This is a genomic window from Yersinia rochesterensis (assembly GCF_003600645.1).
Classification (GTDB): Bacteria; Pseudomonadota; Gammaproteobacteria; order Enterobacterales; family Enterobacteriaceae; genus Yersinia; species Yersinia rochesterensis.
On record NZ_CP032482.1, the window covers coordinates 4,085,857 to 4,143,527 of the forward strand.

Here is a 57,671-nt window from a genome sequence, read left to right on the forward strand (position 1 = left end):
CACTATTAGTCGCTCGCGTAATTGCAATTCGATTGACATAAATAGCAAAAAGCCAGCCGCAAGGCTGGCTTTTGACTGACCATATCAAATGTTAGTGACAGGTCAGATGTTAGTGACAGCCGCAGCCGCCGCCTTTACCACAACCGCCTTTACCATGTTCGTGACCTTGGTCACTTTCATCATGGCCGTGGCCACCGCAGCAACCGTCACCGTGTTCATGGTGATGATCATGCTCACCATGGACGTGACCATGCTGCAGTTCTTCTTCTGTTGCTTCACGGATAGCAACCACTTCAACGTGGAAGTTCAAATCCTGACCCGCCAGCATATGGTTACCATCAACCACAACGTGCTCGTCTTCAACAGCCGTGATTTCGACTGGCACTGGGCCTTGGTCGGTATCAGCCAGGAAACGCATGCCAACTTCCAACTCGTCAACGCCCATAAAGACGTCTTTCGGTACGCGCTGCACCAGATTCTCATCATAGCTGCCGTAACCTTCGTCGGCGTTTACACGCACGTCAAAGCTGTCGCCCGCTTCGTGGCCTTCGAGCGCTTTTTCCAAACCTGCGATCAGGGAACCGTGGCCGTGCAGGTAGTCCAACGGCGCGCTCACCGGAGACTCATCAACTAACACACCGTCTTCTGTACGCACCTGGTAAGCCAGGCTGACCACCAAGTCTTTTGCTACTTTCATGATATCTCCTACCCTTGGAACAAAAATTGGCACAGATTGTAGCGGAAATCTGCACCGCTGTACTCTTCAGCATAAAAAAACACGAAGAATAACGCTACTCTGGATCGAAAATTCCGATCACTTGTTCATTCTCACGGACATGCTGATTGACCTGTTCATCCGTCTGACGCTGATGGTGACCGCACTTAACACACTCCACCACTTCTACTTGATCTTCACGCCATAAAGCCAGCGTATCCAGTGCCTTACATTGAGGACAAACAGCCCCGGCGATGAATCTTTTACGTGTTGCTGTCTTGTTATTTGGCGGAATTGTTTTGTTATTTAGCGTAATAGACATCATTTTCTCCGGCATTATTCGTATTCATCCCACCCATCTAACTGCCGACTTTCATGCAGCATTTCTCGTTGGAAAATATCTTCCAGCTCACGGCGGGCTTCTTTAATTCTGGAAATTTGCGCGACATCCCCATGATGCTGCGGTACCAGCTCACGCAACATTCGCATGTCGAGACGGCGGAAATGTTGCTGTGCTCGGTAGGCCTGATGCGGATGCATCCCTAATTCCAGCAGTGTTTTTCGCCCCAACTCCAACGCACTGGAGAAAGTCTCGCGCGTAAAATCTTTAACCCCATTTTGCAGCAATTCATGCGCTTCAACACGCCCTCTGGCACGGGCCAGGATGTGCAAGTTGGGGAAATGTTGCTGGCATAAATGCACCAGCGTCATGGTGTCTTCCGGCTCGTTACAGGTGATCACGATAGCTTTGGCTTTTTCCGCTCCGGCAGCCCGCAACAGTTCTAGCTCGGTAGCATCGCCATAGTAAACTTTATAGCCGTATTTGCGCATCACACTGACGGCACTGACATCGCGCTCCAACACGGTAATGCGCATTTTGTTCGCCATCAGTAAGCGCCCAATCACCTGACCAAAGCGCCCGAAGCCGACAATAATGACCTGCGGGTCATTATCTTCAACAAACGGCTTCTCGTCGCTCTCTTCCTGCGCGTTGTAACGGCGGATCAAAATGCGGTCAATCCCCTGCATCAAAAGCGGCGTGGTCATCATCGACAGAGTGACCACCACCAGCAGCAATGCCAGTTGTTCAGCATCCAACACGTGCTGAGAGAATGCTGCGGAGAATAACACGAAAGCAAATTCGCCCCCTTGACTTAGCACTCCAGCAAATTGCAGCCGCACCGAACGGCGCAAGCCAAATGTCCGCGCCAAACCATATAGCACTGCGCCTTTGATGAAGACCAAGGCCAGCACGCCGAGCAGCACATCCAACAAGTGAGTAAACAAGACGCCGAGGTTCAAAGCCATCCCGACAGAGATGAAAAATAGCCCGAGCAGCAGCCCTTTAAAGGGTTCGATGGCAATTTCCAACTCATGCTGGAATTCACTTTCAGCCAGTAATATCCCAGCGATAAAAGTCCCTAGCGCCATTGATAGGCCCAGAGCATCCATAAACAGCGCCGACCCCAATACCACCAGCAAAGCCGCAGCAGTGAAAACTTCCCGCACACCAGAGGCCACAATGTAGCGGAATAATGGGCGCAGCAAATAGCGGCCGCCAATCAGCATGCCAGCAAAAGCCGCGATTTTGATGCCAATCTTGACCCAATCATTCGCCGCCCCGCCGCCACCGGCCAAAATAGGAATCAGCGCCAAGGCGGGGATCACCGCCATATCCTGAAACAGCAAAACCGAGAAACCGAGCTGGCCGCCTTCATTGCGGTTCATGCCCTTTTCCCGCATCAGCTGCAATGCCATCGCGGTTGAAGACATCGCCAAACCGACACCGCCAATCACCGCCGCCTGCCAGGCAAAATGGCTAAAGTAGAGCAATGCCCCCAGCACCGCTGCGGTTATCACCACCTGACCCGCACCAACGCCAAAAATAGAGCGCCGCAACTGCCAAAGCTTGGCCGGATTCAATTCCAAGCCAATGATAAACATCAGGAAAACAACACCCAACTCGGAGAAATGGAGTATTTCATCGACATCACGAATAAAGCCCAATCCCCAAGGGCCAATGGCGATACCCGCAATCAAATAGCCCAAAACCGCCCCAATACCGAGGCGCTGGGCAATGGGAACCGCCACCACAGCGGCAAATAAGAATAATAAAATCGCGGTCAGTAGCGCCGAGCTTTCCATATTCAAAGCCCTCCGGTCGGTAGCGGTGACTGCAACCACTGCCCATAAGCTTGCGCATGACTGGCCAGGACTTCCGGCTTCTGCCGCCGTGCCCAGTAAATAATCATCGGATTCATCCAATGCATATGGCACATAGCTGCCGTCAATTCGAAAGGCCGCAAAATATCTTCCATCGGGTAACGGTTATAACCGCCAACGCGATAGGCTCCTTCTGGCTCGCCGGTAGTTATCACCGAACGCCAGTATTTACCGGTCAAAGCATGCCCCCCGACCCCATTAGCAAAGCCACGCGCCAGCACCCGATCCAGCCACTCTTTCAGTAACGCCGGGCAACTGTAAGTATAAAGAGGATGTTGAAAGACAATAATTTGATGCTCACGTAGCAATTGCTGCTCATGGTGAATATCAATAAAGAAATCCGGATAATGTGCATATAAATCGTGCACAGTGACATGCTCTAGCTGCTGCACCGGTTGCAGTAAAACCCGGTTAGCCACCGAGTCCTGTGATTCCGGATGGGCATACAGCAGCAAAACCTTGGGTGGCTGCGACATCATTCCCCTCCAAAGCGTCGTCAGGGTCCGGTTTTTCCGTTACCATGCTTCGCAAAGACCAAAAAATAGGGCGCTAAACACCCTGTTCACCCTCACATAATGACAATTTAACATACGGCACTCTATGATTGTTTTTTCCTCACTACAAATTCGACGTGGTACTCGTGTCTTGCTGGACAACGCGACAGCAACGATTAACCCTGGGCAAAAGGTCGGGCTGGTCGGCAAAAACGGCTGTGGTAAATCCACTCTGCTGGCGTTGCTCAAAGGCGAACTCAGCGCCGATGGGGGCAATGCCACTTTTCCCAGTAACTGGGCGCTGGCTTGGGTCAATCAAGAGACCCCCGCTCTGGATGTGCCGGCGATAGAGTATGTTATCGACGGCGATCGCGAATATCGTCAGTTAGAGGCCGAACTTCAGGCCGCCAATGAAAAAAATGACGGCCATGCCATTGCTACCGTGCATGGCAAACTCGATGCCATTGACGCCTGGACCATTCAGTCGCGTGCAGCCAGTTTGCTCCACGGGCTGGGCTTTTCTCAAGAGCAATTACAGCAGCCGGTGCGTTCATTTTCCGGCGGCTGGCGGATGCGCCTTAACTTGGCGCAAGCACTGGTTTGCCGCTCTGATTTGCTGTTGCTGGATGAACCGACCAACCATTTAGATTTGGATGCAGTGATCTGGCTGGAAAAATGGCTGAAAAGCTACCCCGGCACACTGGTGCTGATTTCCCATGACCGTGATTTCCTTGATCCTATTATTGATAAAATTCTGCATATTGAACAGCAGACTCTGAATGAATATACCGGTAACTATTCATCTTTCGAACGCCAGCGCGCCACCAAGCTGTCGCAGCAACAATCGATGTATCAGAATCAGCAAGAAAAAGTCGCGCATCTGAAAAGTTATATTGACCGTTTTCGTGCCCAAGCGACCAAAGCCAAACAAGCCCAAAGCCGTATTAAAATGCTTGAGCGGATGGAGCTGATTGCACCGGCCCATGTGGATAATCCATTCCACTTCAGTTTCCGCACACCGGAAAGCTTGCCAGACCCCCTGTTACGGATGGACAAAGTCAGCGCCGGTTATGGCGACCGCACTATTTTAGAATCCATCAAGCTCAATCTGGTGCCGGGCTCGCGCATCGGCCTGCTAGGCCGCAATGGCGCGGGTAAATCTACTTTAATCAAACTGTTAGCAGGGACACTGGAACCAAAAAGTGGTGAAATCGGTCTGTCCAAAGGGATTAAACTGGGTTACTTCGCCCAGCATCAGCTTGAATTCTTACGAGCAGATGAATCTCCGCTGCAACATATGAGCCGCCTGGCCCCCAAGGAGCCGGAGCAGCAGTTGCGCGATTATCTCGGTGGCTACGGTTTTCAGGGGGATCAGGTTACCGACCCTACCGCTCGCTTCTCCGGTGGTGAAAAAGCGCGGCTGGTATTGGCGCTGATTATCTGGCAGCGCCCTAACCTGTTGCTGCTGGATGAACCGACTAACCATCTGGATCTTGATATGCGCCAGGCATTGACCGAAGCCTTAATTGATTTCGAAGGCGCATTGGTGGTGGTGTCCCATGATCGTCACTTATTACGGTCTACTACTGATGACCTTTACCTGGTACATGACGGTAAAGTGGAGCAGTTCGACGGCGATCTGGAGGATTATCAACAGTTTCTGGTGGATGTACAGCGCCAGCAAAACCAGCAAGATAACCCCGGCAAAGAGTTATCCGGCAACAGCGCACAACAACGCAAAGACCAAAAACGCCGCGATGCTGAGTTCCGCAGCCAAACCCAGCCTTTGCGTAAGCAAATTATGACGCTGGAAAAACAGATGGATAAACTCAGTACCGAATTAGCAGCAGTTGAGGAGCAACTCGCTGATTCCGCGCTGTACGACATAGCTCGCAAGAGCGATCTCACCCAATGCTTACAACAGCAGACGCAGGTGAAATCCAAGCTGGAAGAAACTGAGATGCATTGGTTGGATGCACAAGAGCAGTTGGAGAATATCACCAAGCAATTTGAAGCGGGGTAACCCGCTTTTCAAAAAAGACCTATATTAAGGATAATAAGGTTATGAATAAAAAGGATATTACCGTCATAGTGCCGGTATTTAATTGTCAATCAACAGAATAAGGGGCTATCTGCGGCGCGTAATGCTGGAATAGCCCGGGCGACCGGAACCTGGATTGCATTTGCCGATGGAGATGACTGGCTGGCTCCCGAGACTTTATCAACCTGGCTACAGCAAGCTAATCAACAACAACTCGATTTATTGATTGGCAATGGCTATTCCTTCGTCACCGCCCCCCAACACTCCACCAGCCCCCAACTGTTGCATAAATAGTCTTGGGGTCAGGTACTGAGTGGTAAACAATGGATTATTGGGAGTGTTGAGCGCAATGAGTGGCCACATTATGTCTGGCTGCAACTGATTCGCCGTGATCTTATTCAAACCCATCAGCTCGCATTCATCCCAGAAATGTTACACGAAGATATTCTGTGGACAGTCCAACTGGCATTAGTAGCACAACGTGTGGGTTACTGTGCCGCACCATTTTATGGCTACCGCACCAATCCCAGTTCAATCACTCACTCCCATTCAACTCAAGATCTCTTGCTTCGAGCGAACAGCTATATCAATATTATCAAAGGATTAGTTGATATCGCTGACGCGGCAGAGCCAAACTTACGCCGTGCTTTGCTCCGCCATGCTAACCAAGAGAGCGGCCATTTTTTAGGGCTGATGCGCAAAAGATTGCCCACCTCATCGGAACGCAGCGTACTCGCCACCAAGTTCTGTCAATTGAAGTTACACTCAGCCCTGTTCCGCGGCATTGGTAACAAACATGAGTTCTGGCGGGCACTACGTTGCACACTGACTATCACGCGTTATGCATGGCAAAAACATTCATTACATAAATAGATATTAAATTGATGTTTATTTTTGTTATTGCTCAGAGGATTTTAATGTCTAATAAGGCATAAAACTATTTCTGGGGAAAGTATCAATGCAGCGCATTTTGGTCATCCGAATTGATTTCCTTGGCGATATGATCTGCACCACTGCTTTTTTACATGCACTAAAACAGCGGTGGCCTGCAGCTGAGATTCATGTCTTAGCGAACAAATACAACCGGGCAGCACTGGCACGCAACCCTGATGTCAGTGCAGTACATACTTACGTTTACAGCAAACAATGTGAACGAAATCAGCAGCCTGGCAGACTTAAAAGCCTTCTTGATCGCTTGGCCTTGATTTGGCAATTACGGCGTTTGCGTTTTGATTTGCTGGTAATTCCTAATGGCGGCATGAATAAAAATAGTATTCAGTTCGCCAAGCAACTTAATGTGGCCGATAGCCGCTGGCATACTCCTGTCAGTGAGTTTGATGACCGCAATCCTGACCATGTTGTTAACCGGCCAATACGCCACGAAGCACTCTCCGGTTTCGCACTGGTGCCAGAATTAGAGCAAATTGATACTGAAGCAGTGAAACTGCATATCTATCCTGATCCTGAATTGCAGGCGAAATGGCAGACAGAACTCGGTAAAAAAAAGCGGCCACGGGTCGGTTTTTTTGTTTCTAACAAAGCCCCGCAACGGCGTTGGAGTTGGGAGAAGTGGCAACAGTTGGCGCTGAAACTCAGTGATCAGGCTGATATCATCATTCTTTATGACCCTCAAGAGCCACCGAGTGAGCAACAGTTGGCAAGTATCGCAGCGCGCCCTTTGTTAACCCCCTCGGTTGATGAGTTTGTGGCCGCAGCCAGCCAGTTGGATGTGGTGATTTCCGCCGACAGTGCGCCGGTACATATCAGTTCAGCACTGCAAATCCCGGTGGTGGCTTTGTTTGAATCCCGACCAGAGAAATATCTGCGTTGGTATCCGCTAACTCGCCACATATTGCTGCACGCCGGCCCGCAGGTCGAAGACATCACCGTCGATGCCGTCGAAACTGCCGCCCGCACCCTGTTGGTTGACGCGCCGTCACTGTTGGAACCTACTGAGGCCGGAACACCGGCTTATCCCCGAGAATCGTCGCTCGGTGCATAATCCGCCGCTGTGGTAAATAATCCGCATTGGCATAGTGTTGGGTGACGCGGTTATCCCAGATAGCCACGTCATCCTGCTGCCAGCGCCAGCGCACCTGGAACTCGGGTTTTGTGGTGTGGGCAAACAGAAAACGCAGTAGCGCATCACTCTCTTTATCACTCAAATCAATAATTCGAGTAGTGAATCCTTCATTGACGAATAATGCCTGACGCCCACTCACCGGGTGGGTGCGCACCACCGGATGGAGCAACGGCGGATTTTTCTCTTTTGCCAACAACCAGCGCTGATGATCTTCCGGCGTAGCGCGGTGTTTGCGCTCCAGAAAAGAATGAGTGAAATCATGCTCCGCCTGTAACCCCGCCAATAGCTGCTTAAACGGCGCGGAAAGGGCTTCATAAGCCGCAATCCCACTGCTCCATAACGTATCGCCGCCGGTTGTCGGCAACTGCTTGGCCGCCAGAATCGCGCCCAATGGCGGATTTTCGATAAACGTCACGTCAGTGTGCCAGTTGTCATTATCCGGTGGGTTATCATCGTGCGTGTCCAACACAATGATTTCTTCACACTCTTTAGCATGAGGGTAAACCGGGTGAATATGTAAATCGCCAAAGCGCCCGGCTAACTCGCGTTGCTGTAGAGGGGTAATCGGCTGATTGCGGAAAAACAGCACTTGATGCTTGAGCAAAGCATGATAAAGCTGCTCAAACTGGCTGCCTCCCAATGGGCGGGCGATATTAATATTCTCAACCAACGCCCCAATATATGGCCCCAACGGGGTCACGACCAAACGTTCATTCATTGCTGTGCTCCATACCAAGGCGTTAACCGGCGCTGAATCGCCCGCAAACTTAATTCCATCCCAAAGGCGATAATAGCAATCACACTGATGCCGGCAATCACCACGTCAGTCGCAAGAAACTCACCGGCGGATTGCACCATAAAGCCCAAACCCCGGGTGGCGGCGATTAACTCGGCGGCCACTAATGTTGACCAACCGACCCCCAAACCAATGCGGATACCGGTTAGGATTTCCGGTAATGCGCTGGGCAAGATAACAAACCATAAAACCTGCCAGCGGCTGGCTCCTAGTGCGCGGGCGGCTCTTACTCGCACCTGCGCTACACTGCGCACCCCGGCCACGGCGGCCAAGGTGATCGGCGCGAAGATAGCCAGATAAATCAGCAGGATTTTTGAAGTCTCGCCAATACCAAACCAAATCACCATCAGCGGCAAATAGGCTAACGGCGGCACTGGGCGATAAATCTCAATCAGCGGGTCCAGCACCGCGCGCACCCGAGTGCTGAGGCCCATGGCGATCCCCGTCGGCACCCCCAGCGCCACGGCGGCGAACAGGGCAATTAAAATGCGCCCCAAACTGGCCGCCAAATGCTGCCATAGCGTGGCATCCATAAACCCCTGCGGGCTGGCAATCACTAATAATTGATGCAAAACCTGCTGCGGCGCGGGCAAAAACAGTGGGCTGATAAGCCCAAGCGCGGTGACTGCCCACCACAGCGCCACCACACTCGCCAACGTCGCGATACTGAGCCACACCCCTTTATTACCCGGTAAAAAACTACCCGGTAAAAAACTGCCAGGGAAACGGCGGGTGGGTTTTTGAGTGGGCAAAGATACTGGGCGCAAATTGGCTTCGCGCAATGTACTGTCGCGTATGGTGCTGTCGCGTATGGTATTGTGCAGACTCATATCAGGGCCTCCCGCTGTTGGAAGACTTTACCTAGCACGTATTCACGGCGGGCGATAAATTCAGGATCAGATTTAATGCTGCGGCAAGCTTCACCGTCGGCATAGCGCTGACCAAAGTTCAGTGATAACCGCTCGACCACCTGCCCCGGCCCTGGCGACAGTAGCAATAACTCACTGGCCAAAAATACCGCCTCTTCAATATCGTGCGTAATCAATAGAATTTGCTTGCCAGTATCACGCCAAATCGTCAGCAACAACTCTTGCATCTGTTCGCGAGTGAAAGCATCCAGTGCGCCAAACGGCTCATCGAGCAGCAATAAACGCGGGTCAACCGCCAATGCACGGGCAATCCCGACTCGCTGGCGCATGCCACCGGAAAGCTGCCAAATAAAGTGATGTTCAAAACCGGCTAACCCGACCCGATGAAGCATTTTCAGCGCGGTTGCCCGCCGCTGGGATTGACTTAGCCCCGCCAGTTGCAAGCCAAACTCGACATTACTGACCACATCGCGCCACGGCAGTAAACCCTCATGCTGGAACACCACTCCCCGCTCGGCACTGGGGCCGTGAACCGGAATATCATCCAGAGTGATGCTGCCAGCTGAAGGCTCCATAAACCCGGCAATCAAATTCAACAAGGTGGTTTTGCCGCAGCCCGATGGCCCCAATACCACGACTAACTGTCCGGATGCGATTTGTAATGACACATCCTGTAAAGCCGGTTTGCCCTGATATTCAGCCCACAGGCCGCTGACGTTTAGCATAATAACTCCTAGGACTGCGGTGCCGCCTGAACCGCTTTCACAAAGCGGTCAGTGACGAAATCATGATAATCACTGGCCACTTGCGGGATCTTACCTTGCTCTTTGAGGAACGCGGCAGTATCGCGGATAGCTTGATCCACTGGCTGGCCCAGCTGTGTTATCTGTTCAGCCACCGGCAGATAGGTATTGCCCTTCACCAACTCCGGCACTTGCTCGGCGGGTACGCCACTTAAGCGCGCAAGCTGTTTCAAATTTTCTGAGTTTTTAAGCCATTGATTCGGTTGGGCCAAATAAGCTCCTTGGGCAGCTAATGCACTGCGAGCAAAGGCGGTCACCACTTCGGGATGTGCTTGGGCGAAATCTTTGCGCACCACCCAAACATCCAGAGTTGGCGCGCCCCATTGACCCACTTGCGCGGAATCCGTCAGCACCGTGCCAGTTTTGGCTAATTCGTTTACGGCGGGCGCCCAAACATACGCGCCATCAATATCACCGCGTTGCCACGCTGCGGCGATAGCCGGTGGCTGTAAGTTCAGAATCGTGACTTGATCCGGCTTGATGCCCCAATGCTTCAGAGCCGCCAGTAGACTGTAATGAGTGGTGGAGATAAAGGGCACGGCGATACGCTTACCGATTAAATCTTGCGGGGTTTTGATCTCTTTTTTGACGACTAATGCTTCCGAGCTACCCAACTGTGAGGCGAGCAAGAAAACCTCAATCGGGACATTCTGACTGGCCGCAACCGCCAATGGGCTGGAACCGATATTCCCGATCTGCACATCACCCGAGGCCAGCGCCCTGACCACACTGGAGCCGCTATCAAATTTGCGCCAATCGACCTTAGCACCGGAAAGCTTGGCAAAACTGTTATCCGCCTGAGCGACCTTGGCCGGTTCGGCAGAAGTTTGGTAGGCCACCGTCACATCGACAGCATGCGCACTGACCGCCACCAATGACAGAGCCAACAGCGCGCTACCGGGCCGTAAGAAGCCGCGAATGGCGGCGGCAATGTTTGCAGAAGATAAACGTGCAGAAGATAAGCTTGTAGAAGATAGGATTACCGCCATGGTTCACTCCGCTCGGTTAACAATGTCATTCGCTATTATTGCGACCTTTAGCGCACAGGGGCGCTGAGATGACAGTGATACCTGAAGGCGGAATGGAGACAAAGGAATAAAAAATTATTCTTTATTCCTTTATGTGATAACAAATTAACTCACGAGCGGATCATTATCTACAACAAATAGTTAACTAAAGGGATAATTCGCCTTTGAGGAAAATGCGAGATTCACCGGAGATAACCGTACGATCTCCGGCTAACGTGCAGAATAACTCGCCACCTCGCGCCGATATCTGGCGAGCATGGAGGGACGACCTGCCCAACCGAGCCGCCCAATAGGGCATTAATGTGCAATGGGCCGATCCAGTCACCGGGTCTTCATTGCTGCTCAGGGTAAAGTAGCGCGAAACAAAATCGACCTCATCACCCGGTGCCGTCACAATGACACCACGGCCAGCGAAAGCAATGAGCGCAGCAATATCCGGCTGTAATTGCTGAACCTGTTGCTCATTCTCCAGCACTACCAGCAGAGATTTTGCTTGCCATACTTGTTGAATATCAACAGCTAGCAAGGTTTTCAACTGCACCGAAATCGCGATTTTCTCTGGCGGCAATGTGGGGAAGTTCAGCGACAACCGACTGAAGTTATCGGCATCGCGTTTGACATGTAAATCACCGCTGGCGCTACGAAAACAGATATCGTGCAAACCGGGATTAATCACATTGAACATCACATGCGCCGCCGCCAAGGTGCCGTGACCGCATAAATCCACTTCACGTTCGGGCGTAAACCACCGAATTGCCGATTTATCCCCTTCATCCCAGACAAAACTGGTTTCCGGTAAATTGATTTCAGCGGCGATACGCTGCATTTTTTCTGCCAACAGTGGCTTTTTCAGCAAATACACCCCGGCCGGGTTACCGGATAACCCGCTGCCGATAAACGCATCAACATGGAAATAGTTGTAAGCCATCAATAGCTCCCATGATCGTACTCTAAATAATTCGAGTTGCAGGCCGGCGGCAATTGAGTAAATCCCCCGGAGTCTACTGACTTTAAGGTCAACAACCAGTAAGTGACTGGGGTGACAAATCGGCCGCGAACCGAGTCATAAAAACAGCCAACGCGCATGCAGCTTGCAGTATGACGAGTATTGTTAGTGCCAAATAAGTCAGTGCCAAATAAGTAGTACACAGGCCGCTGTCAGCAACCCCATCGAGATATTAAAAGTAAACCAGGCCCGGCGGCTGCGCAGCAAACGGCCAATCAAAGTACCAAAACCCAGCCAAATAATACCGGCCACCAGATTCACCATAAACATGCCAAGGCTTATCATTAAGATGGAATGATTATAAGCCGCACCCGCCATACTGAAACTGGCGACTGACCCTAATCCCATCAGCCAGGCTTTTGGGTTAAGGAACTGCAATAGCCAACCCTGATACAATCGCAGCGGTTTTGGCGGGACGACATTGGTTTCTAATTTTTCATAGGCCGAAGTGGCAATTTTCCATGCCAACCACAGCAGATAAAGACTGCCGAGAATTTTCAGGATTAAATGCAGGGAAGGATAAACTAATATCAGGCCGCCGACACCAAATGCCACCAGCAACAGCATACTCTGCATGCCCAACATAATGCCTAACATCAACCAGATAGAGCGCATAAAACCGAAGTTGGCCCCGGCTGAGGTTAATAACATATTGTTTGGGCCAGGGGTAATTGCAGCAACCCAGAGAAAACCTACCATTGAAAGAAATAAACTCAGTTCCATGAGACGGGTGCCTCTCACCCAAAATGATGCGCGATATACCCATGAAGCTAACAGTGTGCTATTGATCACACAAGAGCAATGACATGATTTCCATTCACCATATGCATGAAATATTTCGTCCGCTGGCCGGTGCCAGTAACCCACATCTACAAACGCTGCTGCCCCGTTTGGTCAGGCGGCGCGTACAACTGCAACCTTTTTGGCAACGGCTGGAACTGCCCGATGGGGATTTTGTCGATCTGGCCTGGAGTGAAAACCCTGAGCTGGCGCGCGATAAGCCCAGAGTGGTGCTATTCCATGGGTTGGAAGGAAATTTTTATAGCCCTTATGCCCATGGGTTACTGCGCGCCTGGCAAGACCGAGGGTGGCTGGGTGTGGTGATGCATTTTCGTGGATGCAGTGGTGAGCCAAATCGCAAGTCACGCATTTATCACTCCGGTGAAACAGAGGATGCCCGCTTCTTTCTGCGCTGGTTGCGGGAAAGTTATGGTCAGGTACCCACCGCCGCGGTTGGCATCTCTTTAGGGGGCAATATGTTGGCCCTCTATTTAGCTGAACAAGGGCAATTAGCTCAACAAGAGCAAGAGAGTTTATTAGAGGCAGCCGTGGTGGTTTCTGCACCGCTGATGCTAGAACCTTGTGCTGACCGCATGGAGCAAGGTTTCTCTCGGGTTTATCAGCGCTATTTGTTGAACCAACTCAAATTAAATGCCACCCGTAAGCTACTGCATTACCCCGGCAGTCTGCCGTTGGATCTGACTCAATTGAAAGGACTGCGGCGAATCAGAGAGTTTGATGATGTCATAACGGCTAGAATACATGGCTTCAATGATGCGTTGGATTATTATCGGCGTTGTAGCGCTTTACCTAAGCTGTCACAAATTAAGACGCCGCTGCTTATCATTCATGCCAAAGATGATCCATTCATGACCGCCGAGGTTATCCCGAATCTCAACGAGTTACCGGACAATATTGCTTATCAGCTCACAGAGCACGGCGGCCATGTCGGTTTTGTCGGCGGCTCCTTAAAACACCCACAAATGTGGCTGGAACAACGTATTCCAGCCTGGCTTTCCCCCTATTTGGAGCAATCATCATGATGATCCCTTGGCAACAAGTCGACAGTGAAACACTGGATAATCTGCTGGAAGCCTTTGTGCTACGTGAAGGCACAGATTACGGCGAGCATGAGCGCTCATTGACCCAAAAAGTCGAAGACGTCCGCCGTCAGTTGGTCAGTGGTGAGGCTGTTTTGGTCTGGTCCGAGTTACACGAGACCATCAATATTATGCCGCGCGGTGCATTTCGAGCCGGTGCCGAAGAGTTGCCATAATCCTCGCCGGATCACGACACTCGCCGAGTAAAATCAGAGTGACAAGCCGGACAATTTGCCCTAAAAATAGCCCTTAGCCCTAAAAAAATCAGCCATTAGCGCTAAAAAACAGCCAATTTCAGCCTGTCCACTGAGGATCTAACCCCATGGAGTTACAGCTAATATGTCAACTAAACATCCGGTTATAGCCGTCACCGGCTCAAGTGGCGCAGGGACGACGACAACCAGCCTGGCGTTTCGCAAAATTTTTCAGCAATTGAATATTCGCGCGGCGCAAATTGAGGGCGATAGCTTCCACCGCTATACCCGCCCAGAAATGGATACCGTCATCCGTAAGGCACGGGATCAAGGGCGTCATATCAGCTATTTTGGCCCAGAAGCCAATGACTTTGGTCAGTTAGAAGACAGTGTGGAAGAGTACGGCAAAAATGGCTCGGGGCGTTCACGTAAGTATTTGCACACTTATGATGAAGCTGTACCTTATAACCAAATTCCGGGCACTTTCACCCCTTGGGAGGCGCTGCCAGAACCCACCGATGTATTATTTTATGAAGGGCTGCACGGCGGAGTCGTGACCGAGCATCATGATGTGGCAAAACATGTAGATTTACTGGTCGGCGTGGTGCCCATAGTCAACCTGGAGTGGATTCAAAAATTAGTCCGGGATACCGGTGAGCGCGGCCATTCCCGTGAGGCGGTGATGGATTCCGTGGTGCGCTCCATGGACGATTACATTAGCTACATTACGCCGCAGTTCTCGCGCACCCACATTAACTTTCAGCGCGTGCCGACCGTCGATACCTCAAACCCATTTGCTGCTAAAGCCATTCCCTCACTGGATGAAAGTTTTGTTGTCATTCATTTCCGAGGTTTGGACCAAATCGATTTCCCCTACTTATTGGCAATGCTGCAAGGGTCTTTTATCTCCAATATCAACACGTTGGTTGTCCCCGGCGGGAAGATGGGGCTGGCAATGGAGCTGATTATGGCCCCGCTGGTGCAGCAATTGCTGGAAGGCAAGAAGATCGGATAATTCTTCTGTCTTGGAGCTGCAGGTAGGCGGTTAGCAACTCTGCAGCTGCAAGGGCGAAGGATTTATTTAGGCGATTTCGCGGATCTCAAAACTGTGGGTAATAGTCGCCGCTTTCCCCAACATCAAAGAAACCGAGCAATATTTCTCTGCTGAAAGCTCAACTGCACGCTCAACGATTTTATCAGTCAACCCTTTGCCGCTGACAATAAAATGCAGGTTAATTTGGGTAAACAGGCGCGGTGCTTCTTCCCGGCGCTGCGAGGTTAATGTCACTTCGCAATCGCGCACATCGTTGCGCCCCTTTTGCAAAATGGAAACGACATCAATTGCGCTACAGCCCCCCGCCGACATTAACAACATTTCCATCGGGCTAGGGGCTTTATCTCCTGCATTTCCATCCATTAAAACTTGATGACCAGATGCGGATTCACCTAAAAATGTCAGCCCCTCAACCCACTTTACACGTGCTTGCATAACTCATGCTCCCGGTTAAATTTTCTCATTCAGACTACCCTTTCATTTACAAACTGGCAATGTAACCCGATGTTCATCATGCTGAAGCGATACAACACAAGACACCGACCTCATCCTGTGCTACAAACAGAACCGAAAGTGTTGTATTTAGAATTAAATAGGGTAGCTTCTCAATACTCAGTGAAGGGTTTCTACTCGGTACGCATCTTGGCTATACCTTTCGGCAGTTGAGCAAATTAATATGCTAAATGAAAGTGTATTTTATAAGCACGCCGTACAGGGAACTCTGAGCCCTGTTAAGTTAGGCTGCGATAACAACAGAGGATAACAGCGAATGGTTCTCGGCAAGCCACAAACAGACCCGACTCTCGAATGGTTCCTGTCTCATTGCCATATCCACAAATATCCATCGAAAAGTACGCTAATTCACCAAGGTGAAAAAGCCGAAACGCTTTACTACATCGTGAAAGGCTCCGTTGCGGTGCTTATCAAAGATGAAGAAGGTAAAGAGATGATTCTCTCCTATTTAAACCAGGGAGATTTCATCGGCGAGCTTGGATTATTTGAAGAAGGCCAAGAACGTAGTGCTTGGGTTAGGGCAAAAACCGCCTGTGAAGTGGCTGAAATTTCTTACAAAAAATTCCGTCAGCTGATTCAGGTTAATCCAGATATCTTGATGCGCCTGTCGTCACAAATGGCGAATCGCTTACAGATAACATCTGAGAAAGTGGGTAACCTCGCCTTCCTGGATGTCACTGGGCGCATTGCACAAACGCTGCTTAATCTGGCAAAACAACCGGATGCCATGACCCACCCAGATGGGATGCAGATAAAGATTACCCGCCAGGAAATTGGTCAAATAGTTGGCTGTTCCCGCGAAACTGTGGGGCGGATACTAAAAATGCTAGAAGATCAAAATCTGATCTCCGCGCATGGTAAAACGATTGTCGTTTACGGCACTCGTTAATTCCCTATAAACTGGTGCCGATACCCTCGGCACCAGTTTTCTTCTATACCCGTTATACTTCAAGCTGCATGTGTGTTGGCTGCTTTCACTACTCGGCCCGTCCATGGGCCTCGCCTCTGCGAGGCCGCTGCAAGCAGCGTTCAAATCTGCTCCCGGCAGATTTGTCACCCCAGTCACTTACTGGTCGTTGACCTTAAAGTAAATAGGCTCTTGGGGACTCGCTCAATTGCCGCCTTCTGGGTATATGTTATGTAATTAATAAATCTCTGGGGCCTATATGAATTGGCAACGGCTTATTTATCATCCTGAAGTCAATTATGCACTCCGCCAGACACTTGTTCTCTGCTTGCCGGCGGCATTGGGGTTCGCGATAGGCGAATTGCGGTTGGGGTTGATGTTCTCCCTGATACCCGCCTGCTGTAATATTGCAGCGCTAGATACCCCCCATCAACATTTCTTCCAGCGACTGATTGTCGGCGGGGCTATCTTTACTTTCAGTAGTTTTCTGACTCAACAACTACTGCTGTGGGATATTCCATTACCTGCGGTGATGCTTGGCTTGGCATTAATATTGGGTGTCAGTGGCGCTATCAGCCAGCTCAATGGCCGCCTGCTCCCCGCCGCACTTATCGCCGCTATTTTTAGCCTCAGCATGGTAGGCCGTACGCCTATCTGGCAAGCGCCATTGATGTGTGCCGTGGGGACTCTCTGGTATGGCCTATTTACCTGGCTATGGTTCCGGTTATGTAAAGACCAGCCGATCCGTGAGCCATTGAGTCAGCTTTATCATTTGTTGGCCGATTATTGTGATGCTAAATACAGTTTGTTGGGTCAACATGTGGCGCTAGAAAAGGCAATACCGCCGTTGCTTGACCGGCAACAAGGTATAATGGACAAGATTAATCAGATTTATCAGCAATTTAACTTGATAGACAATGCCACTAAAAAAGAGCGGAAACGGCTATTGAACTTGTTTCAGATGGCGCTCGATTTACAGGAACACATCACCGCGGCAGTGAGTCAGTCAGAAAAAACGCAAGAGTTAATTGACCAAAGCCCGATAGAGAAAGTCCTTAAGCGCAATATGCAGGTTATCTCGACGCAAATGCGCACCATCGCCGATGATATTCTCTATCACCACCGAGCGAAAAATCATTTCAGTGCAGATGATGCGCTGGTCGAACTGGAAGAGATTGCCCAGCAGCATCCGGATAACCCAGCGGCACAATTCTTCTATTACCATATCAGCCATGTTACCCAAATCCTGAGCGACCAACGCCCGCAGTATGAACGCACTTTGATGTCCAGCCAGCTATCTCAGCCGTTCTGGCCAGCACTCACCAGCTATTTATCTTTTAAATCCAGTGCCTTGCGGAATGCCGCTCGCCTTGGCGTCACTTTGGCAGCCGGCAGTTACATCGGTACCTTGATTCATCTGCCTAAACCTTATTGGATTTTGCTCACCGTGATGCTGGTCACACAAAACGGCTATAACGCCACTAAAATTCGAATTCATCACCGCGCCCTTGGCACCCTGATTGGGCTGTTACTCGCGGCAGCTTTGCTGCATTTTCAAATGCCGGAAGGCACCACGCTAAACATTATGTTGCTTATCACCCTGGGGGCCTATCTGGTTCAACGCAAAAACTATGGCTGGTCGGTCATTCTCAGAACCATCACTACGGTCTATATCTTGCAGTTATTGACCGGCGAAGGTGCGGACTTTTTAATCCCGCGATTGTTAGATACGTTAATCGGCTGTGCATTGGCCTTTGCCAGTACATTGTGGCTATGGCCGCAGTGGCAAAGCGGTTTACTGCGTAAAAATGCGCATCAAACGCTGGAAAGTTATCAGAGAATCCTGCGCATCCTATTGAAACCTAATCCGAATATTGAGCAACTGTCGTTTGAGCGCATCCACGTGAACAAAGCCAGCAACGCCGTCCTCAGTTCACTGAAAGAAGCTATGCAGGAGCCGGGGTTCAACTCAGAATATCTGGCGGACATGCGTCTGTGGGCCACCCATAGCGAACTTATTGTCGGGAATATCAATGAGATGACTATACTGACGCGGGCTTATCCATTGGCAGAGTCACCGGCAGAATCAGATAAACACCACATTCAGCTGACGGTTAGGTTGGCGGAAGAGTATTTACAGCTCTGTGAAATGGCGATTCAACAATGTCAGCAACGGCTAGAGTCAGATACCCGTGAGGGGAATAACGATTTTGTTCAAATGCCAGATAGAGATACTGATACGCAAATCTCTGAACTTGAACGTAATTTACGGCGTATTTTGTCTCATTTGAGTGTGATGCATACCGTTTCATCGCTGGCATGGCAGCAACAGCCGCACCATGGTATTTGGCGTAGCCGGAAACTGCGGGGGACGGCATCGTAAAAAAGAGAGGCAAAAAACCTCTCCACAATCCGTTGACAAAAATACGATTTAACCTTTGACCAGGCTGGTAACCGCCCTTTCTAAACGCGCCATACCTTGCTGGATATCTTCGGGTTCAATCACCAACGAAGGCGCTAACCGTAATACATCTGGCCCGGCATTAAGAATCATTAAACCATTCGCTGCTGCTGCCGTCAGGAACTCCCGCGAGCGACCATGATATTGCGGCGTTAATTGTGCCCCTATCAGTAGCCCCATGCCGCGGATGTCATCAAACACCTGATACTTACTGTTAATCTCTTGCAAAGCCTGCACAAACAGGCCGTGGCGCTGTTCAATGCCATCAAGTACCTCTGGAGTATTAATCACATCCAGCGCGGCCTCTGCGACCGCACAGGCCAGTGGGTTCCCCCCATAGGTAGTGCCGTGGGTTCCTACCGCCATCACCGAGGCAATTTCTTCAGTCGTCAGCATCGCGCTGACCGGGAACCCGCCGCCTAACGCTTTAGCCGTGGTGAGGATATCTGGCGTCACGCCGTAGTGCATATAAGTAAACAGCTTACCACTGCGCCCCATACCGCTTTGCACTTCATCAAACACCAGCAGCGCTTTGTGTTGATCACACAGCGCGCGCACACCTTGCAGAAACTCTGGTGTCGCGGAGGTAATGCCCCCTTCCCCTTGAATAGGTTCCAGCACCACCGCACAAGTGTGGTCGTCCATGACCGCTTTTACCGCAGCCAGGTCATTAAACGGCACATGGATAATATCGGCCGGTTTCGGGCCAAAACCATCGGAGTACTTGGGTTGCCCACCGACCGATACAGTAAACAGCGTGCGACCATGGAATGCATTATGGAAAGCAATGATTTTAGTTTTATACGGGCTGTGGCGTTCAATAGCGTAATGACGGGCTAACTTAAATGCCGCCTCATTCGCCTCGCCACCGGAATTGGCAAAAAACACGCGGTCAGCAAAGGTCGCCGCAATCAGTTTTTGTGCCAAACGTAGGGCGGGTTCATTGGTGAATACATTACTGGTATGCCATAACATTTCACCTTGCTGATGTAATGCCGCCACCAGCGCCGGATGGCAATGACCGAGTGCTGTAACCGCAATTCCACCTGCAAAATCAATGTATTCCGTGCCTTGTTGATCCCACACGCGGCTACCTTTCCCTTTGACCGGAATAAACTGCGCGGGTGCATAAACAGGCAAAATAACCTGGTCGAATGTACTGCGAGTCACTGCTAATTTATCTGCCATTGCACTGTCCAATCTGAGAAAACTTTGAGCCGCCAATTACTGACGAGTGAAAATATAATCACAAAATATGCATAAAAAATCAAAATCAAGCAAACAAAAAATTAACCAATAGAGAAAGTGCAATTCAAGCAATTAATTTTTAAGGAAATTATCCAATAATTGATGGCCTTGTTCGCTGAGGATACTTTCCGGATGGAACTGCACGCCCTCCAGTGGCAAAGTGCGATGGCGGATGCCCATAATCTCATCCATCACGCCGTTTCGTTCAGTCCATGCGGTCAGCTCAAAACAATCAGGTAGAGAGTCAGTAGCAATCACTAAAGAGTGGTAGCGGGTCACAGTAAGCGGTTGATTAAGCCCACGAAAGACACCCTGACCATTATGGCGAATTGCTGTGGTTTTACCGTGCATCACTTGCCGCGCCCGCACGATACGTGCGCCAAAAGCCTGCCCAAGCGCCTGATGGCCCAGACAGACGCCCAATATGGGCAATTTACCGGCAAAATGACGGATCGCGGCCACAGAAATCCCGGCCTCATTGGGGGTGCAGGGGCCGGGCGAAATCACCAAATGGGATGGTGATAATCTTTCAATATCAGCTAGTTGTACTTCATCATTACGTTTAACAACCACTTCCGCGCCCAGCTCACAAAAATACTGGTAAAGGTTGTAGGTAAACGAATCGTAATTATCGATCAATAACAGCATATTTAACCTAACTGACTAAGTTGGTAGATTGTAATGCACTTTGGTGGCAATAAAAGAGTCATCAAATCTTGTAGGGATAAAGGTCACCAGTTCCCCTACTTTTAACTGAGCAAGTCCCACCAAGATGGCCTTATCTCTTTTATCTATAAAAAATTGCCCAGCATAATTACCATCAACAGCTTTTATTGATACTAAATCGCCCTGAATTGATGATATTGCGCCACGTATACATTCACTAAATTGTGCATGAGTATGCCAGTTTTTAATATTGAGTTGAGGAATTTCATGGACTCCCGCCGCGAGATTTTTATACTCTGCAACACATTGGATAGAACAAAGTGCAGTCAATGACGCATGACTATTCACCAAAGTAATGGCTTTGAGATTTGAAGGGTTGATTGCTTCAATCAATATCAAACACTCATTATAAAAATTGATGACTTTATTCAAGTATGCGGGTGTGCCATAAAGACTTTTTGAGTACCAGACTGGCTCATGATGAGCAATTCTATTCCGTAATCGGTTAACATTTCTTAGAATATTAATCAGTTGCGGGTGCTTCATTTTTCTACCGGGGAATGCATGGTAAAGTAAGTCCGGCCACAGTCGTAAAGATTGATCGGCATTTATATCATGGGACTGACACAAATGGCTCCATACCCCAAAGGTTAATTCTGGTATTAAATTATCCGCAGTGAGCTCTATTCCCCTCTTTTCCAACTTATTTGCTGCCGATACTATTGCAACCTTGGTATCTTTATATTGATTATCGGTGGCTGAATCATAGAAATTCTTAAGCCACATAGGGTCGAATGCAGCATCAATTTCAGCCGCATTCTTACCCTGTTGCTTTAGGCGTTCTCTGAATAAGGATTCATAGCCCGAACAGAGGCCATTGCGAAGAGAGACTTCCAGTATTTGTAGTACAGGCAACAGTTCGGCGCATACTCGCTTATTCCAGATATACATACCGAGACATTCCGATATATCAGTTGTTTCAAAACAACGCTCATATGTCGCAATACGTTTTCCTGATATTGACTCAATAATACGTTCAACTGACATACATAATATCCAGTAATATATTTTGTTAACGTTAATCTCCACAGCGCTACATTTAAAGATTTATTATTGGTTCCTCAGAACTGACTCGCAACAATACCCTGACTAAGGTAACAACTTGACAGCACCTATTGACTCTGTAATTTACGCGCTATATAGTCCCTCTCGTACCAATGAACCAAGGTACAACTTGATAGGCACATAGGGTAGGAAACTATGCCTTTGTAGCCGACAGATATTCGGGATAACCCGCCTTAATGGCGGGTTATCTCGTTTTAGAGACTAGGTCATTGCAGTGTTTTTAACGCTTGCGCCCACCAGTAATTGACCCCAAAACACCACGCAAAATTTGTCGGCCCAGATCGCGCGCCATACTTTTGGCGGCAGTCTGGACAATACCATCGCGCTTGCCGCCACGCGGCCCGGTAGAGCCAAACAGCAAATCATTCAGCCCATCCATCAAACCGCCGCCGTGAGCATCTGGTTGCTGAGGTGCCGCCTCCCTACCCGAAGCCGCATCCCCCAAGGTTGAGGAGCCACCGGCAGACAATTTCTCATAAGCTGACTCGCGATCCACCATCTCTTCATAGCGGCCATATAGCGGCGAATGATTAATGGCGTGATTACGTGCAGTGGCATCCAGCGCGCCCATTTTGGATTGTGGGGCAATCACCATGGCACGCTCAACAATATTGGGCCGCCCTTTCTCATCAAGGAAAGAAATAAGTGCCTCGCCGACACCCAGCTCAGTAATCGCCTGTTCAGCACTGAATGCCGGGTTCGCGCGCATGGTTTGCGCAGCGGATTTCACCGCCTTTTGATCCCGTGGAGTAAAAGCACGCAAAGCATGCTGCACACGGTTACCCAATTGGCCGAGGATTTTATCGGGAACATCCAATGGATTTTGTGTCACAAAATAGATGCCGACCCCTTTTGAGCGAATCAACCGCACCACTTGTTCAACTTTATCCACCAGCGCCGCCGGGGCATCAGTGAATAATAAATGGGCTTCATCAAAGAAAAAAACCAATTTTGGTTTATCGACATCACCGACTTCCGGCAGTTGCTCGAACAGTTCGGCTAACAACCACAGCAGGAAAATGGCATAGAGTTTAGGTTGATTAATCAGCCGATCAGCGGCCAATAGATTGATAACACCTTGCCCATTACTGTCAGTTCGCATCAAATCGTGAATATCCAGCATCGGCTCACCAAAAAATTGATTAGCACCCTGCTGTTCTAAGGTCAGTAAACCGCGCTGGATAGCGCCTACCGAGGCGGGCGTAATATTGCCGTATTGGGTGCGGAACTGCTTGGCATTGTCGCCAACGAATTGCACGATGGCGCGCAAATCTTTCATGTCTAACAGCAGCAAATTATTGTCGTCGGCAATTTTAAACACTAATTGCAGTACGCCACTTTGCACTTCATTGAGATCAAGCAGACGCCCCAGTAGCAGCGGGCCAAGATCAGAAATGGTGGCCCGGATGGGATGGCCTTTTTCAGCGAAAATATCCCAAGGTACAATCGGGCAAGCTTGGGGTTGCCAGTCAGTGACGCCAATTGCCGTCAGTCTTGCTTGCAGTTTTTCTGATTCAATACCTTCCGCGCCAATACCGGATAAATCGCCTTTCACATCGGCCAGAAATACCGGTACGCCAATACGGGAAAACTGCTCAGCCATTTTTTGTAATGTGACCGTTTTACCGGTACCGGTCGCGCCGGTAATCAGCCCATGACGGTTTGCCAATGCCGATAAAATCACTAAATCCTGTGCTGGCTGCGCCTTCGCGATAAGCAATGCTTCACTCATGAACCTTTCCCCCAAGCTAAGACAGATAATTGATTATATGCAACCTGTTGATTAATTTCTGATGGGATGGGATTTTTAGGAGATAAACCAGCTTTCGGGGATGAAAGCTGGTTGCAGCAATTAAGGTAAAACTTTCGCCGACAGAATGGTGATAGGTTTCACTGGCACATTCTGATACGGGCCAACGTTTTCAGTCTGAACCTGGGAGATTTTCTCTACCACATCCATCCCCTTAACCACTTTACCGAACACGGCATAGCCAAAATCGCGCTGGCCGTGATCGAGGAAAGCATTGTCTGCCACGTTGAGGAAGAACTGGCTGGTGGCGCTGTCTTTATCTGCGGTGCGGGCCATGGAGATAGTGCCACGCAGGTTACGCAAGCCGTTATCCGCTTCATTTTTGATGGGGGTTTTAGCCGTTTTTTGTTTGAAATCGGCTGTAAAACCTCCGCCCTGAATCATAAAACCGGGGATAACGCGGTGGAATATGGTGTTGTTGTAATAGCCGTTGTTGACATAATCAACGAAATTCTGCGTTGAAACCGGTGCCTTCTGGCTATTGAGTTCCAACTCAATATTCCCAACCGACGTCGTTAACAACACATGAGGTTCACCGGCAGCCAAAGCAGCGGGTGCCACGGCGCTTAGAGAGCAAAGTGCGATGAAGGTCACTAAAGTACGTTTAAACATTAACGGTTCCTTTCTGTGGGATGCGAACAACGGAAAAACGCTTTGATTCTAAAGACCTGACCCACGCAATGCCACCCATTTACGGTTATTTATGTTACAGAATGCGCATTTTCGCTGAAAACTCACCGCATCAGCAGTGAAATAGCGTAATGGCGATTAATTAATCATATTAACCCCTCTACCAAATCCTAGCCGACAGTGAAATTCTGTAACCGGGATCACGTCTTGCTTATTTTCTTACTCTCAAACTGCCATTTTTGCGAGCAGCATCCCATTTTGTTTTTGGTTAATCGTTAGTCTTTCCTCTCAAATGAGAGCGCTCTCATTTCTAATTTATTCATTTGGAGGCCAAATATGAAAACCTTTAAAATTACCATTATTGGTGGCGGCAGTAGCTATACCCCAGAATTAGTTGATGGATTAATTCAGCGGATTGACCAGTTACCGGTCACGGAACTGGCGCTGGCTGACGTCGAGTTAGGCCGTCAAAAAGTGGAAATTATTGCTGCACTGACCCGCAGAATGCTGGATCGCCACGGGCTGGAGCGCGTGAAAGTTAGTGTTCACTTCTCCCTGGATACCGCAATCGAAGGTGCCAGTTTTGTTCTGACACAATTCCGGGTTGGCCAACTCCCAGCACGGGCAGCAGATGAGCGCTTGGGTCTGAAATATAACTTGCTCGGGCAGGAGACGACTGGCGTCGGCGGTTTTGCCAAAGCGCTACGCACTATTCCGGTAATGCTGGATATTGCGGCTAAAGTTGAGAAACTGGCACCAGATGCTTGGATAATTAATTTTACTAACCCCGCCGGTATCGTCACCGAAGCGGTAACCCGCTATAGCAAAGCGAAAATTATTGGCCTGTGTAATGTTCCAATCAGCATGCACCACATGATTGCAAAACTACTGGATGCGCCTTATGAAGATATCCAACTGCGCTTCGCCGGGCTTAATCATATGGTGTGGGTGCATGAAGTATTGCAGCAGGGTAAAAATGTCACCGCAGATGTGCTGAACATGCTGTGTGACGGCGCTTCACTGACCATGAACAACATCAAGGAAGCACCATGGCCGCCGGAATTTCTGCGGGCAATGGGCGCAATTCCTTGCCCATATCATCGCTATTTCTACCAGACTCAAGATATGCTGGCAGAAGAGCAGGCCGCTGCCGCTGAACGTGGTACCCGCGCAGAGCAGGTGATGCAGGTAGAAAAAGAGTTATTTGATCTGTACGCTGACCCCCATCTGGACAGCAAACCGGAGCAATTGAGTTTCCGGGGCGGATCATTTTATTCTGAAGTAGCACTGGAACTTATTCGTGCAATTCATAATAATTTAGGAACGCAACTTGTAGTGAATACCACAAACCGTGGTGCGATTCGTGGCTTGTCTGATGGTTCCGTGGTAGAAACCAACTGTATTGTTGATGCACAAGGTGCTCATCCGCTCACTTTCGGGCCTTTGCCGGTGTCAATGCACGGGCTAACTCAGCAAGTCAAAGCCTATGAGCGCCTGACGATTGAAGCGGCAGTTCACGGTGATCGCCGCAGTGCTCTGCTGGCATTAGTGACCAATCCGCTGATTGGCAACGCCAGCATTGCTCAGCCACTGCTGGAAGAGGTTTTACAGGTCAATAAACCTTACTTGCCGCAGTTCGCAGATTTGTAACATTAACTCATTTTATTACCCACAGTAATTGGAGTTGCAGTTCCCCCTGCAACTTCAAATATGAAAGGGACTGGAGCAAGATGATGGTCACACTGGAAGACGTCGCGGTATTAGCCGGGGTTTCCCGCGCTACAGTATCCCGCGTGGTCAACGGTGATACCAATGTCAAAGCGCAGACGCGCGAAAAAGTCGAACAGGCGGTCGCGGTATTGGGCTATACCCCTAACCCTGCCGCACGGGCACTGGCCTCCAGCCAAAGTCATACCTTGGGGCTAGTGACCACCTCTTATCGCGGCGGCTTTTTTGGTGCATTGATGGATTGTGTCCAAACTGAAGCTGAATCTCAGGGTAAACAGCTATTAGTCACTCAAGGGCGGGATAATGCAGATAAAGAATGGCAAGCTATCCAGCGCCTGTATAACTTACGCTGCGATGGTTTAATCTTGCATGTCCGTTTTCTCAGTGATGAGAAGCTGCATCAGTTGGCAGCGGCTGGGCGCTCATTTGTGTTATTGGATAGGCTGGTTCCCGGTCTGGAAGCCCGTTGTGTTACTTTTGATCATCGTCGCGCCAGCCAAATGGCAGCACAGGCATTGATTGATGCCGGCCATCGCCATATTGCTTGTATCAGTGGCTCCGCACAGCGCCATTCCAGTGAATTACGCCGTCAGGGTTTTCTTGATGCTATGCAATTAGCCGGTTTAGAGCCGGTGGCCTGTGTAGAAGGGGTTTATGACTTGGAAAGTGGTCATCAGCGCGCCGATGAAATCCTCAGCCGCCCCAATCTCCCCACCGCCATTTATTGTTGCAACGAAGAAATGGCCATCGGCGCTTTGTTGGCTATCAATAAGCACCATTTACAAGTACCGCAGGATATTTCATTGCTTTGCTATGACAGCGGCGAACGCGCCCCATTTGTCCGCCCGGCCTTGACCAGCTTGCATTTCCCCATTGTAGAAATGGCGCGACATGCAACTCAATTGCTAATTAACCCGTTGATTCCCAACGCCAGTTTCCCACCGGCGATTATCATGCGCGAGTCAGTTATGCCGCCCAAGAAGTAGCTTTTCTGCCAACTCATACAGTACCCGACCACCTTCCTTGCTATCACGACGCTTACTACCACGATACTTACTACCACATCCGTCTTAGTCGCGCTCAAAGCGCGCTCACATCCCGGTCATATTCAGAATATTTATCCTCTGGCTCACTCCCGAACTGTGACACATCACAATTATTATCAATGACATTTCATAAATTACATTAAAAGTTGAATGTAAATCACAAAAAATCACTATGCCTATGCTAGGATCCGCGGCCTCAGTAGTGAAACTGGTTTGAACGCTTTCTATAAATGTTCTTACTATTATTGTTTAAATATTATGCTGACACAGGCCCCATCTATGAATAACAGCAATCGCCTTCGACTCACTTGGATCAGTTACCTTTCATACGCGCTGACCGGTGCGTTAGTTATTGTCACCGGGATGGTGATGGGAAATATCGCAGAGTATTTCAATCTGCCTATTGCCAGTATGAGTAACACATTCACTTTCCTTAACGCCGGTATTTTGATCTCTATCTTCCTGAATGCTTGGTTGATGGAAATCATTCCATTAAAACGTCAGTTAGTGTTTGGTTTTATTCTGATGTTAATTGCTATTGCCGGATTAATGGTTGGCCATAATCTGATGGTCTTCTCCATCAGCATGTTCATTCTAGGGGTTGTCAGCGGGATAACTATGTCGATCGGGACATTCCTGGTCACCCATATGTATGAAGGGCGTCAGCGCGGTTCTCGCCTGCTGTTCACCGACTCATTCTTCAGCATGGCTGGGATGATTTTCCCGGTCGCCGCAGCAATGCTGCTGGCGCGCCATATTGAATGGTACTGGGTTTATGCTTGCATCGGCCTACTGTATGTCGGTATTTTCGTGCTGACATTGTGCTCTGAATTCCCGGTTCTTGGCCACAAAGCCACTGACCAGAGCAAGCCGGTGGAGAAAGAAAAATGGGGCCTTGGCGTATTATTCCTGGCGATTGCTGCACTGTGTTATATCCTCGGCCAACTCGGTTTCATCCAGTGGGTGCCGGAATATGCCACCAAAAACTTCAACATGGATATCAATCAGGCGGGCCAATTGGTCAGTAACTTCTGGATTTCCTACATGATTGGGATGTGGGCATTCAGCTTTATCCTGCGCTTCTTTGACCTACAGCGCATCGTGACCATACTGGCTGCGCTGGCGACATTGGCGATGTACATGTTTGTCAGCACCAATAACCCAGAGCACCTGAGCTACTACATTCTGGCGTTAGGTTTTGTTTCCAGTGCTATTTACACCACCTTGATTACATTGGGTTCACTGCAAACCAAAGTGTCTTCGCCAAAACTGGTGAACTTCATTCTGACCTGCGGCACCGTCGGCACCATGCTGACTTTCGTGGTCACTGGCCCGATTGTGGCTAACAGTGGTGTTCATGCCGCGCTGGCAACCGCCAATGGTTTGTATCTGACCGTGTTTGTGATGTGTCTGATTCTGGGCTTCTTCACTAAGCACCGCAGCCACGGCCATACAACCAACTGATTTAGCTGTTTTATTGCCCTGCCGCCATCTCGGTTGCAGGGCAATCACTGTTTTTTTATTTAAAGCTAACTATTTCTTCCTGCCCTAAATATATCCGACTTTCTGTCGGTTGCGTCTTGGCGATCACCACGCCATGGCGAATAGAATAATGCACCGGTACCTGTCGCCGTACAGCATCAAAACCATTGTCGGCGGGCAGAATAATCACGTTAGCGCTATTCCCCGGCTGCAAACCATAATCCGACAAATTCAACGTTCTGGCGCTGTGGGTGGTGATCAAATTCAGCCCATCATTGATTTGGCCATAGCCCATCAACTGACAGATATGTAATCCCATATGCAGCACCTGCAACATATTGGCGGTGCCCAGTGGATACCACGGGTCGAACACATCGTCATGACCGAAACAAACATTAATCTCTGCCGCCAGCATCTCTTTCACCCGAGTAATACCGCGCCGCTTGGGATAAGTGTCAAAGCGCCCTTGCAAGTGAATATTTACCAGCGGGTTAGCAACAAAATTAATGCCGGACATTTTCAGCAGACGGAATAACCGCGAGGTATAAGCGCCATTATAAGAGTGCATCGCCGTGGTATGGCTGGCGGTCACCCGTGCGCCCATGTTCTCCCGGTGCGCCAATGCCGCCACCGTTTCGACAAAGCGCGACTGTTCATCATCAATTTCATCACAATGAACATCCACCAGCCGCTGATATTTCTGCGCCAATGCAAAGGCAATATGCAGCGATTCGACGCCATATTCACGAGTAAATTCAAAATGAGGAATCGCGCCAACCACATCAGCGCCTAGCCGCAGCGCCTCTTCCAGCAGTGCGGCCCCCTCGGGATAAGAGAGAATTCCCTCTTGTGGGAAGGCCACAATCTGCATATCCACCCACGGACTGACTTCTTCTTTGACTTCCAACATCGCGCTCAAAGCGGTCAAACTGGGGTCAGAAACATCAACATGGGTGCGAACATGCTGAATTCCATTGGCTATTTGCCATTTTAAGGTTTGCCAGGCGCGCTGTTTAACATCCTCGCGAGTCAGTAGCGCTTTGCGCTCAGCCCAGCGCTCAATGCCCTCAAACAAGGTGCCGGATTGATTCCAACTGGGCTGCCCGGCAGTTTGAGTGGTATCCAGATGAATATGCGGCTCAATAAATGGCGGCAAAGCCAGCCCACCTTGTGCATCCAATATCCCCTCACCGGCGACGGTCTGCTCCGGTTGTGGCGCAATCGCGGTGATTTTGCCGTCTGCAATGGTTATCTGCCACAGCCCCGTTTGCCCACTAAGGCGGACATTATTGATAGTGTTTAATAAATGAGGGGTTAAAGATTTGCCCGCCATAAAGGCCTCCATGATTGTTTTTCATTATTACCCTTTAGCTTACCCGACCCATCTCCCCTCGCCCGATTTTCTTTTAATAAAACACCGTTTTATTTTAATAAATCAAAAAACCAAAACTGAAACCATTCAGCTAAACATGAATGAAATCCACAACTTATAAAAAACGTTAAAAATCAGCCATCTACCACCTTAGAGGTATATAGGGAGCAAATTGATTTACATCAATAAGTGCGCCGTGCGGAAGATTAAGGTGAGGGTAGAAAATTAAAAATTGAGGCAAAAATGAGCAAAGTCAAGCTTGCCATCATCGGCAACGGCATGGTCGGCCACCGCTTTATTGAAGACTTATTAGATAAAGCAGATAAAGACCAATTTGAGATAACCGTATTTTGCGAAGAACCGCGCATCGCTTATGACCGGGTTCATCTTTCTTCTTATTTCTCCCACCACACTGCGGAAGAACTGTCACTGGTTCGCGAAGGTTTTTATGAAAAGCACGGCGTCAATGTGCTGGTCGGCGAACGCGCGATTACCATCAATCGTAAAGAGAAAGTCATCCATTCCAACAGCGGCCGTACTCTGTATTACGACAAGCTGATTATGGCGACGGGCTCTTATCCGTGGATCCCGCCGATTAAAGGCAGCGAAGGGCAAGATTGCTTTGTTTACCGCACCATTGAAGACTTAAATGCCATTGAAGCTTGCACCCGTCGCAGCAAACGCGGGGCGGTGATCGGCGGCGGGTTATTAGGATTGGAAGCGGCTGGCGCACTGAAAAGCCTCGGCGTTGAAACTCATGTCATTGAATTTGCACCCGTATTGATGGCTGAACAGCTTGATCCCATGGGCGGTGACCAACTGCGCCAGAAGATTGAGCGCATGGGCGTCCGAGTTCACACCGGCAAAAATACGCAAGAAATTGTCCATAGCGGGCAAAACAGCCGCAAAACTATGCTGTTTGCTGATGGTTCGCAGCTGGAAGTCGATTTTATCGTCTTTTCCACCGGCATCCGTCCACAAGACAAACTGGCCCATCAATGCGGTTTAGCCACAGCACGCCGTGGTGGTATTGCTATCAATGATAATTGCCAGACCTCTGATCCGGATGTGTACGCCATTGGCGAATGCGCATCATGGCAAGAGCGGACTTTCGGACTGGTTGCGCCGGGTTACAAAATGGCGCAAGTGACCGCCGACCATTTATTGGGCCGTGAAAATGCTTTCCACGGCGCGGACATGAGCGCCAAGCTCAAACTACTGGGGGTAGATGTCGGCGGAATTGGTGATGCCCATGGCCGCACTGAAGGCGCGCGCAGTTATGTCTATCTGGATGAAAGTAAAGAGATTTACAAGCGTTTGGTAGTCAGTGCCGACAACAAAACCCTGCTCGGGGCAGTGCTGGTGGGCGATACCAGCGATTACGGCAATCTGCTGCAATTGGCACTGAACAATATTGAGCTACCGGAAAATCCAGACAGTCTGATTTTACCGGCTCATGCCGGTAGCAAACCGGCGATGGGGGTCGACTCCCTGCCGGACAGTGCGCAAATCTGCTCCTGTTTTGATGTCACCAAGGGCGATATTATTCAGGCTATCGGCCAGGGCTGCCATACCGTGGCGGCGCTGAAATCGGCTACCAAAGCCGGTACCGGCTGCGGCGGCTGTATTCCACTCGTCACCCAAGTGTTAAATGCCGAACTCAGCAAGCAAGGTATTGAAGTTAATCATCATTTATGTGAGCACTTTGCCTATTCGCGCCAAGAGCTATACCACCTGATTCGCGTTGAACAGATTAAAAATTTCGATGCCTTGCTGGAAAAATACGGCAAAGGTTACGGCTGCGAAGTCTGTAAACCGACGGTCGGCTCACTGCTGGCATCCTGCTGGAATGAATATGTCTTGGAACCGCAACATACCCCGTTGCAAGACACCAACGACAACTTCCTCGGCAATATCCAAAAAGACGGCACTTACTCGGTTATCCCGCGCTCACCGGGTGGGGAAATCACCCCTGACGGCTTGCTGGCCATAGGCCGCATCGCCAAAGAATATAATCTCTACACCAAACTGACTGGCTCACAGCGCGTCGGGATGTTTGGCGCGCAAAAAGACGACCTGCCCGCTATCTGGGCGCAGTTGATTGAAGCGGGCTTTGAGACCGGACACGCCTATGCCAAAGCCCTGCGCATGGCAAAAACCTGTGTCGGTAGCACCTGGTGCCGCTTTGGCGTGGGTGACAGCGTTGGCTTTGGTGTGGCGCTGGAACACCGTTATAAGGGCATCCGCACACCACACAAAATGAAATTTGGTGTCTCCGGCTGTACCCGTGAATGTTCTGAAGCACAGGGCAAAGATGTCGGGATTATTGCCACCGAAAATGGCTGGAACTTGTATGTTTGCGGTAACGGCGGCATGAAACCTCGTCATGCGGATTTACTGGCAGCGGATCTGGACGAAGAAACCCTGATGCGCTATCTCGACCGCTTTATGATGTTCTATATCCGCACCGCCGATAAGCTGCAACGCACCTCGGTGTGGCTGGAAAGTCTGGAGGGCGGCATTAATTACCTGCGCGCCGTTATTCTCGACGACAAACTGGGCATTAATGATCAGCTCGAAACTGATATTGCCCGTCTGCGCGACAAAGTCGTCTGCGAATGGAAAGTCACCGTGGAAAACCCTGCGGCGCAAGTCCGTTTCGCCCACTTTATCAACAGCCCGCTGCGCGACCCCAATGTACAAGTGGTGCGCGAACGCGACCAACATCGCCCGGCCCGCCCGGAAGAACGCATCCCAGTCCGGATGCTGGAACTGGAGGAAAACCTATGAGCCAGTGGATCCCACTTTGCCCATTAAATGACATTTTGCCCGGTAGCGGCGTATGCGGTCTGATTGGCGAGCATCACGTCGCGGTCTTCCGGCCTTATACCGACGAACATGTTTTTGCTATCAGCAATATTGACCCCTTTGCTCAGGCCAGCGTGTTGTCGCGTGGATTAATTGCAGAACATCAAGGTGACTTGTGGGTGGCTAGCCCCCTGAAAAAACAGCATTTTCGCCTGCATGATGGTTTATGTCTGGAAGATGAATCTCGCTCAGTGACCCATTACGACGTGCGGGTTCGTGACGGCATAGTGCAAGTCAAAGCGTAATAGATAACGGGTTCTGGCAAATGCCGGATGCTGATAAAAATAACTTCAATTATCCCCAAGGATATTGGCGTCGCAGCAAACACTGCTGCGGCGTCGAGAGCTAGGGGACTGGGATAGAATATGTATACAGACACCATCAACAAATGCGCGGCCAATGCGGCCCGAATCGTCAAACTGGCGAAAGAAAGCCCGCTGGGCTTTTGGATTGGTTCGGCAATGGCCGGTGCCTATGTCGGCCTTGGCATTATTCTGATTTTCACACTGGGTAACCTGATTGACCCGGCTTACCGCCCATTAGTGATGGGAGCCACCTTTGGTCTGGCGTTGACCTTGGTGATTATTGCCGGCTCTGAATTGTTTACCGGTCACACCATGTTCCTGACCTTTGGTGTCAAAGCCGGCACCATCAAATCCAGCCAAATGTGGGCAGTTTTACCACAAACCTGGCTGGGGAATTTGTTGGGTTCTGTTTTTGTCGCCCTGCTCTATTACTACGGCGGCGGCAATTTGCTGTCCGTTGACACCAGTTTGGTACACACCGCGGCGCTGGCAAAAACCTCTGCGCCCGCTATGACCTTATTCTTCAAGGGTGTATTATGTAACTGGCTGGTTTGTCTGGCAATCTGGATGGCAATCCGCGTAGAGGGTGCTGCCAAATTCATTGCCATCTGGTGGTGTTTGCTGGCCTTTATTGCCTCTGGTTACGAACACTCAGTGGCCAATATGACCCTATTTGCGTTGTCGTGGTTTGGTCATCACAGTGAGGCTTATACCTTAAGCGGCATCGGCCACAACCTGTTATGGGTCACACTGGGCAATACCTTGTCAGGCGCGGTGTTTATGGGGCAGGGCTACTGGTATGCCACCCCACGGGAACAACGCCCACAGCCAGCGGCCATCAATGCGCCACAAGCAGTGCAAGAGTGAGTTATACGAGGTCGATTGATAGCTCAGTGAGTGAAGAGTTTACCGCACCGAGGGGCACTCCGGCGACTTACGTCGCTACGACCCCAACGGCACGATTCCCCTTCAATTGACTTTATCAGCAGTCTGATACCCGAATTCACCAGCTCTTAGGGGCTGGTTTTACCCCCTAGCGGCCTCAACCTGAAGGATTGCCCATGGACTACTTCCCGATTTTCTGCCAACTGCAAAACAAAGCCTGCCTGCTGGTCGGTGGAGGTGAAGTGGCCGAACGCAAAGCCCGCTTGTTGCTGGATGCCGGTGCCGCCGTCACCGTCAATGCGTGCGAGTTTACGCCGCAGTTTCATGATTGGGCTGATGAGGGGCGGCTTTCTTTAGTCAGCAGCGAGTTTGTACCCGGGCTATTGGCAGAAAAATGGCTGGTGATTGCCGCAACGGATCAGGTGGCCGTCAATGCTTTGGTTTATCAAAGTGCCAATCAACAGCGGGTGTTCTGCAATGTAGTTGATGACCCGAAACGCACCAGTTTTATCATGCCATCAATCATTGACCGCTCTCCTATCATGATTGCCATCTCCTCGGGCGGTAAAGCGCCAGTATTAGCGCGATTGCTGCGAGAGAAACTCGAGGCCATGCTGCCACAGCATTTGGGGCAGTTAGCACAGTTAGCGGGCAATTTACGCCAGCGGGTGAAACAGCATTTTGCCGCCATGACTGACCGCCGCCGCTTCTGGGAAAAACTGCTGACCCACGACCGGCTGGCGCAATCACTGGCGAATGAGGATCAGGTGCAAGTCGAGCAGCATGTTGAGCAACTGTTCAATACGCCACTGTCTGACCGCGGTGAAGTGGTGTTGGTGGGGGCCGGGCCGGGCGATGCCGGTTTGCTGACATTGAAAGGTTTGCAGCAGATTCAGCAAGCAGACGTGGTGGTCTATGACCGGCTGGTGTCCGATGAAGTAATGAATTTGGTGCGCCGCGATGCCGAGCGCATTTTTGTCGGCAAAGAGTCTGGCCGCCATAGTGTTCCACAAGATCAAATCAATCAGATTCTTTTGCAGCAGGCGCAGCAGGGGAAACGTGTGGTGCGCTTGAAAGGCGGCGACCCGTTTATTTTTGGCCGTGGCGGCGAAGAACTGGAAACACTGGCAGATTACAATATTCCGTTTTCCGTGGTGCCGGGGATAACAGCGGCGTCTGGCTGCTCAGCCTACAGCGGCATTCCCCTAACTCACCGCGATCACGCCCAAAGTGTGCGGCTGATTACCGGCCACGCCAAGAAAGACAGTCAGTTAGATTGGGCCAATCTGGCGGCAGAAAAGCAAACTCTGGTGTTTTATATGGGGTTATCACAAGCGGGCGAGATTCAGCAGCAATTAATTCGGCACGGCATGCCAGCCACTACGCCAGTTGCTCTGGTCGAGAATGGCACCTCGCGACATCAGCGGGTAGTCAGCGGCGAACTGAGTCAATTGGCACTGCTTTCGCAGCAGGTCAGCAGCCCGAGCTTGATTATTGTCGGCAGTGTGGTCAGTTTGCGCAAAAAACTGAATTGGTTTTCCAGTGCGGAACACGGCAAAGCTGAGGTAAAGGAGCAAATTGAACAGGTGGGTTAAACTGAATTGACTCTGAAGGGGGAGAAATCCCCCTTCGACTGACGCACTGATTGATTCACTTACGGATGGGCAACAAAACCAATCGCTTCATACACTTTTGCCAGCGTTTCTTGTGCGCGAGCACGCGCCTTAGCCGCCCCGTCACGCATCACTTCCTGCAAGAAAGCTTCGTCTTCGCGATATTGATGATAACGCGCCTGTAGCTCGCTCAGCATGCCAGAAACCGCCTCCGCAACCGCACCTTTCAAATGACCATACATTTGGCCTTCAAACTGGGCTTCCAGCTCAGGAACAGACTGCCCAGTCACACCTGACAAGATATCCAGCAAATTAGAAACACCGGCTTTCTTCTCTGTGTCATAGCGGATAACCGCTGGCTCGTCAGAATCCGTCATCGCGCGCTTAATCTTTTTCACCACAGATTTCGGATCTTCCAGCAATTCGATGACATTATTGCGGTTGTCATCAGATTTGGACATTTTTTTGGTTGGGTCCTGCAAAGACATCACCCGCGCACCGGCTTTAGGAATAAACGGCTCAGGAATTTTGAAGATATCGCCGTACAGATTATTGAATCGGCTGGCAATATCACGGCTCAGTTCCAGATGTTGCTTCTGGTCTTCACCGACCGGCACTTGGTTAGTCTGATACAGCAAAATATCCGCTGCCATCAACACCGGATAATCAAACAAACCGGCGTTAATGTTTTCAGCGTAACGGGCTGATTTGTCTTTAAACTGGGTCATGCGGCTCAGTTCGCCGAAATAGGTGTAGCAGTTCAGCGCCCAGCCCAGTTGGGAGTGTTCTGGCACATGGGATTGAACAAAAATGGTGCTTTTCTTCGGGTCAATACCGCAAGCCAGATACAGAGCCAAGGTGTCCAGAGTTCTTTTGCGTAACAAGGCTGGATCCTGACGAGCCGTGATGGCATGCAAGTCAACAATGCAATAAATGCAATCATAGTCATCTTGCATTTGTACCCACTGACGCAATGCACCCATGTAATTGCCAATAGTCAATTCGCCGGACGGTTGCGCGCCGCTAAATACGATAGGTTTTTGTTTATCGGATACAGCAGATATTTCAGTGGGTTTACTCATTTTATGCTTCCTGATCTTTTAAAGATGGCAGCCCGAGAGCGGGCAACAGACAGGCAAAGTGCTCTAGCACGCAGTCGGGATGACTGGTGGCAATAGCTTCACCATAGTTATATCCATAGGTCAGCCCGACACAGGGGCAACCCGCCGCCTGCGCGGCCATAATATCATTACGTGAATCACCAACAAACAGCATTTCACGGGCATGCAAGCCAAGCTTAGCCAGCAATAAATACAAGGGCGCGGGATGGGGTTTCTTCACCACCACATCATCACCGCCAATGATGACGGAGAAATAATCGGCAATACCCAAGGACGCTAGCAGTGGGGCGACGAATGGCGTGGGCTTATTGGTAATCAGGCCCATCGGCAAACCACTGGCCGCCAACTGCGCCAATGTCGCTTTCACTTGCGGAAATAGCTGGCTGCCCTGCTCGACTGTCTGGGCGTAATAGTGGTCAAACAGTTCACGAGTATGTGCCACTAATGGCGCATCTGGCTCGCGACCCGCCCAGCGTAGCGCGCGCTCGACTAATACATCAGCGCCATTGCCAATCCAGGTTGAGACCAAATATTGGCCTGCGACCGGTAAATCTTGATGTGCCAGCGCCAGATCAATCGCGCTGGCCAGCCCCGGTGCGCTATCAACTAATGTGCCATCGAGATCAAAAGCCACACCGCGGATAGCATCAAATTTAGTCATGGGCAGATTTGGCCAATTCACTGCGCATGGCATCAATCACACTTTTATAGTCCGGCTGACTAAAGATTGCCGAACCGGCGACAAACATATCAGCACCGGCAGCCGCGATATCGCGGATATTATCCACTTTGACGCCGCCATCTACTTCCAGACGAATGTCATAGCCGCTGTCATCAATCAGCTTGCGCACTTGCTTCATTTTGTTCAGTGTTTCGGGAATGAAAGACTGCCCGCCGAAGCCGGGGTTCACCGACATCAGCAAAATAACATCCAGCTTATCCATCACATAATCAAGGTAGCTAAGCGGGGTGGCGGGGTTAAACACCAAACCCGCCTTGCAGCCACTCTCTTTGATGAGTTGCAAAGTGCGGTCAACATGCTCTGAAGCTTCAGGATGGAATGAAATATACGTGGCACCGGCTTTGGCGAAATCCGGGACAATACGATCGACCGGTTTCACCATCAGATGGACATCAATAGGGGCGGTAATACCGTAATCACGCAAAGCCTTGCACACCATCGGCCCGATAGTCAGATTAGGAACGTAATGATTGTCCATCACATCAAAATGCACAACATCAGCACCGGCAGCAAGCACCTTAGCGGTATCGTCGCCCAGGCGGGCAAAATCTGCTGACAGAATAGACGGGGCAATTAAAAACTTTTTCATCCGCTTCTCCAAACGTATCTCTTTGTTTTATGAGGTTTCAGCGTAACAAGCTTTTCTCACAAACCATGGGGTTTGAATCTTTACCGAGCGGCAGTTCCCGCTCAGCTATACAGCGCCAAAAGCTCGTTCACTTTACTACGGCCAAGGATATTACGGCTGATAGTTCGGCGCGCTTTGACCACATGCAGTGACGCCTGATGATACCAATCGCGCGTCAGCTCTGTGTCGTGATTAGAAATTAGAACCGGGATCTTATTTTCTGCTGATAGCTGGTAAGCCAGACGAGCCAGATTCTGTTGATCCGCTAAACCAAAATTACTGGTGTGATATGCCGTGAAATTAGCCGTCGCTGATAATGGCGCATACGGAGGATCGCAGTAAACCACCGCCCCGTGCACAGCTTTTAATAAAGTTTCCTGATAATGCTCACAAACAAAAACAGCATTTTGCGATTTTTCAGCAAACCAATACAGCTCATTTTCGGGGAAATAAGGTTTTTTGTAACGACCGAAAGGCACATTGAATTCACCGCTCAAATTATAACGGCACAGACCGTTATAACAATGGCGATTCAAATAGAGAAATAATAAAGCACGGCGATAGGTATCGGCACTGGCGTTAAACTCTTGACGCAGTTGATAAAAACTCTCGGAATTATTGAAATCGCCCGTGAATAAAACACGAGCATCCCGCACGAAGCCATCAGTGCGGTTCTTTACAATATTGTAGAGGTTAATGAGATCACTGTTGATATCGGCCAGTATGTAAGATTCATACTCAGTGTTAAGAAACACCGACCCCGCACCGACGAATGGCTCTATCAAGCAGTCTCCCGCTGGAAGATGGCGTCGAATGTCATCAACCAGCGGATATTTCCCACCAGCCCATTTTAAAAAAGCGCGGTTTTTCTTCATGCCGTCAGTTAGCTACTTAATAATTCAGAGCCGCAGATTGTACTCTGTTTCAGACAGCACATCAGCGCACAAATAAGAATGATTTATTTTTTAAGGTCTTGCTGTACTTGTTGTACAGGTTTAACCCACGGTTTTTTCGCCTGAACATCAGCGGGTAATGTGGCTATCGCCCTTTTAGCATCAGCAGAGGAGGCGTAATTGCCACTCACTAAGATGTACCAAGGCTTACCATCACGTTTAGTTTCATATACATGATAGTCAGATAGTTTTTGCTGCTTAGCATAGGCATTCAAGGTATCTGAGCGCGATGCGCTGCTCAGTTGTAACGTGAAGTGGCTACCAGGAGCATTTTTCAATGCGCTGCTGCTGCCAGCCGAACCTGACTTCGCCACCGCAGAAGCGGCTGGAGAGACGGCTGTTGTCGGATTTTTATGGCTAACAGCGGATGAATTCGTTGCTGATTGTTTAGTCGCTGCCGTGGCCTGTTTCTGCGTCGGATGAGTCATCGGTTCCCGTGCTACTGGCGCTTTGGCCCCTTTCGAGGTTGAAACGGTAGCTGGTGCCGTCGGCAGTGTGGAGGTCGGGCCGTCATTCATATTCTGAGACAGAGTATCGACCTGCCCCTGGGCCTGAGAAAGCGCATCAGACATATTCCCAGGCAATTCAACACGTTGAGTTGAATTATTGACAGAAGACTGCGGAGCGGCCTCGGTCGGTGTCGGAGAAATCGGCGGCACATTGATATCTTGTGGCTGAGCGGTATTTCTCACGCCATTGGCATCATGACCATCGGTGGTGTTATTTGCCACGGCTGGCTGAGTATTGCTGCCACTGGTCAGTGAAGATGAATCAGACAGATTAATATTTCGCGCAGCATCCACATTTGGATTTTGTTGCGATGCTTCATGCTCGGTCGGGGCTTTTAAGGCTGAACCAATGGCAATAATGATCAGCAGCAGCACTAAAATGCCAATACCAATCATCATATGTTGGCGTGAAACAGCAAGCTTAGGCCCAGTCGAGGACTTGCGGGCACGTGTTGGGCGACGGTCACTGCTATCTGGTTTCAGATCGTCTTCCGGCTTTAAATCATCCATCTAAACCCTCCAACTAGAGGCAAAAGCCTACCGCATTTATCATTGCAGTCCGGCTGATTGATTTTACTGACTGCTAACAAGCTAAAACGCCCGCAGCAAAGGAATATAATAAATATACTTATGCCATTTTCTATCACTGACAATCAGTGATAGACGCCAGTACCATATCATGTGCAACACCACCACGAACTTCTGACCGACCTATTGCGGTTGGCAATACCAGACGAAGCTCACCGGCTAGCACTTTTTTATCTCGCATCATGTGCGGCAGATAGGACTCTGGCGTCATTTCCTGCGGCCCGCTGACTGGCAGACCAGCACGTAAAAGTAGTTTCTTGATACGCTCAACATCTTGGTCTGAAAGCTGGCCTAATCGACGGGAGGTATGTGCAGCCATCATCATTCCGGCGGCAACTGCTTCCCCGTGTAGCCAGACGCCATAACCCATTTCAGCCTCAATAGCATGACCATAAGTATGACCCAAATTGAGTAAAGCGCGCATCCCGCTCTCTTCCCTTTCGTCGGCGGCAACAACATCGGCTTTCAATTCACAGCAACGGCGGATGCAGTAAGCTAATGCTGACATATCCAGTGCTAACAAAGCGTCAATATTGTTTTCCAGCCACTCAAAGAAAGCGGCGTCAAGAATGATACCGTATTTGATAACTTCGGCCAGCCCGGAAGCAAGCTCACGTGGAGGGAGGGTTTTGAGACAATCAAGGTCAACCACCACCGATGCGGGCTGGTAGAAAGCACCAATCATGTTCTTACCCAATGGGTGGTTCACTGCGGTTTTACCACCGACAGAGGAATCCACTTGAGAAAGTAAGGTGGTAGGAACTTGAATAAAGCGTACACCGCGTTGATAACAAGCTGCGGCAAAACCGGTCAGGTCGCCTACTACACCGCCACCTAGGGCGACAAGTGTAGTATCACGACCGTGCGGTTTTTCCAGAAGGGCAGAAAATACCTGCTCCAGAACACTCAGAGATTTATACTGTTCACCATCAGGTAAAATCACCTGATCGACTTTAATGCCGCTTTGTTCCAGCACTGCCCGGAGCGAATCCAGGTAGAGTGGCGCTAGCGTTTGGTTGGTCACCAGCATTACCTGGTCACCCGCTTTTAGCGGCTTAAAAGAGGCCGGATCTTTGAACAATCCAGCAGCAATCGTAATCGGGTAGCTACGCTCCCCTAACGTGACAGTAATCTTCTCCATGTCGCGCCCTGTAACCTTCTTAACTTACGCCCGCGGGCATTAGTAAAATGCTAAATCAGTTACTTTCCAGCATGTTGATAATCTGGTTAGCAACAACTTTCGCGCTTTGATCGTCAGTGCGGATGGTGACATCTGCAATTTCTTCGTACAACGGATTACGTTCTTTTGCCAGTGCTTCTAACACCTCACGTGGAGGCGAATCAACCTGCAACAACGGACGTTTTTTGTCGCGCTGTGTGCGGGCCAACTGCTTCTCGATGGTGGTTTCTAAATACACCACCACGCCACGGGCTGACAAACGGTTACGGGTTTCTCTGGATTTAACAGAGCCACCACCGGTTGCCAGAACAATGCCCTGTTTTTCCGTCAGTTCATTAATAACTTTTTCTTCACGATCGCGGAAACCTTCTTCGCCTTCCACGTCGAATACCCAGCCCACGTCAGCTCCGGTACGTCGCTCAATTTCTTGATCAGAGTCGAAAAACTCCATATTGAGTTGCTGAGCTAACTGACGACCAATAGTGCTTTTGCCGGCACCCATAGGCCCAACCAGAAAGATATTGCGTTTCTCTGCCATGTTTTTGGTATTACTAAGACTATTCGTTAATGATAACCCGCCCCGCCAATCAAATTAGCAACGGGACCTAAACTGAAACCTCATGAGCGATAGTGCGAGATCAGACTGAAAATTATCTCAGCACTTCTGGTAGTTTGGCAACCGAATAAATCGTTGTACACGTCGTGGGAGGGAAACCATACGTTTTTATCGGCGTATCAACGTTATTAAAAACCTCGGAGCTCAATTCGGTAACCCTTGTAAGCTAAATCGGGGGCAGCGTCAAATTTAGAAGCCTCCTATCACACAAAAAGTTGCAGAAAGTCACCAAGATTGGCCTGTTTTCATCAATCGGCACCTTTTGGGGCTCAAGTACCTATCAACCTTGGGGTGATAAAAATAACTAACTCCCGACGACTTTGTTGCTGGGCGTCCTGTTTAAACAGCCCCCCCAACCAAGGAATATCGGCCAACATAGGCACTTTATTAACACCTTGACTGTTTTTTTGCTGAAAAATCCCACCTAATACAATAGTTTCGCCGTTATTGACGGTTATTTGGGTTTTTATTTCCTGCTTATCGATTAGCAAAGTTTCACTATCACCACGTTTCATCGCCATTCCCGGCATATTATGGCTGATTTTTAAGTTTAAAGTAATTTTGCCATTACGCAGTATTTTTGGTGTGACCTCCATTCCTAATACCGCCTCTTTAAACTCAATCGTCGTCGCCCCTTTCTTCCCCCGCGAGACAGTATAAGGAATATCAGAACCTTGTTTGATGCTGGCGGTTTGCTGGTGTGAGGCTACTAAGCGCGGGCTGGCAATAATGTCGACCTGATTTTCTTGCTCCAGAGCGCTCAACTCCAGCTCCAGCAGCCGCCCTCCGATGCGGGCAACATTAAATCCAGCACTGACTGCGCTGGTAGGCAGCGGCAAATTGACATTAAAATCACTCATTCTCAGCGCGGATGTAGGTTGTGGCTCCCCCATTCCCCAACGTACGCCAAGCTCCTGCAAGTTTTCACGGCTGATGGTCACTATATGCGCAGCTAACTGTACTTGCTGTAAAGGCAAATCCATCTCTGCCAACCAGCTTTTCAATAATGCTAATGATGCGGAAGTATCACGAATTAATAATGTATTTGTACGTTTATCTACCACCACACTGCCCAGTGGAGAAAGTAACCCGCCCTCGGCCAGATTCAAGCTGTCCGCGACTTGTTCAGCATCCGCATATTGCAAAGCAAGGCTCAAATTACTGAGTGATTCTGGGCCAGCTTTTTGTTTAGCTTGCAGCCGCCTGTCCTCAATATCCTGTTCAGTGAAAACCATCATCACCGCCCCTTCGCGCTCGACTTTCAAGCGGCTCATGCGCAAAACGATAGCAAGTGCTTGTTCCCAAGGGACATCCACCAGCCGGAGACTAAGATTACCGCCAATATCTGCCGCAATGACCAAATTCAATTGCTGATAATCCGCCAGTGCTTGCAACACCATGGGGGCAGGAGTGTCTTGAAACTCCAGTGAGATTGGCGAGCCGCCTTTTGCATTAATGGAAAAGGGCATGGTAAGTAAGACACCGAGCAGCAGAAAAATAAATAATAGCTCTCGCGGCATACCAAACGCAGCCCATAGCCCGTCTTTTGATTTGTCCATATTATTGATTTTAAATATATTTTTAATTTTAAATATATAGAAACCCATCAGATTCATTCCTTTTAATACTGATGATTAATATCTTAGCGCATCGAGAGCACCACAGAACCTGATGAACCCGAGCATGGCTTTTCTGGGTTAACATGCTGGAGGCGGACTTGCCGCGCACTGATGTCGGTCACTTGCCAATGAGCCAATAGGCGCGTTTCTATCGCCAGTTTTTGCCACTGGCCCTCCGCCCGCTGTACCCAAGCAGAATGGTAATCCGCCCCCCGGACAATGCCCTGTAATTGCCAATCGGCGAGTTTTTCACGGTCATCATCACAAGCCCCTGTTAATACTCGTTCAAATGGGTTGCGCCCAATCTCAGCCAGTAAGGGTTCTGCGCCAACCGTCAAAGCCGGTAATGCCACCATCAACAGCCCTCCAAACATCCACTGTCTGTTGCGGCGATTATTCACTTTCACCTCCGGTAAGAGACTCTTTTAGGTTTAGTTTCACTGTCAGCGCATGCTTCTCTCGTGTAATGCCCATTATCTGGACTTGGACTGGCGATGAGGTTGCAGCTAACTGACGAAGTAAATGGAGCAATCCATAAAAATTAACCCGCAAGGTTGCATGCCATTGTTGTTGCTTGGTTAATTGTTGTTGCTTAGTTAATTGTTGTTGCTCAGTTAATTGTTGTTCGGCTGAGTTTCCTCCGGCCGCCACTGACTGTTCAGATTGCCGCTGCCAACTCATCACCTGTCCACCAAACGGCACAATCCATTGCCCCACCAAATGTGCCATTGAGGCATTTGACGGCTGCAACGGTGCTTCAACCGCATTCAACACAGTAATTTGCTGCTCAAGAGAAATGAGCGATGGCAACTGCATCAGTGTGGATTGTTGGCGCTCAATCTGTTGTTGGTGTTGAATAATTTCCTGAGTAGCTAGCCGTTGCTGTTGCCATAAGGGCCGCAGCACCATGCCATAAACACTCGCACCAACCAGCGCCAGTATCCCCCATTGATATAAACAAAGCTGCCAGCCGGGCCTGTCCATCCAGCGCTGAAGCTGTTTATTCATCATTAACCCCCTCCTCCTGCCAGTCGGCCTGCGCCATAAATCGAAAATGACCATCATCCTGCTGCGCAATTTTTTGTAAGCGCACATTTGCCAATAGGGGCTGACGCCTTAACTTCACCAAAAAATCATGGATAGCGGTGTAATCTTGGCTAACAGCCTCAAAAACCAGATGTTCACCTTTAGGTATCAGGCTGATTAACCAGCAGTTCTCGGGGATTTCCTGTGCTAACAACTGCAATAATGTTGCGTAGCGGCGAGCGGATTGGTGCATTTTCCGATACATTTTCACTCGCTGCTCCGCGTGCTGTTTTTGTGTCATCCGCTGTTGCACCTGTTGATGATGCTGGCTTAATACCTTTTGCTGGTGCAAAAGCGCGGTAAGGCTGCTTTGCTGACTGATTTGCGCTAACTGTGATTGCCGCTGCACAACCACCAGTATGATGATAAAAAACAGGGCTTGGCATAACCCTAAGTTGCGCCAAAATCGGTAACGTGCAAGCTGGCGATCTGTGCGCCATGATGAGAAATTAACCTGATACATCAGTAATCTGCCGGGCGTAATGCCAACCCACCAGCCAACATGAAAGCGGCCGGTGATGAGGGCAAAGGGGGCTGATACTGAGCAAACGCAGCAAAGGGTGACCAGCGCGTGGTATTTTCCGGTGGGGATTCATCCATCATACTGCTGTAATACACTTTCACCGGATTATCATTTGGTTGGGGATGATGGGTATGCAACTGTGCCAGTAATGCAGTTAACGGATTAGCAATTAACGGATTAAACGAGCGCACGCAGTCGCATTCCTGTATCTCGTCAATTTCAATGGGTACCACACCAAAGATAAACGGCATTTCACTGGAGGAAACCCACAACCACTCATGTGCCAGCCGATGAACTAACCAATAAGTCCCTGATAAACCAGCGGCCGTGGCCATATAACGCAGGGCGCAGGGGGTGATATCAATTACGGGGGATGGTAGGTTAGCCTGCTGTAAACATGCTTGCCATTGGTGAATTTCTGACTGGCGAGCGGCTGTGATTAATAATTCACTACCAACTTCAGCACGATAATCCAGCGCCAACTCCTGACTGTTGACCGGGAAAAGCTTGCTTGCCTCCGCATTGATGAACCCCGTGCGTTCGGGTTCACGCAGCCGCCGGTCTGGAAGAGGGATAGTCTGCTGCAATATACGCTGGGCGGGCAGTGCAATGCGTAATGAAATATGTCGTGGTAATTGTTTGCGTAATAATTTGAGTTTGTCGCTAACTACATCTGGCTGTTGTAAAATACCCTCCCGCAAAGCCCCAGAAGGTAAGGTTTGATGCCACCAATACCGCAGTTGCCAACCATAACGGCGTCTGACAACGGCCAAGGCGCGTATAGCCTCCATTTGAATATCTAGCCCAACCTGCCAATATTGTGTGTGCATCTTTGTCGACCTCCGTGTCGAGAGAGAATAAAAGAACGTATCCATGTAACGGGCTTGCCTTTATACTACGGCGCGGTTGTTTATAAACTGCCCAATTGACATTGAATGGGAAATCTCAGGTGAAGTTCGTAAAGTATTTTTTGATCCTTGCGGTGTGTTGCATTTTACTGGGAGCAGCCTCGATATTTGGCCTGTACAAATATATTGAGCCTCAGCTACCCGACGTTGCCACACTGAAAGATGTCCGGCTGCAAACGCCTATGTTGGTGTATAGCGCCGAAGGCGAATTGATCGCCCAATACGGTGAAAAGCGCCGTATCCCGTTGACACTAAAACAAATTCCACCAGAAATGGTGCATGCGTTTATTGCCACGGAAGACAGCCGGTTCTATGAGCATCACGGTGTGGACCCAGTAGGTATCCTGCGTGCGGCTTCTATTGCACTGGTTTCCGGCCGTGCCTCTCAAGGTGCCAGCACCATTACTCAGCAATTGGCACGAAACTTTTTCTTAAGCCCGGAGCGCACCTTGATGCGCAAAATCAAGGAAGCTTTCCTGGCCATTCGTATCGAACAGTTACTGACGAAAGATGAAATTCTTGAGTTGTACCTGAACAAGATTTATCTGGGTTACCGCGCTTATGGTGTCGGGGCGGCGGCGCAGGTTTATTTTGGTAAAGAAGTCAATGAGTTGAGCCTCAGTCAAATGGCGATGATTGCCGGTTTACCGAAAGCGCCCTCGACTTTCAACCCGCTCTACTCACATGACCGGGCGGTTGCGCGCCGTAATGTTGTGCTATCACGCATGCTGGATGAAAAATACATCACCCAGGCGCAATACGAGCAAGCTCGCAGTGAAGAACTGGTCGCCAACTATCATGCGCCGCAAATTGCTTTCTCAGCACCTTATTTGTCTGAAATGGTGCGGCAGGAGATGATTAAGCGCTATGGCGAAAACGCCTATACCGATGGTTATCAGGTCTACACCACTATCACTAGAAAACTCCAATTGGCGGCGGTGGATTCCTTACGTGCCAATGTGTTGGCTTATGACATGCGCCACGGCTATCGCGGCCCATCCAATGTGTTGTGGAAAGTGGGTGAAAGCGCATGGAGCAATGAGAAAATTATTGATTCGCTGAAAACATTGCCGGTTTATGGCCCGCTGTTGCCTGCGGTCGTTACGCAAGCGAATGCCGACCAAGCGACAGCAATATTGGCGGATGGCAACAGTGTGGCGTTACCGATGGCCGGTATGCGTTGGGCGCGCCCCTATAAATCTGACAATGCTCAGGGGCCAACACCTAAGAAAGTCACTGATGTGGTACAGCCAGGTCAACAGATTTGGGTCAGAAAAGTAGGTGACAGTTGGTGGTTGGCTCAAGTGCCAGACGTCAATTCCGCCTTGGTTTCTATTGACCCGAACAATGGCGCAATCAAAGCACTGGTCGGCGGTTTTGACTTTAACCAAAGTAAATTTAACCGTGTGACACAGGCGCTGCGTCAGGTCGGGTCGAATATCAAACCTTTCCTGTATACCGCGGCGATGGACAAAGGCCTGACTCTGGCAACCATCCTTAACGACTTGCCAATTACCCGCTGGGATGCGGGTGCTGGCACCGATTGGCGGCCCAAAAACTCGCCTCCAACTTATGATGGCCCGATTCGTCTGCGTCAAGGTTTAGGCCAGTCGAAAAACGTGGTGATGGTGCGGGCAATGCGTGCCATGGGTGTGGATTATGCCGCTGAATATCTGGAGCGCTTTGGTTTCCCGGCACAGAATATCGTGCATTCAGAATCATTGGCGCTGGGTTCCGCGTCATTCACACCATTACAGCTCGTCCGCGGTTATGCAGTGTTGGCCAACGGCGGCTATTTGGTCGACCCGTATTTCATCACCAAAATCACCGATGACACCGGCAATGTGCTGTTTGAAACGAAACCAAAAATTGTATGTGCAGAGTGTAATTTACCGGTCATTTACGGTGACACTCAGCGCTCGGTCGTGCTGTCCGACGACAACACTGAAAACGTCGCAACTTCACAAACGAATAATGCTAACAATGTGCCAATGCCAGAGCTGGAACAAGTTACGCCAGCACAGGCCAAGCTCAATAGCGATGAGCAATATGCGCCACATGTGATCAGTACACCGCTGGCGTTCTTGATGCGCGATGCATTGAACTCCAACATCTTCGGGGAACCCGGCTGGATGGGCACAGGCTGGCGTGCTGGGCGCGACTTAAAACGCAAAGATATCGGCGGTAAAACCGGAACCACCAATAACTCGAAAGATGCCTGGTTCTCCGGCTACGGCCCGGATACCGTGACATCCGTCTGGATTGGTTTTGACGATCATCGCCGTGACTTAGGCCGCAGCACTGCATCTGGCGCTATTTCTGATCAGATTTCAGGGGCCGAGGGCGGAGCGAAAACGGCTCAACCGGCGTGGAATGACTTTATGAAAGCGGCCTTGGAAGGCCTGCCGGAAAAACAAGTTTCACCACCGCCAGGTATCGTCAGTGTCGTGATTGATAAGCAGACAGGCAAGCTATCCCCAGGCGGCCCAGGTAGCCGCTCAGAGTACTTTATCGAGGGGACACAACCCACCGAGTATTCAGTACATGAAGCGGGTACGACACTAATGGACAACGGCCAGACTCACGAGTTGTTCTGACGAGCGGTGAAGTGAGTGCTAATGGCGACTAAGCTGCTTTAGCACCAAAATAAAAGCCGGGAAATCGCAAGATTGTCCCGGTTTTTTTATGGCGAGCCGCTCAATATCAGGCCATACCCGCTTTGGTCAAAAATACCTGAGCCAAAAACAGGGCGCTGACATTGCGGGCTTCGCGAAAATTCGGTTCATCGAGCAGCGCCATCATATTCGCAATAGGCCAGCGCACTTGGGGCAGCGGTTCTGGCTCATCACCTTCCAGACTTTGTGGATAAAGGTTTTGCGCCACAATAATGTTCATTTTGCTGGAGAAATAGGACGGTGCCATCGTCAGTTTACTGAGGTAATCGAAACGCTCAGCGCCAAAGCCAACCTCCTCCATCAATTCGCGATTTGCGGCCTCTAATACACCCTCTCCGGGATCAATCAACCCTTTGGGGAAGCCCAATTCATACTCTTCTATACCCACGGCATACTCGCGGATCAGCAATAGGTCATCACCAATAATGGGCACGATCATGACGGCTTCGCGATTTGATGGCCGCATGCGCTCATAGACACGTTGTACGCCATTACTGAACTCGAGATCGACGGCTTCAACCGTAAATAAGCGGGAGCAGGCAATCGTTTCTATTTTAAGTATTTTAGGTTTTTGCAGGTGTTCCATAATGGCCCCAAATTAAAACTTACCGCCTGTGTCGGGCACGTATCAGGGTAGTCAGGCTCATAATAAGGTTACTTCATAAGCGACTTTTTACCCACGCGGATTAACCCGACTCTTTATACTGGAATTTATTAGAACTTGATCACATTGTGCGTTAATGAGAACCTTTATCGCAACGCTAGTTAGATATAATTTACCTGTTTTTAACATGGCGGCGAGTTTAGTCAAGATTCAACTGGTTAATTTTCATCCTATTTCAGTGCAGTACTCGTTAAAAATTGTGTTTGAAAATAGGATTATGCTGATATTACCGAAGTTTTAGCCTTGCTATCCTTATCAGCCTACGGGCAGTGAAAGAGCACTTGCATTAAGTTATTTGATGAATAACTCTGTTATATGCCTCTGTAAGGTGTTTATGCATAATATATGCCCAAAATAATTCGAGTTGTAGGAAGGCGGCAATTGAGTGAATCCAGATGAGTTGACGCCAGTCAATGATTCGGGTGAATGAAAGCAGCCAACGCACATGCAGCTTGACGTATGACGGGGATAATGCGTTATTTCATAGAGTTGGCGTAAAACAGGGGCGTTCGGATGGGGATGGGATGAGCACAATAGTCATAATATTGGCCTTACTGTTGACCAGTCTGATCGCAGTAGGTTTGTGGTGGTGGTTCCGATTCCGCCGCCCTGCTCCCGTAACTGCAACTCTGCCGTTCGTAAAACCTACTCATCGCAAACTGACACCTGAAGAGCGGGTAAACGTTGAGAATTATCTCTTAAATCAACAGGATAAGATTGGGCTTAAACCCCAATCAACTTTTGATACCCATAGCCTGAGCAACAGCACTCCTTCACCCACGAAGCTTATTCTAACCCCTCAAAGCGACAATGTTTATTCGGTTACGCGCGCCATTACCCGCTATGGCGTGGCCACTGATGAACCCAATAATTGGCGTTATTATCTTGATTCTATTGAAGTTCATTTACCTGCTTCGTGGGAACAATATATTACTCAGGATAATGACGTAGAACTGATCCAAACCCAGCCGCTCCCTCTGGTTATTTCCCTCAACGGGCATACGCTGAAAAATCACCAGTCTGAGAATAGTTACCAGCTTATTTTACCTTCAGTGGCGCAAAATGCGTCAATTCGCAAGGCGGATAGCGAGCATATTGAGCTGCTGAATATCCGTAAGGAAACAGCGGAAGAATATGCTCTGCATGGCGCTAATGGCCTAAAAGAAGCGGCGGCTATTTGTTTAGCATTGCTATTGCTGTTCTTTGCACTGACTGGCCCAACGGTAATACTGCCCTGGCTTATTATTGTGGCAGCCATATTAACCGGTTGGGCTTGCTGGAATATGTTCCGCCCGCTATCTGAGAAAGACTTGCGGGAAGTTCATTGCTTGAGTGGTACACCAAAGCGCTGGGGCCTGTTCGGTGAGTCAAATCAGGGGCAGATGAACAATATCTCACTCGGGATTGTAGATCTGATTTATCCGGCCCATTGGGGGCCTTATTTTGCTCATGATCTGGGTAAAAAAACCAACATTGATATCTATCTCAATCGTCAGGTTGTTCGTCAGGGGGCTTTTTTATCCCTGCATGATGAAATGAAACATTTTCCTCTACAGCGTTGGGGGAAAAACCTGACGCTGATGGCCGGTTCACTGTTAGTCATGGGATTATTACTGATTTATATCCCATTGGGTCTGCCGCTGAAATTAAGTGTTGCTTGGTTACAAGGCGCACAAAGCCAGCAGGTGACCAGCGTCGAAGCATTAGAAAAGATGCCACTCCATATTGGCGATATGCTGAAAGCGCAGGGGACGGGGATGTGCTATGTCCCACCGAATACCCAAAACCCACACAATTTTGTTTTTACACCTTTTGATTGTTCCGGTATCTATTGGAATAACGCTGCACCCTTGCCGCAACCTGAATCTGAAATTATTGAAAAAGCGGCCGCGCTGGTGGCGACCGTCAACCAACAACTGCACCCACAAGGCACGGATACCAACGTTAACCCACAGTTGGCAACTGCGATTGAAAAATCCGGCATGATTTTGCTGGATAACTTTGCTGATATCGTCCTAAAAACGCAGGCATTATGTGGTGGAGACGCCGATTGTATCCGTCTAAAAAATGCCTTGGTGAATTTAGGTAATGCCAAAAATTGGTCTGGGCTAGTGAAACGGGCACAATCTGGCACCTTAAAAGGCATGAATGTGCTGTTACGCCCGGTCAGTGCTGACACCTTGGAAAATCTGGTTAAGACGGCAACCTCATCATTTGTTTACCGCGAAACACATTTGGCGACAGAAGCGTTAAACAGCCCACCGCCGGGTGGGTTCCTGATTACCAGCGATGAAGGTAAACAACTGGTTAATCACCCTGCTCCATCGGTTCCACTGTTTGATTACAGTGCGCTTGAGCAATGGCGGGAGTTACAGCGGCTCTCTGGGCTGCTACTCAACACCCCATTTAAGGCGGAAGGGATCATTACCAATATCACTACCGACGCCAATGGCACCCGCCATATTGCATTACACAGTGAACCGGATATCATGACACTCGGCCGTTATTTGGGTACCAGCCTGCTGTTGCTGGCCCTGATGATTTGTTTCGCGGTGAATGCAACCTTATTCATTCAGCGGATACTGAAAAACCGTAGCCGTATGGATAATATTCAGCGCTATTATGATAATTGCTTCAACCAACCCCTCACTCCAACACCTTTCATGCGTTAGCCATTTTTCGTTTATTATGAACTATTATTTATACCTTAAATAATTCGAGTTGCAGAAGGGCGGCCAACGCACATGCAGCTTGAAGTATGACGGGTTATCACCACTATTGTGATTGTGGAGCCGCTATGCCCCCTGAATTTAATTGGCAAGAAATTGATACCGTGCTGCTGGATATGGATGGCACTCTGCTGGATTTAGAGTTCGACAGCCATTTCTGGTTAAAGCAGGTACCGGAAACTCTCAGCCAACAGCGCGGAATCTCGCTGGAACAAGCGCATAAAATTATCCATGATGAATATCTGGCAGTGCAGCACACATTAAATTGGTATTGCTTCGATTATTGGAGTGAGCGACTGGATTTAGATATCTACGCCATGACCACACAAGCGGGCAGCCGGGTTCGTCTGCGCCAGGATACCCAGCCCTTTCTGACCAGTTTACGGGAGCGCGGCTTGCAAACTATTTTGCTCACCAATGCCCACCCGCACAGCCTGGCGGTAAAAATTGAGCACACCGCTCTCGACCAGCACCTTGATTTATTACTTTCCACCCATACATTTGGTTATCCAAAGGAAGATCAACGGCTGTGGCAAGCTGTCACACAGCATACTGAGCTGAATCCTGCCAGAACCTTATTTGTCGATGACAGTGAAAAGATTTTGGATGCCGCGCACGCCTTTGGTATCCGCTATTGTCTGGGGATAGAAAACCCAGATTCCAGCTGTGCTGATAAGGCATTTCACAGCCATCCTGCAATCAATGATTACCGTAAGCTATTGCCCGCATTGCAGTTACGCAAGTGAGTGGGGAAATTCAGCCTAACGACAGGAGTTTTCATGAAGGATAAAACAGCTTTGGATGAATCGGTTCGGCTGGATAAATGGCTTTGGGCTGCCCGGTTTTACAAAACCAGAGCCGTCGCGCGGGACATGGTGGACGGCGGCAAAGTCCACTACAACGGGCAGCGCGGTAAACCGAGTAAGTTAGTTGAAATCAATGCTGAAATCCGCCTGCGCCAAGGAAACGATGAGCGCACAGTACGGGTCTTGGCGCTACACCACCAGCGCAGGGGCGCAAGTGAAGCTCAGGCATTATATGAAGAAACAGAGGCCAGCATTGCTAACCGCGAGAAAGTGGCACAGGCGCGCAAGCTAAATGCTCTGACTATGCCGCATCCGGATCGACGTCCGGATAAAAAAGAGCGTCGCAACCTAATCAAATTTAAACAAGGCGAGCCTGAGTAAACTGCTTGCAGCCAGAAAGAGAGAAAATTATGTCTAATCACGACCTGTCTCATCACGACCAATCTAATCGCGATCAACTACATCGCTATCTGTTCGCTAACCATGCGGTGCGCGGTGAGCTAGTTTCAGTTAATGAAACCTATCAGCAGGTATTAGCCAATCATGATTATCCACCCGCGGTACAAAAACTGTTGGGTGAAATGTTGGTCGCGACCAGTCTACTAACGGCTACCCTCAAGTTTGACGGTGATATTACGGTGCAATTGCAGGGCGGCGATGGCCCACTATCACTGGCAGTGATTAACGGCAATAACCAACAAGAAATGCGTGGCGTCGCCCGCTTTAAAGGCGAGATCAGTGATGAAAGCACCCTGAAAGAGATGATGGGCAACAGTGGTTATCTGGTGATCACTATCACGCCAGCACAGGGGGAACGCTATCAAGGCGTCGTGGCATTGGAAGGTGAAACCATCGCTGCCTGTCTGGAAAATTACTTTATGCAGTCTGAACAGCTCCCTACCCGCCTGTTCATCCGCACGGGTAGTGTAGAGGGTAAAGCTGCCGCAGGCGGTATGTTGCTGCAAGTTCTGCCAGCAACAGATCGCAATGAAGATGAGTTTGATCATCTGGCACAACTGACCACCACCATTAAAGCTGAAGAGTTATTCACCCTGCCGGCCAATGAGGTGCTGTATCGGTTATATCATCAGGAAGAAGTGACACTTTATGAGCCACAAAATGTCAGCTTCCGTTGTACCTGTTCCCGTGAACGTTGTGCCGATGCATTAGTGACGTTATCCGAAGATGACGTTAAAGAGATGCTCGAGCTGGACGGCAATATCGATATGAATTGCGAGTATTGCGGCACTCACTACCTGTTTGATGCGGTTGATATCGCCACATTAAAAAGCGGTAATAGTCCGTCACCAGAACAAATTCATTAATTCTTGTAATGCATAGTTGGGTGCTGACTCGTGCCCAGCTATTTCTCCTGCTGTTTCATACTTGCGACAATCCGTGTCCTATCTCTCATAACCTAGCGAAAAATAGGCCATATATTGAAATATTTGAACGCTATCGCTGTTAATCAGAGATGAGTAATTACAATCGCTGGTAGAAAATTGACGATCCAGGAGTTATGACATGAGTGTTAAAGGAATTACCCCGCAGGAGCTCGCCGCCTATGGCATCCATAACGTCAGCGAGATTGTTTACAACCCAAGCTATGATTTACTGTTCCAGGAAGAGACCAAACCCACACTCGAAGGATACGAGCGCGGAACCCTCACCACCACAGGAGCAATTGCGGTAGACACCGGTATCTTTACTGGCCGTTCACCCAAAGATAAATATATTGTCCGAGATGCCATCACGCAGGATACCGTGTGGTGGGCTGATCAAGGCAAAGGCAAGAATGATAACAAACCGCTGAGCCAAGAAACCTGGGCCCACCTGAAAGGGTTGGTAACCAATCAGTTGTCTGGCAAGCGCCTGTTTGTTGTTGATACATTCTGCGGTGCCAATGCCGATACCCGTCTGCAAGTTCGCTTTGTCACTGAAGTGGCCTGGCAAGCGCATTTCGTCAAAAACATGTTTATCCGCCCAACAGATGAAGAACTGGCCCATTTCGAACCTGATTTTATCGTCATGAATGGCGCTAAATGCACTAACCCGAACTGGAAAGAGCAAGGTCTGAATTCAGAGAACTTTGTCGCCTTTAACCTGACAGAACGTATGCAGCTGATTGGCGGCACATGGTATGGCGGTGAAATGAAGAAAGGTATGTTCTCAATGATGAACTACCTGCTACCACTGAAAGGCATTGCTTCCATGCACTGCTCGGCTAACGTCGGCGAAAAAGGCGATGTTGCTATCTTCTTCGGCTTGTCCGGTACCGGTAAAACCACCCTGTCCACTGACCCGAAACGCAAGTTGATCGGCGATGACGAACATGGCTGGGATGATGACGGCGTATTTAACTTTGAAGGTGGCTGCTACGCCAAAACCATCAAATTATCCGAAGAAGCAGAACCCGATATTTATCATGCAATTAAGCGCGATGCTTTGCTGGAAAACGTAGTCGTACTGCCAGATGGTACTGTTGATTTCAATGACGGTTCCAAAACTGAAAACACCCGTGTTTCTTACCCTATCTACCACATTGAAAATATCGTCAAGCCAGTATCTAAAGCGGGCCATGCCACTAAAGTTATTTTCCTGACGGCTGATGCTTTTGGCGTATTACCGCCGGTATCTCGCCTGACGGCAAATCAAACCCAGTATCACTTCCTGTCTGGCTTTACCGCCAAACTGGCCGGTACTGAGCGCGGTGTTACTGAGCCGACGCCAACCTTCTCTGCGTGTTTTGGTGCCGCATTCTTGTCACTGCATCCAACACAATATGCAGAAGTGCTGGTGAAACGTATGCAAGCGGTGGGCGCACAAGCTTATCTGGTCAACACTGGCTGGAATGGCACGGGCAAACGTATTTCCATCAAAGATACCCGAGCTATCATTGACGCCATTCTGAATGGTGAAATTGATAAGGCTGAAACCTTTACTTTACCTATCTTTGATCTGGCGGTGCCGATGGCATTACCGGGCGTAGACCCTGCAATCCTCGACCCTCGCGATACTTACGCCGATGTCGCGCAGTGGCAAGAGAAAGCCGAAGACTTAGCGAAGCGCTTTACCACTAACTTCGATAAGTATACGGATACCCCAGCTGGGGCCGCGCTAGTCAGCGCAGGGCCAAAGATCTGATTTAGATTTGGTTTTGTAAGATGACAAAAGGGGCACATTGGTGTCCCTTTTTGTTTTTCGCACATCAACAATGGATTAGATCTGGTTTGGTGGTTTAGTGATCAGGTTGGGTTGTGGTTGTTCGGTGATCGGGTTCGGTTGTCATGAGTTTAGTGATTAGCTTATCTCCGTAGCCTCAACCGAACCGAATCACTATTCACTAGTCACTGAACAATTAATATTCAATAACCAAATCTGATCACACTACCACTGATGGCTTAGCCTTCACATCCAACGGCAACGGGATATAAGCCCGAATCCGTAATCCGCCCCGCTCACTGGTGCCGATATCCAACGAACCGGCGTGCGCATCAATAATCCGCTGCACAATGGCCAGCCCTAATCCGGTGCCGCTGGTGCTGCGTGCGCTATCACCACGGACAAAAGGCTGGAATAAATGCTTTAAATCTTCGGGCTTGATACCGGGGCCATCATCTTCCACCTGGAACCAGGCGCGTTGAAGTTCAGTGCCGCTACTCACTTTTATCCAACCATTACCGTAACGGGCGGCGTTCACCACCATATTTGCCAAAGCGCGTTTAATGGATAACGGATGAATATCCACCATGACCTCGCCTTGGCATAAATCTGTTTCAATTACCCGCTCATAGCCGCTTTCAGCCGCAATCACTTCACCCAACACCGCATTAAGATCACTCGATTCGGTCGGCATCTCCTGCCCAGTGCGCAGATAATCGATAAATTGCTCAATAATGGCATTGCACTCTTCAATGTCTTTATTGATCGACTCAGAGAGATAACCGTCGGCTTCACTCATCATTTCCGTCGCCAAACGAATCCGGGTCAATGGTGTGCGTAAGTCATGGCTGACCCCGGCCATTAGCAAAGTGCGGTCATCAGCCAGCAGCTTCACGCCAGCCGCCATTTGGTTAAATGCCCGGGTCACAGAACGCACTTCTGAAGCGCCATATTCCCGTAAAGGCGGCGGAATAATACCCTTACCGACCTGCAAAGCCGCGTGTTCCAGCTCGACCAAGGGACGATTCTGAATACGGATAAACAGCCAAGCCCCGCCGACCGCCAACAGCATGATGGCCAAGGTATAGCGGAACAGTGGCGAAAAATCGCCTTGATGGATCTCGGTTAATGGCACCCTCACCCAGATATCCGGCGACAACCATGTTTTTAGCCAGACAACCGGGGAGTTTTTATTCACCTCAACCCGCACATCGGTTGGCCCACCTAATTGCTGGGCCATTTGATCACTAAGAAATTTGTAATGCTGTGCCCAACGCAGGCCACTTTCCTCTGCCGCAGCATTGGTATAAAGCGAAA

The 57,671-nt window shown here is 49.6% G+C and carries 52 protein-coding genes and 1 pseudogene (2 of these 53 only partly in view); 22 read left to right on the plus strand and 31 right to left on the minus strand.

Annotated features, from left to right (window positions below; all coding sequences use genetic code 11):
* A protein-coding gene (locus tag DXZ79_RS19100; RefSeq protein ID WP_004391440.1) for a SlyX family protein crosses the window boundary here: on the plus strand, positions 1-9 show its final stretch. The gene continues 210 nt to the left of window position 1, outside the view; only the last 9 of its 219 coding nucleotides appear in the window; its start codon lies beyond the left edge, outside the window; it ends in the stop codon at positions 7-9.
* A gap of 100 nt (positions 10-109) precedes the next feature.
* Here the strand turns inward: DXZ79_RS19100 and slyD are convergent, their stop codons facing one another.
* The 4 genes from slyD to kefG form a co-directional block, all read right to left on the minus strand.
* Entirely contained in the window at positions 110-697 is a 588-nt protein-coding gene (gene slyD / locus DXZ79_RS19105; protein WP_038637128.1) for a peptidylprolyl isomerase, read from the minus strand.
* Between the two features lie 94 nt (positions 698-791).
* The gene (locus DXZ79_RS19110; protein ID WP_042562659.1) at positions 792-1,037 is read right to left on the minus strand and encodes a YheV family putative zinc ribbon protein; all 246 of its coding nucleotides are present in this window, start codon (positions 1,035-1,037) and stop codon (positions 792-794) included.
* A 14-nt stretch (positions 1,038-1,051) separates the two neighbouring features.
* The gene (gene kefB, locus DXZ79_RS19115; RefSeq protein WP_038637131.1) at positions 1,052-2,860 is read right to left on the minus strand and encodes a glutathione-regulated potassium-efflux system protein KefB; all 1,809 of its coding nucleotides are present in this window, start codon (positions 2,858-2,860) and stop codon (positions 1,052-1,054) included.
* A gap of 2 nt (positions 2,861-2,862) precedes the next feature.
* The gene (gene kefG / locus DXZ79_RS19120) at positions 2,863-3,414 is read right to left on the minus strand and encodes a glutathione-regulated potassium-efflux system ancillary protein KefG (RefSeq protein WP_038637134.1); all 552 of its coding nucleotides are present in this window, start codon (positions 3,412-3,414) and stop codon (positions 2,863-2,865) included.
* 124 nt (positions 3,415-3,538) lie between these two features.
* Here kefG and DXZ79_RS19125 point away from each other — a divergent pair, with 124 nt between their 5' ends.
* The 3 genes and pseudogenes from DXZ79_RS19125 to DXZ79_RS19135 all read left to right on the plus strand — a co-directional run bounded on the left by DXZ79_RS19125 (position 3,539) and on the right by DXZ79_RS19135 (position 7,475).
* Positions 3,539-5,455, plus strand: coding sequence for an ABC transporter ATP-binding protein (locus DXZ79_RS19125; protein WP_038637137.1), 1,917 nt, complete (start codon positions 3,539-3,541; stop codon positions 5,453-5,455).
* A gap of 72 nt (positions 5,456-5,527) precedes the next feature.
* Positions 5,528-6,346 (plus strand): annotated as a pseudogene (locus tag DXZ79_RS21230) (glycosyltransferase); the annotation flags it as partial.
* Positions 6,347-6,431: 85 nt separating this feature from the next.
* On the plus strand, positions 6,432-7,475 hold the full coding sequence (locus DXZ79_RS19135; RefSeq protein ID WP_120011541.1) for a glycosyltransferase family 9 protein: 1,044 nt from the start codon (positions 6,432-6,434) through the stop codon (positions 7,473-7,475).
* Here DXZ79_RS19135 and tauD read toward each other — a convergent pair.
* From tauD to DXZ79_RS19165, 6 genes are all read right to left on the minus strand, one after another.
* Complete coding sequence (gene tauD, locus DXZ79_RS19140; RefSeq protein ID WP_120011542.1) at positions 7,423-8,274, minus strand: taurine dioxygenase; 852 nt, start codon at positions 8,272-8,274, stop codon at positions 7,423-7,425. The genes DXZ79_RS19135 and tauD overlap by 53 nt on opposite strands.
* On the minus strand, positions 8,271-9,182 hold the full coding sequence (gene tauC / locus DXZ79_RS19145; RefSeq protein ID WP_162928761.1) for a taurine ABC transporter permease TauC: 912 nt from the start codon (positions 9,180-9,182) through the stop codon (positions 8,271-8,273). Before tauC ends, tauD begins: the two co-directional genes overlap by 4 nt.
* Complete coding sequence (gene tauB, locus DXZ79_RS19150) at positions 9,179-9,946, minus strand: taurine ABC transporter ATP-binding subunit (RefSeq protein ID WP_038637147.1); 768 nt, start codon at positions 9,944-9,946, stop codon at positions 9,179-9,181. Before tauB ends, tauC begins: the two co-directional genes overlap by 4 nt.
* 8 nt (positions 9,947-9,954) lie before the next feature.
* Positions 9,955-11,013: a taurine ABC transporter substrate-binding protein gene (gene tauA, locus DXZ79_RS19155; protein WP_050291819.1), complete on the minus strand. Its 1,059-nt coding sequence runs from the start codon at positions 11,011-11,013 to the stop codon at positions 9,955-9,957.
* A gap of 184 nt (positions 11,014-11,197) precedes the next feature.
* Positions 11,198-11,980 (minus strand): PhzF family phenazine biosynthesis protein, encoded by a 783-nt coding sequence (locus tag DXZ79_RS19160; protein WP_038637153.1) that lies wholly within the window; start codon positions 11,978-11,980, stop codon positions 11,198-11,200.
* Between the two features lie 198 nt (positions 11,981-12,178).
* Positions 12,179-12,781 carry a LysE family translocator gene (locus DXZ79_RS19165; protein WP_050291820.1) on the minus strand — a complete coding sequence of 201 codons (603 nt, stop codon included), beginning with the start codon at positions 12,779-12,781 and terminating at the stop codon, positions 12,179-12,181.
* A 101-nt stretch (positions 12,782-12,882) separates the two neighbouring features.
* On the opposite strand from DXZ79_RS19165, the gene DXZ79_RS19170 reads away from it, so the two are divergent.
* The 3 genes from DXZ79_RS19170 to DXZ79_RS19180 all read left to right on the plus strand — a co-directional run bounded on the left by DXZ79_RS19170 (position 12,883) and on the right by DXZ79_RS19180 (position 15,147).
* Positions 12,883-13,881, plus strand: a complete 999-nt coding sequence (locus DXZ79_RS19170; RefSeq protein WP_038639911.1) for a hydrolase — start codon at positions 12,883-12,885, stop codon at positions 13,879-13,881.
* On the plus strand, positions 13,878-14,114 hold the full coding sequence (locus tag DXZ79_RS19175) for a YheU family protein (protein WP_038637160.1): 237 nt from the start codon (positions 13,878-13,880) through the stop codon (positions 14,112-14,114). Before DXZ79_RS19170 ends, DXZ79_RS19175 begins: the two co-directional genes overlap by 4 nt.
* A gap of 163 nt (positions 14,115-14,277) precedes the next feature.
* Complete coding sequence (locus tag DXZ79_RS19180) at positions 14,278-15,147, plus strand: phosphoribulokinase (RefSeq protein ID WP_038637163.1); 870 nt, start codon at positions 14,278-14,280, stop codon at positions 15,145-15,147.
* A gap of 66 nt (positions 15,148-15,213) precedes the next feature.
* On the opposite strand, the gene DXZ79_RS19185 is transcribed toward DXZ79_RS19180, so the two are convergent.
* Complete coding sequence (locus tag DXZ79_RS19185; protein ID WP_004875129.1) at positions 15,214-15,621, minus strand: OsmC family protein; 408 nt, start codon at positions 15,619-15,621, stop codon at positions 15,214-15,216.
* Positions 15,622-15,955: 334 nt separating this feature from the next.
* Here DXZ79_RS19185 and crp point away from each other — a divergent pair, with 334 nt between their 5' ends.
* Complete coding sequence (gene crp / locus DXZ79_RS19190; RefSeq protein WP_002212297.1) at positions 15,956-16,588, plus strand: cAMP-activated global transcriptional regulator CRP; 633 nt, start codon at positions 15,956-15,958, stop codon at positions 16,586-16,588.
* 277 nt (positions 16,589-16,865) lie between these two features.
* Positions 16,866-18,989, plus strand: a complete 2,124-nt coding sequence (locus tag DXZ79_RS19200; RefSeq protein WP_120011544.1) for a YccS/YhfK family putative transporter — start codon at positions 16,866-16,868, stop codon at positions 18,987-18,989.
* A 48-nt stretch (positions 18,990-19,037) separates the two neighbouring features.
* On the opposite strand, the gene argD is transcribed toward DXZ79_RS19200, so the two are convergent.
* From argD to ppiA, 5 genes are all read right to left on the minus strand, one after another.
* Positions 19,038-20,255, minus strand: coding sequence for a bifunctional acetylornithine/succinyldiaminopimelate transaminase (gene argD, locus DXZ79_RS19205; RefSeq protein ID WP_038637171.1), 1,218 nt, complete (start codon positions 20,253-20,255; stop codon positions 19,038-19,040).
* A 132-nt stretch (positions 20,256-20,387) separates the two neighbouring features.
* Positions 20,388-20,963, minus strand: coding sequence for an aminodeoxychorismate synthase component II (locus DXZ79_RS19210; protein WP_038637174.1), 576 nt, complete (start codon positions 20,961-20,963; stop codon positions 20,388-20,390).
* 15 nt (positions 20,964-20,978) lie between these two features.
* Positions 20,979-22,028 (minus strand): Abi family protein, encoded by a 1,050-nt coding sequence (locus DXZ79_RS19215; RefSeq protein ID WP_050291824.1) that lies wholly within the window; start codon positions 22,026-22,028, stop codon positions 20,979-20,981.
* A 298-nt stretch (positions 22,029-22,326) separates the two neighbouring features.
* Complete coding sequence (locus DXZ79_RS19220) at positions 22,327-23,838, minus strand: helicase HerA-like domain-containing protein (RefSeq protein ID WP_038637180.1); 1,512 nt, start codon at positions 23,836-23,838, stop codon at positions 22,327-22,329.
* A gap of 120 nt (positions 23,839-23,958) precedes the next feature.
* Positions 23,959-24,528: a peptidylprolyl isomerase A gene (gene ppiA / locus DXZ79_RS19225; RefSeq protein WP_025376626.1), complete on the minus strand. Its 570-nt coding sequence runs from the start codon at positions 24,526-24,528 to the stop codon at positions 23,959-23,961.
* Between the two features lie 354 nt (positions 24,529-24,882).
* Between ppiA and DXZ79_RS19230 the strand changes: the two genes are divergently transcribed.
* From DXZ79_RS19230 to tsgA, 3 genes are all read left to right on the plus strand, one after another.
* Positions 24,883-26,196, plus strand: a complete 1,314-nt coding sequence (locus tag DXZ79_RS19230) for a 6-phospho-beta-glucosidase (protein ID WP_038637184.1) — start codon at positions 24,883-24,885, stop codon at positions 26,194-26,196.
* A gap of 83 nt (positions 26,197-26,279) precedes the next feature.
* Complete coding sequence (locus DXZ79_RS19235; RefSeq protein WP_038637187.1) at positions 26,280-27,260, plus strand: LacI family DNA-binding transcriptional regulator; 981 nt, start codon at positions 26,280-26,282, stop codon at positions 27,258-27,260.
* A gap of 339 nt (positions 27,261-27,599) precedes the next feature.
* Positions 27,600-28,784 carry an MFS transporter TsgA gene (gene tsgA / locus DXZ79_RS19240; protein WP_038637190.1) on the plus strand — a complete coding sequence of 395 codons (1,185 nt, stop codon included), beginning with the start codon at positions 27,600-27,602 and terminating at the stop codon, positions 28,782-28,784.
* A 55-nt stretch (positions 28,785-28,839) separates the two neighbouring features.
* On the opposite strand, the gene DXZ79_RS19245 is transcribed toward tsgA, so the two are convergent.
* Complete coding sequence (locus DXZ79_RS19245; RefSeq protein WP_072089153.1) at positions 28,840-30,147, minus strand: cytosine deaminase; 1,308 nt, start codon at positions 30,145-30,147, stop codon at positions 28,840-28,842.
* A 270-nt stretch (positions 30,148-30,417) separates the two neighbouring features.
* On the opposite strand from DXZ79_RS19245, the gene nirB reads away from it, so the two are divergent.
* From nirB to cysG, 4 genes are all read left to right on the plus strand, one after another.
* Positions 30,418-32,964: a nitrite reductase large subunit NirB gene (nirB, locus tag DXZ79_RS19250; protein ID WP_038637195.1), complete on the plus strand. Its 2,547-nt coding sequence runs from the start codon at positions 30,418-30,420 to the stop codon at positions 32,962-32,964.
* The gene (gene nirD, locus DXZ79_RS19255) at positions 32,961-33,287 is read left to right on the plus strand and encodes a nitrite reductase small subunit NirD (protein ID WP_038637197.1); all 327 of its coding nucleotides are present in this window, start codon (positions 32,961-32,963) and stop codon (positions 33,285-33,287) included. Before nirB ends, nirD begins: the two co-directional genes overlap by 4 nt.
* Before the next feature lie 120 nt (positions 33,288-33,407).
* Positions 33,408-34,214: a nitrite transporter NirC gene (nirC, locus tag DXZ79_RS19260; RefSeq protein ID WP_050291825.1), complete on the plus strand. Its 807-nt coding sequence runs from the start codon at positions 33,408-33,410 to the stop codon at positions 34,212-34,214.
* Positions 34,215-34,408: 194 nt separating this feature from the next.
* Positions 34,409-35,827, plus strand: a complete 1,419-nt coding sequence (gene cysG, locus DXZ79_RS19265) for a siroheme synthase CysG (RefSeq protein WP_038637201.1) — start codon at positions 34,409-34,411, stop codon at positions 35,825-35,827.
* A gap of 59 nt (positions 35,828-35,886) precedes the next feature.
* Here the strand turns inward: cysG and trpS are convergent, their stop codons facing one another.
* From trpS to pilM, 12 genes are all read right to left on the minus strand, one after another.
* On the minus strand, positions 35,887-36,927 hold the full coding sequence (gene trpS / locus DXZ79_RS19270; RefSeq protein ID WP_038637204.1) for a tryptophan--tRNA ligase: 1,041 nt from the start codon (positions 36,925-36,927) through the stop codon (positions 35,887-35,889).
* 1 nt (position 36,928) lies between these two features.
* The gene (locus DXZ79_RS19275) at positions 36,929-37,627 is read right to left on the minus strand and encodes a phosphoglycolate phosphatase (protein ID WP_038637207.1); all 699 of its coding nucleotides are present in this window, start codon (positions 37,625-37,627) and stop codon (positions 36,929-36,931) included.
* Entirely contained in the window at positions 37,620-38,297 is a 678-nt protein-coding gene (gene rpe, locus DXZ79_RS19280) for a ribulose-phosphate 3-epimerase (protein WP_120011545.1), read from the minus strand. Before rpe ends, DXZ79_RS19275 begins: the two co-directional genes overlap by 8 nt.
* Positions 38,298-38,398: 101 nt before the next feature.
* The gene (gene dam, locus DXZ79_RS19285) at positions 38,399-39,211 is read right to left on the minus strand and encodes an adenine-specific DNA-methyltransferase (protein ID WP_038637213.1); all 813 of its coding nucleotides are present in this window, start codon (positions 39,209-39,211) and stop codon (positions 38,399-38,401) included.
* 83 nt (positions 39,212-39,294) lie between these two features.
* Positions 39,295-40,308: an SPOR domain-containing protein gene (locus tag DXZ79_RS19290; RefSeq protein WP_038637217.1), complete on the minus strand. Its 1,014-nt coding sequence runs from the start codon at positions 40,306-40,308 to the stop codon at positions 39,295-39,297.
* Positions 40,309-40,441: 133 nt separating this feature from the next.
* Positions 40,442-41,527, minus strand: coding sequence for a 3-dehydroquinate synthase (gene aroB, locus DXZ79_RS19295; RefSeq protein WP_038637220.1), 1,086 nt, complete (start codon positions 41,525-41,527; stop codon positions 40,442-40,444).
* A gap of 55 nt (positions 41,528-41,582) precedes the next feature.
* The gene (gene aroK, locus DXZ79_RS19300; RefSeq protein WP_004391482.1) at positions 41,583-42,104 is read right to left on the minus strand and encodes a shikimate kinase AroK; all 522 of its coding nucleotides are present in this window, start codon (positions 42,102-42,104) and stop codon (positions 41,583-41,585) included.
* Positions 42,105-42,451: 347 nt separating this feature from the next.
* The gene (gene hofQ, locus DXZ79_RS19305; RefSeq protein WP_072089165.1) at positions 42,452-43,651 is read right to left on the minus strand and encodes a DNA uptake porin HofQ; all 1,200 of its coding nucleotides are present in this window, start codon (positions 43,649-43,651) and stop codon (positions 42,452-42,454) included.
* Between the two features lie 173 nt (positions 43,652-43,824).
* Entirely contained in the window at positions 43,825-44,175 is a 351-nt protein-coding gene (locus tag DXZ79_RS19310) for a pilus assembly protein PilP (RefSeq protein ID WP_038639913.1), read from the minus strand.
* Positions 44,176-44,194: 19 nt separating this feature from the next.
* Positions 44,195-44,809, minus strand: coding sequence for a hypothetical protein (locus DXZ79_RS19315; RefSeq protein WP_050291916.1), 615 nt, complete (start codon positions 44,807-44,809; stop codon positions 44,195-44,197).
* Positions 44,802-45,350: a PilN domain-containing protein gene (locus DXZ79_RS19320; protein ID WP_038637227.1), complete on the minus strand. Its 549-nt coding sequence runs from the start codon at positions 45,348-45,350 to the stop codon at positions 44,802-44,804. The genes DXZ79_RS19315 and DXZ79_RS19320 overlap by 8 nt, the downstream gene beginning before the upstream one ends.
* On the minus strand, positions 45,350-46,240 hold the full coding sequence (pilM, locus tag DXZ79_RS19325) for a type IV pilus biogenesis protein PilM (protein WP_145540451.1): 891 nt from the start codon (positions 46,238-46,240) through the stop codon (positions 45,350-45,352). The genes DXZ79_RS19320 and pilM overlap by 1 nt, the downstream gene beginning before the upstream one ends.
* Before the next feature lie 119 nt (positions 46,241-46,359).
* Here pilM and mrcA point away from each other — a divergent pair, with 119 nt between their 5' ends.
* Positions 46,360-48,915: a peptidoglycan glycosyltransferase/peptidoglycan DD-transpeptidase MrcA gene (mrcA, locus tag DXZ79_RS19330; protein ID WP_120011547.1), complete on the plus strand. Its 2,556-nt coding sequence runs from the start codon at positions 46,360-46,362 to the stop codon at positions 48,913-48,915.
* A gap of 106 nt (positions 48,916-49,021) precedes the next feature.
* Here the strand turns inward: mrcA and nudE are convergent, their stop codons facing one another.
* Positions 49,022-49,579, minus strand: a complete 558-nt coding sequence (nudE, locus tag DXZ79_RS19335; protein ID WP_038637236.1) for an ADP compounds hydrolase NudE — start codon at positions 49,577-49,579, stop codon at positions 49,022-49,024.
* 602 nt (positions 49,580-50,181) lie between these two features.
* On the opposite strand from nudE, the gene DXZ79_RS19345 reads away from it, so the two are divergent.
* From DXZ79_RS19345 to pckA, 5 genes are all read left to right on the plus strand, one after another.
* Positions 50,182-52,329: an intracellular growth attenuator family protein gene (locus DXZ79_RS19345; RefSeq protein WP_120011549.1), complete on the plus strand. Its 2,148-nt coding sequence runs from the start codon at positions 50,182-50,184 to the stop codon at positions 52,327-52,329.
* Positions 52,330-52,454: 125 nt separating this feature from the next.
* The gene (gene yrfG / locus DXZ79_RS19350; RefSeq protein WP_038637241.1) at positions 52,455-53,132 is read left to right on the plus strand and encodes a GMP/IMP nucleotidase; all 678 of its coding nucleotides are present in this window, start codon (positions 52,455-52,457) and stop codon (positions 53,130-53,132) included.
* Between the two features lie 33 nt (positions 53,133-53,165).
* Positions 53,166-53,573 (plus strand): ribosome-associated heat shock protein Hsp15, encoded by a 408-nt coding sequence (gene hslR, locus DXZ79_RS19355; RefSeq protein ID WP_038637244.1) that lies wholly within the window; start codon positions 53,166-53,168, stop codon positions 53,571-53,573.
* 29 nt (positions 53,574-53,602) lie between these two features.
* Positions 53,603-54,517 (plus strand): Hsp33 family molecular chaperone HslO, encoded by a 915-nt coding sequence (gene hslO, locus DXZ79_RS19360; protein WP_038637247.1) that lies wholly within the window; start codon positions 53,603-53,605, stop codon positions 54,515-54,517.
* A gap of 199 nt (positions 54,518-54,716) precedes the next feature.
* On the plus strand, positions 54,717-56,336 hold the full coding sequence (gene pckA / locus DXZ79_RS19365) for a phosphoenolpyruvate carboxykinase (ATP) (RefSeq protein ID WP_004393224.1): 1,620 nt from the start codon (positions 54,717-54,719) through the stop codon (positions 56,334-56,336).
* Positions 56,337-56,574: 238 nt separating this feature from the next.
* Here the strand turns inward: pckA and envZ are convergent, their stop codons facing one another.
* On the minus strand, positions 56,575-57,671 hold the 3' portion of the coding sequence (gene envZ / locus DXZ79_RS19370; protein ID WP_038637250.1) for a two-component system sensor histidine kinase EnvZ. 256 nt of this gene lie beyond the right edge of the window; the window shows 1,097 of its 1,353 coding nt (coding positions 257-1,353); its start codon lies beyond the right edge, outside the window — the gene reads right to left on this strand; the stop codon is at positions 56,575-56,577.

Excerpts from the sequence above, each read along its gene's own strand:
- DXZ79_RS19110 (WP_042562659.1), bottom strand. The coding sequence starts at position 1,037 with ATGTCTATTACGCTAAATAACAAAACAATTCCGCCAAATAACAAGACA.
- argD (WP_038637171.1), bottom strand. The coding sequence starts at position 20,255 with ATGGCAGATAAATTAGCAGTGACTCGCAGTACATTCGACCAGGTTATT.
- tauC (WP_162928761.1), bottom strand. The coding sequence starts at position 9,182 with ATGAGTCTGCACAATACCATACGCGACAGCACCATACGCGACAGTACA.
- DXZ79_RS19200 (WP_120011544.1), top strand. The coding sequence starts at position 16,866 with ATGAATTGGCAACGGCTTATTTATCATCCTGAAGTCAATTATGCACTC.
- DXZ79_RS19315 (WP_050291916.1), bottom strand. The coding sequence starts at position 44,809 with ATGAATAAACAGCTTCAGCGCTGGATGGACAGGCCCGGCTGGCAGCTT.
- DXZ79_RS19215 (WP_050291824.1), bottom strand. The coding sequence starts at position 22,028 with ATGTCAGTTGAACGTATTATTGAGTCAATATCAGGAAAACGTATTGCG.
- aroB (WP_038637220.1), bottom strand. The coding sequence starts at position 41,527 with ATGGAGAAGATTACTGTCACGTTAGGGGAGCGTAGCTACCCGATTACG.
- aroK (WP_004391482.1), bottom strand. The coding sequence starts at position 42,104 with ATGGCAGAGAAACGCAATATCTTTCTGGTTGGGCCTATGGGTGCCGGC.
- hofQ (WP_072089165.1), bottom strand. The coding sequence starts at position 43,651 with ATGCCCTTTTCCATTAATGCAAAAGGCGGCTCGCCAATCTCACTGGAG.
- DXZ79_RS19175 (WP_038637160.1), top strand. The coding sequence starts at position 13,878 with ATGATGATCCCTTGGCAACAAGTCGACAGTGAAACACTGGATAATCTG.
- ppiA (WP_025376626.1), bottom strand. The coding sequence starts at position 24,528 with ATGTTTAAACGTACTTTAGTGACCTTCATCGCACTTTGCTCTCTAAGC.
- DXZ79_RS19180 (WP_038637163.1), top strand. The coding sequence starts at position 14,278 with ATGTCAACTAAACATCCGGTTATAGCCGTCACCGGCTCAAGTGGCGCA.
- hslR (WP_038637244.1), top strand. The coding sequence starts at position 53,166 with ATGAAGGATAAAACAGCTTTGGATGAATCGGTTCGGCTGGATAAATGG.
- slyD (WP_038637128.1), bottom strand. The coding sequence starts at position 697 with ATGAAAGTAGCAAAAGACTTGGTGGTCAGCCTGGCTTACCAGGTGCGT.
- DXZ79_RS19290 (WP_038637217.1), bottom strand. The coding sequence starts at position 40,308 with ATGGATGATTTAAAGCCGGAAGACGATCTGAAACCAGATAGCAGTGAC.
- dam (WP_038637213.1), bottom strand. The coding sequence starts at position 39,211 with ATGAAGAAAAACCGCGCTTTTTTAAAATGGGCTGGTGGGAAATATCCG.
- DXZ79_RS19210 (WP_038637174.1), bottom strand. The coding sequence starts at position 20,963 with ATGCTGTTATTGATCGATAATTACGATTCGTTTACCTACAACCTTTAC.
- nirD (WP_038637197.1), top strand. The coding sequence starts at position 32,961 with ATGAGCCAGTGGATCCCACTTTGCCCATTAAATGACATTTTGCCCGGT.
- crp (WP_002212297.1), top strand. The coding sequence starts at position 15,956 with ATGGTTCTCGGCAAGCCACAAACAGACCCGACTCTCGAATGGTTCCTG.
- DXZ79_RS19235 (WP_038637187.1), top strand. The coding sequence starts at position 26,280 with ATGGTCACACTGGAAGACGTCGCGGTATTAGCCGGGGTTTCCCGCGCT.
- DXZ79_RS19125 (WP_038637137.1), top strand. The coding sequence starts at position 3,539 with ATGATTGTTTTTTCCTCACTACAAATTCGACGTGGTACTCGTGTCTTG.
- DXZ79_RS19345 (WP_120011549.1), top strand. The coding sequence starts at position 50,182 with ATGAGCACAATAGTCATAATATTGGCCTTACTGTTGACCAGTCTGATC.
- pckA (WP_004393224.1), top strand. The coding sequence starts at position 54,717 with ATGAGTGTTAAAGGAATTACCCCGCAGGAGCTCGCCGCCTATGGCATC.
- DXZ79_RS19220 (WP_038637180.1), bottom strand. The coding sequence starts at position 23,838 with ATGAGTGAAGCATTGCTTATCGCGAAGGCGCAGCCAGCACAGGATTTA.
- DXZ79_RS19165 (WP_050291820.1), bottom strand. The coding sequence starts at position 12,781 with ATGGAACTGAGTTTATTTCTTTCAATGGTAGGTTTTCTCTGGGTTGCT.
- DXZ79_RS19310 (WP_038639913.1), bottom strand. The coding sequence starts at position 44,175 with ATGTTTGGAGGGCTGTTGATGGTGGCATTACCGGCTTTGACGGTTGGC.
- tauB (WP_038637147.1), bottom strand. The coding sequence starts at position 9,946 with ATGCTAAACGTCAGCGGCCTGTGGGCTGAATATCAGGGCAAACCGGCT.
- cysG (WP_038637201.1), top strand. The coding sequence starts at position 34,409 with ATGGACTACTTCCCGATTTTCTGCCAACTGCAAAACAAAGCCTGCCTG.
- nudE (WP_038637236.1), bottom strand. The coding sequence starts at position 49,579 with ATGGAACACCTGCAAAAACCTAAAATACTTAAAATAGAAACGATTGCC.
- DXZ79_RS19320 (WP_038637227.1), bottom strand. The coding sequence starts at position 45,350 with ATGTATCAGGTTAATTTCTCATCATGGCGCACAGATCGCCAGCTTGCA.
- trpS (WP_038637204.1), bottom strand. The coding sequence starts at position 36,927 with ATGAGTAAACCCACTGAAATATCTGCTGTATCCGATAAACAAAAACCT.
- tauA (WP_050291819.1), bottom strand. The coding sequence starts at position 11,013 with ATGGCGGTAATCCTATCTTCTACAAGCTTATCTTCTGCACGTTTATCT.
- kefG (WP_038637134.1), bottom strand. The coding sequence starts at position 3,414 with ATGTCGCAGCCACCCAAGGTTTTGCTGCTGTATGCCCATCCGGAATCA.
- DXZ79_RS19230 (WP_038637184.1), top strand. The coding sequence starts at position 24,883 with ATGAAAACCTTTAAAATTACCATTATTGGTGGCGGCAGTAGCTATACC.
- DXZ79_RS19275 (WP_038637207.1), bottom strand. The coding sequence starts at position 37,627 with ATGACTAAATTTGATGCTATCCGCGGTGTGGCTTTTGATCTCGATGGC.
- DXZ79_RS19170 (WP_038639911.1), top strand. The coding sequence starts at position 12,883 with ATGCATGAAATATTTCGTCCGCTGGCCGGTGCCAGTAACCCACATCTA.
- pilM (WP_145540451.1), bottom strand. The coding sequence starts at position 46,240 with ATGCACACACAATATTGGCAGGTTGGGCTAGATATTCAAATGGAGGCT.
- nirC (WP_050291825.1), top strand. The coding sequence starts at position 33,408 with ATGTATACAGACACCATCAACAAATGCGCGGCCAATGCGGCCCGAATC.
- DXZ79_RS19160 (WP_038637153.1), bottom strand. The coding sequence starts at position 11,980 with ATGGCTTACAACTATTTCCATGTTGATGCGTTTATCGGCAGCGGGTTA.
- DXZ79_RS19135 (WP_120011541.1), top strand. The coding sequence starts at position 6,432 with ATGCAGCGCATTTTGGTCATCCGAATTGATTTCCTTGGCGATATGATC.
- rpe (WP_120011545.1), bottom strand. The coding sequence starts at position 38,297 with ATGAAAAAGTTTTTAATTGCCCCGTCTATTCTGTCAGCAGATTTTGCC.
- tsgA (WP_038637190.1), top strand. The coding sequence starts at position 27,600 with ATGAATAACAGCAATCGCCTTCGACTCACTTGGATCAGTTACCTTTCA.
- yrfG (WP_038637241.1), top strand. The coding sequence starts at position 52,455 with ATGCCCCCTGAATTTAATTGGCAAGAAATTGATACCGTGCTGCTGGAT.
- hslO (WP_038637247.1), top strand. The coding sequence starts at position 53,603 with ATGTCTAATCACGACCTGTCTCATCACGACCAATCTAATCGCGATCAA.
- DXZ79_RS19185 (WP_004875129.1), bottom strand. The coding sequence starts at position 15,621 with ATGCAAGCACGTGTAAAGTGGGTTGAGGGGCTGACATTTTTAGGTGAA.
- tauD (WP_120011542.1), bottom strand. The coding sequence starts at position 8,274 with ATGAATGAACGTTTGGTCGTGACCCCGTTGGGGCCATATATTGGGGCG.
- kefB (WP_038637131.1), bottom strand. The coding sequence starts at position 2,860 with ATGGAAAGCTCGGCGCTACTGACCGCGATTTTATTATTCTTATTTGCC.
- DXZ79_RS19245 (WP_072089153.1), bottom strand. The coding sequence starts at position 30,147 with ATGGAGGCCTTTATGGCGGGCAAATCTTTAACCCCTCATTTATTAAAC.
- nirB (WP_038637195.1), top strand. The coding sequence starts at position 30,418 with ATGAGCAAAGTCAAGCTTGCCATCATCGGCAACGGCATGGTCGGCCAC.